The following is a 56650-nucleotide window of genomic DNA, read 5'->3' on the forward strand; positions in this document are numbered from 1 at the left end:
CATGCGTTGTCGCTCCTTCTTGTGGACACGAGTCCACGGCGGCGTCGCTCCTAGCCTGCGCCGGACCAGGGGCCACGCCGGCCTGGGCTTCTGCCGCGCAGACTCCTAGCGCAAGAGTTGCGGCTTTCCCGCCACTTTCGTCACCAAGTCTGGGGGAGCCACTGGCATGACAGGCGCCTTTCCCCGTGGTCTGATTCAGGACCATGGTCTCCAACGACACCCTTCGCGCCTTGGTCGACGCCGTCACCGCCGATGTGCCGCGTCTGAGCCGCCAGCTGATCGAGAGCATCGGCGCCTGCGTTCAGCAAACTCGACACGTGCTGCTTCGCGACGCTTGGGCCCGACGACGCAAGCGCTTCCAGTTGGAATTCGAAACCAGCCTGCAGCCGAGGCTGGCACAAGCACGGCGGGGCATCGATCCGTTTCGCCCCAAAGAGGTGGCGCTCCACCAGCTGAGCCTGGTGGACGAACATCAAGCGCTGATGGATGTGGGGGTGAACCACGCCGCCAAGCACTGCCAGGAGCCCTTCTCCAACGAGTTGTACCAACTCAACACGTTCTTCAGCGCGCTGGCGGGCGTGCAACACGGGCGGGAGCCCAACTGGCTGCGGCCCACCCTCTTTGCCCAGGCCATGGCCGAGGCGCTGGCAGGCAACGACCTGTCGGCGGAGCAGCATTACGCCTTCATGCAGTTGGCCAGCCCGGCGCTGGCCGAAGCGCTGGCCCCGCTGTACCAGTCGCTGATGGCGGTGTTGCAGGAGCACAAGGTGGCGCAGTTGCTGACCACCGCGCCTACCCCCCGCGCGCCCAACACCAGCCTGGCGGACTTGCAGGAACGGGCTGAGTTCACGCGCCAGCGCGATGCCGTCACCACGGTCTTGCCGGGACAGCGCGACCGGGGTTTGTTGTCTCAGATCTACCAGCGGCTGCTCACCGACCCCACCTTGAGCGCGCCGGTGAAGGGCAGTTTGTCCAGGTTCCAAGTCGCGCTCGAGCGCCTCAGCCTGGTGGACGAGAAGCTGCTGCAAGACCAGCAGCACCCGGCTTGGCGGCTGATCAACGCCGTGGCCGCCTACGGCAGCACGTTCACCAACCCAGGCGATCATCGACTGGCCGACTTTCTGGCTTTCCTGGAAGAGCAAACCTCGGCCCTGCTCAACGCGCCCGCCCTGAGCAGTCAGCACTTCGAGGGACTGCGGCGCCTGATCGACGCGTTCATCGCACGCCAGGTGCGCGCCTCCACGGTCCAACCCTCGGCCGCGGAGCTGACGAAACTCGCGCGACGCAAACAGCGCGCCAGTTGGACCTCGCTGGTGCGCGACCAGTTGAAAGCCCAGTTGGCGGGCATTGCCGTCAGCCGCAGCCTGCGGCGCTTTCTCACCGACACCTGGGTCGACGCCATCGTGCACAGCATGGTCGAACATGGCGAGGACTCGGAACTGGCTCAATCCCAGATCCACTTGGTGGATGAGCTCATCGACAGCCTGATGCCCTTGCCGGATCAGGCCGCCCGCGACGAACTCCGCGGCCGCCTGCCGAGCCTGATTCGCCGCCTGGAGATCGGCCTGCAATCCATCCAACTGGCGCCGGAGCAGAGCCGCGACTTCTTCACCGAGCTCATGGCCCTCCATGGACGGGTGCTCAGTGGCAAGGGCTTGGGCGTCCCGACGCAGAGCCCCGTTGACGCCCCCGAGTCGCGCTACGCCCGCGACTCGCGACTCGACCCCGAGAGCAGCCTGCAGAGCGTGTTGGCCGAGCGCCACAGCGAGTTCGGTTCGGTCTGGGCCACGGCTGACGTGGACCGCACCTTGCTGCCCACTCAGCCGCAGGCACTGCAAGCGGGCGAGTCGCTGCGCCCCGACCAAGCGTGGATCGCCAGCCTGCACATCGGACACTGGCTGCACCTGATGGCCCACGGGCAATGGCGGACCGCCCAACTCGGCTGGATCAGCGAAGACGGCGAGTTCTACTTGTTCGTGGGCCAAGACGAGGCCGAGCGGCAGTCCATCACCCGCGGCGCCCTGCGGCAGCTCTACCGCAGCGGACTGGCCATCAACCTGGAGCAAGAGGGCGCCGTCGAACGCGCCATCCACGCGCTGATGCAAGACCTGCCATGAGGCCCAATGGCCCGTGGGCCTGGGGACTGGTCTTGGGCTGGACCCTGAGCCTGGGCGTGGCGGCTGAGCCCGCTCCGCCGGTTCGCCCTGCCGTGGGGCTGGTGCTCTCGGGCGGCGGCGCCCGGGGCTTGGCCCACATCGGCGTTCTCAAGGTCCTGGAGCGCGAGCGCATCCCCGTGCAGGCCGTGGCCGGCACGTCGATGGGGGCCATCGTGGGGGGGCTCTACGCCTCCGGCCTACCGGCTGCCGAGTTGGAGCGCGAGCTGCTGGCCTTGGATTGGGCCGAGGTCTTTGCCAACCGGGTGGACCGGCCCCACCTGCCCCAAAGGCGCAAAGAAGAAGACTACGCGTTTTCCGGCGCCGTCGAGCTGGGCCTTCGACAGGGCGAATTGCGCGCGCCGCAGGGCACGGTGTCAACCCGAATGCTGGAGGTGCTGCTGCGCCGCCTGACCCTGCCCGTGCGCCACGTGCGCCACTTCGACGAGTTGCCCCTGCCTTACCGCGCCGTAGCAACCGACATGGAAACCGGTGACGCGCGCGTGCTGGCCGAGGGCGACTTGGCCCACGCCATGCGCGCGAGCATGAGCGTGCCCGGGGTGTTTGCGCCCATCGAATGGGGCCAGCAGCTGTTGGGCGACGGTGGCCTGGTGAACAACCTGCCCGTGGACGTGGCACGCGGGCTCGGCGCGCAGCGGCTCATCGCCGTCAACGTGGGCACGCCGCTGGCGCCCCGCAAGAGCCTGAATTCCCTGCTGGGCTTGACCGCGCAAATGGTCAACATCCTGACCGAGCAAAACGTCAAACGCAGTGTGGCCAGCCTGGGCGCCGACGACCTGCTGATCACCCCCGACTTGTCGAGCTACAGCTCGGGGGACTTCAGCCAAGCCGCTGCCATCATCCGCGCTGGTGAGCAGGCCGCGGAAGCCCTGTTGCCCCAACTGCGAGCCCATGCGGTGTCCGCCACCGACTACGCGGCCTGGCAGGCTCAGCGGCGCGTGATGGAGCTGCCACCGCCTCGGGTGGTGGCCGTGCGCTTCGAAGGCAGCACCGCCACCCGTCCTGCGCGTCATGCGCCGCTGCTGGAATCCCGCGTGGGCGCCCCCTTCGACAGCGCCAAGGCGGTGCGCGACACCCAACAACTGGCGGCCACCGGCGACTACCAGCGCGTGGATTTCCGCCTGGACCCCACGCCAGTGGGCGACGCCTTGGTGTTCGAGTTGGACGACAAGTCTTGGGGTCCCAACTACTTCCGCATCGGACTGGACCTGTCCACCGACGGCGCGGGCGATAGCCACTTCAACTTGCGCATCAGCCACAACCGCCACTGGATCAACACGCTGGGTGGCGAGTGGCGCAACCAGCTGACGCTGGGGCGCAACCCGCGCCTCTTCACCGAGGTCTACCAGCCGCTGACCGAGCAAGCGGGCACCCCATGGGATGGGTTCGTGGCCGTCTGGGCCGAAAGCCTCGGTCGCCCGGTTTCGCTGTACGACGATCGCGGCCAAGAGATGGCTCTGCTGCAACGGCGCAGCTTGGGCTCGGGCTTGGACTTCGGTCAACCCATCGGCCGGCTGGGTGAATGGCGCGCTGGCCTGTGGCAACAAACGTGGCAGTGGAAGCAACGCGTGGCCGCTCGCCCCGTCGACCCATCCTGGCTAGAGCAAACGCAGCGCATCCAAGGCCTGAGGCTGACCGCCCGAGCCGATTTGCTCGACGACGCCAACTTCCCACGCAACGGTTGGCGGGCCTCGGCCACTGGGCTGTGGGGAAGCCAGCGGGGCAGCGAACGCTCGGTGCGGCGGCTGGAGCTCGACGCGACGGGCGTGCTCAGTTGGGGCATCGACACCCTCGGTCTCACGCTGCGAACGGCCGCCTCCCGGCAGGGGCGGGACCAACTCGGCGGCGTCTACGCCCTGGGCGGGTTTCATCAACTGTCGGGCCTGCAGACCGACCAGCTCAGCGGCAACGCCCTGCTGTTGGGGCGCTTGGTGTGGCAGCGACGCCTGACCGACGCCCCCGTGTTCACCCGAGGTTGGTTCATGGGTGCTTCCCTGGAGGCCGGCAACACATGGGCCGACGCCCGTCAACTCAAGCCCAGCCACCTGCGCTGGGCGACCAGCGCCTTCGTGGGTGCCGACACCGGCTTGGGGCCGCTTTACTTGGCTGTGGGCAGCGCGCTGAACGGACGCACCGCGCTCTACCTGTTCATCGGTCGGCCGTAGGCGGCTCACCCTCGCCGACGGGCGGCGTCGCGGCATCGGGCGCCGAGCCCGCCGATGCCCACTCGTGCAGTTGCCGCGCCGCGTCGGCCACGCCCTGGTTCTTCAATGCGGAGAACAGGGCCACGCCGATGTCGCTCTGCTCGGTCAGCACGTAGCTGGCCAGCAACTCCTGGGTCTGGCGCAAGATGGCCGTTTGCTCTTTGCGGTTGAGCTTGTCGGCCTTGGTCAGCAGCACCAGCAGGCTGATCTCGCCAGCGTAGATGCGCTCGGCCATGAAGTCGATCAGCTGCCGGTCCAAATCGGTCAGGCCGTGGCGACTGTCCACCATCTGCACCACGCCGCGCAGCGGTTGACGCTGCTGCAGGTAGTCGGCCATGACCTGCTGCCAGCGCTTCTTGGCCTCGCGATTGACCGCCGCATAGCCGTAGCCCGGCAGGTCGGCCCACAACTGATTGGGCTCGTCCTTCGGCCCCACATGGAACAGGTTGATGTGCTGGGTGCGTCCGGGCGTCTTCGACGCAAAGGCCAAGCGCTTGGTTTGCGCCAAGGTGTTGATGGCCGTGCTCTTGCCAGCGTTCGAGCGCCCGACGAAAGCCACCTCGGGGAGGCCGGTGTCGGGCACCTGGTGCAGCTGCGCCGCCGTGGTGAAAAAGCGCGCGGTGTGGGCCCAGCCCAGCACCTCTTTGTCGGACAGGGTGGGGGTGGGCTCGGTCATAGAGGCGCGCATTGTAAGATTCGGCGCCTTTTGGGTTGCCCTCGCGGCCCATTCAAGACGCTCCCCTGCCAAGAAAGCGCCCCCGCACCATGAAGCTGCGACTCCTCGCCCTTGCCCTGTTTGCCGCCAGTGCCGTCCAGGCCGTCGAGCCGCCCAAGGCGCCGGTGAAGCCCGATCTGGCCAAGGGCCAAGCCATCGCCACCCAAGTTTGTGCGGCCTGCCACACGGCCGATGGCTCGCGCGGCAGCCCGGCCAACCCGATCTTGGCCGGCCAACACCCCGAGTACCTGGTCAAGCAGCTGCAGGAATACAAAAGCGGCAAGCGCAAGAACGCCATCATGGCGGGCTTCGCCGGCACACTGAGCGACGACGACATGCGCAACGTGGCCGCCTTCTACGCGAGCAAGTCGGCCAAACCGGGCTTCGCCAAGAACAAGGCCACCATCGAGCTGGGTCAGAAGATCTACCGCGGCGGCATCATGGCCAAGGGAGTTCCTGCCTGCGCCGCCTGCCACGGCCCCACTGGAGCTGGTATCCCTGCCCAGTACGCGCGATTGGCGGGCCAGCATGCCGATTACATCGAGGCCCAGATGTTGGCCTTCCGCAGCGGCGCGCGCGCCAACAACGCCCAGATGACGGGGGTCGCCGCCAACATGAACGACGCCGAAATCAAGGCCGTGTCCGATTACATCGCCGGCCTGCGCTGACCGACCCGACCCCACGCACAGAAGCCGGTGCCCCGCACCGGCTTTTTTTACGCCCGGACAATGCAGCCCGTGACTGTCTCCTCCCGCCTCTCCCAATCCGGCAAAGAGCTGCTCGAGCTGCTGGCCTCCATGCGGTTCGCCATCTCGCTGCTGGCGCTCATCAGCATCGCCTCGGTCATCGGGACCGTGGTGCAGCAGCGCCAGCCGGCCAACAACTACGTCAACCAGTTCGGGCCGTTTTGGGCCGATTTGTTTGGTCGCCTGGACCTGTTCACGGTCTACAGCGCCCCTTGGTTCTTGTTGGCGTTGGCGTTTTTGGTCGTTTCCACCTCGTTGTGCGTGGCGCGCAACACCCCCAAGATCTTGCGCGACCTGCGCGACGCCAAGCTGCACTTGCGCCCGGCCAGCCTTCGCGCCTACCCCCACAAGACCGATTCGGCGTGGACGCTGGCGCCGGCTGACACGCAGGCCACCGTGCTGGCGCGACTGGGTGCTTTGGGTTGGACACCCAAGCTCGATGCCCGCGCCGATGGCACCCTGATTGCGGCGCGCAAAGGCGGGGCGCACAAGCTGGGCTACATCGCCGCCCACAGCGCCATCGTGCTGATCTGCCTGGGCGGCTTGTTGGACGGCGACCTCGTGGTGCGCACGCTGGCCAAGATCCAGGGCAAGACCCTGTACACCGGCACGGGCAACACGGTGCCCACGCTCGAGCCACACAGCCTGGACGTTCGCAACCCCAGTTACCGCGCCAACCTCTTTGTGCCGGAAGGGGACAGCGCCCGCATGGCGCTGCTGAACCTGCCCGGCGGCCTGCTGGTGCAGCCCCTGCCGTTCGAGCTGGAGCTCAAGCGCTTCGTCGTCGAGTACTACGACACCGGGATGCCCAAACTGTTCGCCAGCGACGTGGTGCTGCGCGATGAGAACGGCGAGCACCCGGCCCGCATCGAAGTCAACAAACCGCTCATCCACCGCGGCATCGCCATCTATCAAAGCAGCTTCGAAGACGGGGGGTCGGCCCTGCGTCTGAAGCTCGAGCCATGGCGTGGGAACGAGGGGCGTGCCCTCGAGGCCCTGGTGGGCAAGCCACAACCCTTGCCCGGCACCCGGTACACGCTGGAGCCCTCCGACCTGCGCGTGATCAACGTGGAAAACCTGGCGCCGCCCGCCAGTGCAGAGGCCGCCTCCAATCCGCCTCAACCGCCAGCGTTGGCGATGTCCGGGCTGGGCAAACACCTGGGTTCGGGCGCGAAAGACCCGAACGACAAGCGCTTGCGAAACATCGGCCCCAGCCTCACGTATCGCTTGCGAGATCCAGCGGGACAAGCGCTCGAGTTCCAAAGCTACATGGTGCCCGTGGAACTGGATGGCACGCGGGTGTTCTTGATGGGCGTGCGCGACTCGGTTCAAGAGGAGTTCCGTTACCTGCGGTTGCCGGCCGATGAAAACGACAGCTTGGCCGGCTGGCTGCGCTTGCGCCGCGCCCTGAACGACCCCGCCCTGCGGGCGCAAGCCGCGCGCGCCGTGGCCGAGCAAGCCGCGCCGCGCGCCGACCTGCAGCCCCAACTGCAAGCCACGGCCGAGCAGGTGCTGGCCCTGTTCTCGGGGGAGCAGCCTGTCGGCGAAGCCCGCGGCGGATTGGCCGCCTTGGGCGCCCACGTGGAGCAGCGCGTGCCGGCGGGCGAGCGAGAAGGCATGGCCAATGTGTTGATGCGCTTGCTCAACAGCGGCTTGCTCGAACTCGATCGGGCGGCCCGCGCACGCGACGGCGTGGCGTGGCCCGAGGCCGACGACGCCCGCCAGCGCTTCATGGCCCAGGCCGTGCTGGCGCTGTCGGACAGCGCCTTCTACCCCGTCCCTTACCTCGTGACCTTGGACGGCTTTGACAAGCGTCATGCCAGCGTGTTCCAGGTGGCGCGGGCGCCGGGTCAAACCCTCGTGTATTTGGGGGCAGTGTTGCTGACCATCGGGGTGTTTGCGATGCTCTACATCCGCGAGCGTCGGCTGTGGCTGTGGCTCGCTCCCCACGGCAGCGGCACTTCTTTGACGATGGCGCTGTCCAGCTCCCGCCCCGGTAGCGAACTCGATGCCGAGTTTGCCCAACTCCAAGCCGCACTGCAGCCTCCCGTTCCGTCCCCATGACCACCACCGCCATCCCCTTGCCCACCCCAGCGCCCTCGCGGCGCAGTGCCTTCGACTGGGTGTTTGCTGCCCTGGTGCTGGCCGGCACGGCCTACGCCTTCTGGCGCTACAACGGCTCGATGGACGGCTACGAAAAAGCGGTGCTGCTGGGCAGTGCCCCATCGCTCATCGCGCTGGGCTGGTTCTGGGCGCCGCTGCGCACCCTGAGCTTGGTGGTGGGCGCGGCCTCGCTGCTGGCCATCGGTCTGTACAGCGGCCACCGCGACGCCTTCGGGGCCGACTTGGCCGTGGCCGAACAACTGTTCTTGCTCAAGTACGGTCTGGCGAGCCAGAGCGCCATTTTGTGGATGTCTTTCTTGGTGGTGCTGGCCACCGGCTTTTATTGGTTGGGACTGCTGACGCGCAGCGACGCCATGGAGGCCCTGGGCACCCGCTTGACCTGGGGCGCCGTGGGCATGGCCCTCATCGGCACCTTGGTGCGCTGGTTCGAGAGCCACCAGATCGCGCCGGACATCGGGCACATCCCGGTGAGCAACCTGTACGAAGTCTTCATCATGTTCACCTGGATGACGGCGCTTTTCTACCTCTATTACGAAGAGCGCTACCGCACCCGGGCCCTGGGCGCCTGGGTCATGCTCATCGTGTCGGCTGGTGTGGCTTTCTTGCTTTGGTACGCCTTCTCGCGCAGCGCCCACGAGATCCAGCCCCTGGTGCCGGCGCTCCAAAGTTGGTGGATGAAGATCCATGTGCCCGCCAACTTCGTGGGCTACGGCTGCTTTGCGCTGGCCGCCATGGTCGCCCTGGCCGCCTTGCTGCGCACCGCCGACGCGCGCTCGCTGTGGGTCGGACTGGTCGTGCTGCCGCTGGGCCTGGTGGCCGTGCTGCTGGGCTTTGCGCAGTTCGGGGCTCTGGAAGAAAAGACCATCACCGGCCTGCACGCTTGGGCGCGTAAGTTCGGTGGCGTTGGCGTGTTCCTGGCCGTGTGCGTGGCACTGCGCGAGCGCTTCACCGCCCGCCTGCCGGCCCTGCCCGTGCTGGACGAACTCATGTACCGCGCCATCGCGCTCGGCTTCGCGTTCTTCACCGTCGCCACCATCCTGGGCGCCTTCTGGGCCGCCGAGGCCTGGGGCGGCTACTGGAGCTGGGACCCGAAGGAAACCTGGGCCCTCATCGTCTGGCTGAACTACGCGGCCTGGCTGCACATGCGCCTCATGAAGGGCCTGCGCGGCGCCATCGCCAACTGGTGGGCAGTGATTGGCTTGCTGGTCACGACCTTTGCCTTCCTTGGGGTCAACATGTTCCTCAGCGGCCTGCACAGTTACGGGCAGCTGTAAGGACGGCGCGGCCCGGCACGACCCACCTCAGCACCCAGGAGCTCCCGTCATGCCACGCCCCTTCGTTCCCCCGATCCCCAGCAGCGAAATCACACCGCGGCGCGTCTACCTGCAGCGTCGCACCTGGTTGGCCGGCGCCGGCGCGCTGGCCCTGCCCGCCTGGGGCCAAGCCGGCAACAAGCTGCCGGGCAGCAAGTCCACGGTGCCCGGCGCGCTGGCCCTGGACAAGCCCACCGCGCAGCGCGACGCCACCACGTACAACAACTTCTACGAGTTCGGCACGGACAAGTCCGACCCGGCCGAGAACGCCCACACCCTGCGCACCCGGCCCTGGACCGTGAGCGTCGAGGGCGAGTGCCTCAAGCCCCGCACCTTCGGCATCGAAGAGTTGCTCAAGCTCGCCCCCATGGAAGAGCGCATCTACCGCCTGCGCTGCGTCGAGGGCTGGTCCATGGTCATTCCCTGGGTGGGCTACTCGCTCTCGGCCCTGCTCAAGCAGGTCGAGCCCACGGGCAAGGCCAAGTTCGTCGAGTTCGTCACCCTGGCCGACAAGACCCAGATGCCCGGCGTGCGCAGCGGCGTGCTGGACTGGCCCTACCTCGAGGGCCTGCGCTTGGACGAGGCGCAGCACCCGCTCACCCTGCTGGGCTTTGGCATGTACGGCGAGCTGCTGCCCAACCAAAACGGCGCGCCCCTGCGCCTCGTGGTCCCCTGGAAGTACGGCTTCAAAAGCGGCAAGAGCCTGGTCAAGATCCGCCTCACCGAAAAGCCCCCCATCACCAGCTGGATGGCCGCCGCCCCGCGCGAGTACGGCTTCTTCAGCAACGTGAACCCGCAGGTCGACCACCCGCGCTGGAGCCAGGCCACGGAGCGCCGCATCGGCGACGACGCCGGCCCCTTGGGGGGCTTGTTCGCGAAGCGCCGCCCGACCCTGATGTTCAACGGCTACGCCGAGCAGGTGGGCCCGCTGTACGCCGGCATGGACCTGCGCCGATTCTTTTGAAGCGCCCACTGCTGCTGCACCCGGCGGTCAAGCCGCTGGCCCACGCCCTGTGTGCCTTGCCTTTGCTGGGGCTCGTCGCCGCCTTGCTCACGCAAGGCCTGGGCGCCAACCCGGCCGAGGCCTTGATCCGCGGCCTGGGCGACTGGGGCCTGCGCGGCCTGCTGCTCACCCTGGCCATCACGCCGCTGCGCGTCACCTTCCACCAGCCCGCGCTGCTGCGCCTGCGCCGCCTGCTGGGCCTGTGGAGCTTTGCCTACGTGGCCCTGCACCTCACGGCCTACGCCTGGTTCGACCAGGGCCTGGTGCTTCAAGACATCGTGCGCGACGTGCTCAAGCGCCCCTTCATCCTGGTGGGCATGCTGGCCTTCCTGCTGATGCTGCCCTTGGCCCTGACCAGCGTCAACGCCGCCGTTCGCGCGCTCGGCGGCCGCCGCTGGCAAGCCCTGCACCGCCTCGTCTACGCCGTCGCGGCCCTGGGCTGCCTGCACTTCTGGTGGATGCGCAGCGCCAAGAACAACCTGGCCGACCCCTTCTTCCACGCCGCCCTGTTGGCCCTGCTGCTGGGCTGGCGCCTGTGGCACCGCTGGCGCCAACGCTGACCCCGAAGGCCCCATGAAAAACGCCCGCACAAGGCGGGCGTTTGGGGGCGATGGCGCCGTGGCTTACTTCTTCAGCGAGCTGGGGCCGATGTGCTTGTCCAAGAAGGCCAGCATCTGCTCGTAGAGGTCGACGCGGTTCTCCAGCTTGCCGTAGCCGTGGCCTTCCTTGTCCTTGACCATCAGCACCTCCGGCGCTTTGCCTGCGCGCTTGAGTGCATCCACCATCATCGTGGTTTGCTGCATCGGTGTGCGCACGTCATCGCGACCGGCGTACATGAACAGCGCCCCTTCGAACTTGTCCGCGTGCCGAGCCGGCGACACCTCGTGCGCCTTGCTCCAGTCATCCCCTTTCAGACCCAGGATGTCGGACTTCCAGAAGCGCTGACCCAAGCGGTTGCCCGCCGTGTCTCCCGACACCGAAGTCAGTTGGGTCTCCAAGTCGCTGACGACCAAACCCGCCACCGCGCACTTGAACATGGGCTTGGACTTGATCATGGCCCACAGCGACGCATAACCGCCGTAGCTGGCCCCGCTGATGCACATGCGGGAGCCGTCGGCGAAGCCCTGTTGGACGGCCCACTTCGCGGCGTCCTCATGGTCCTCGCTCATCTGGCGACCGTAGGCACCGTTCTTGCCGGCCTCGTAAATCTTCTTGCCAAAGCCCGGCGTGACCCGGAAGTTAGGGATCACGACGGCGTAGCCGCGCGAGGCGAGTACCTGCGCTTCGCGGATGCCGGTGCCACCCAGCCACGTGTCAGCACGGGCGAACGGACCGCCGTGGATGTGCACCACGGTCGGCAGCTTTTGGCCGGGCTGGTAGGTGTTAGGCAGGACGTAGTACGAGGGGATCTCCAAGCCGTCGCGGGTCTTCAGCAGGAAGGGACGGACCTCCGCAAGATGCCGCTCACCGATGCCCTCGCGGGTGCGCAGCAATTCGGTCAAGCGGCGCGTCTTCTCATCGAACAGGTAATAGGTCGCAGGTTGGCGGTCACTGAACACCGTCACCAACGAGCGGTCGGATTTGGTGCGCTGCAGGCTCACGGCCTTGCCCGGGAACGCCCGCTCGAGGCCAGCGTGCAGCGCGGCATAGCGTTCGTTGAAGAACACCGTTTGCAGCTTTTCGTCGGCGATGCTCAGACCCACCAATTTGCCGTCGCTGTCACGCAGCAAGGTGGCGCCCAGTGAGCCCAGGGCGTCAAGGCCAAGGTCGTAGCGCGGATGGGCTGCCACGATGTCGGAGAGGTCGCCCTTGGCCACGTCGAATCGCACCAGGGCGCTGGTGTCGCGCCCCTTGGCGGTGGAAACAATGAAATCTTGGTTGTTGTCCGCCATGGCGATGGGCGTCCAGCGCTCCTTCTCACCCTTGTCGAACTTCTTGATCTCGCGCCACTCGGAATCGGCCGAGTCACGGTAGAGCACGCGAACCTGCTGCTCCTCGGGCATCAACTCACGGTCATCCACGACGGTGGCCACGCGCGGCACACCCGCTTCATCCAACAGCCACCGCGTGACCAAGCCGGGCTGTTTGAAAGTGAGCAATTCCTTCTTGCCGTTGCTCAGGTTCAAGCGGTACAGGTCGGGGGCCCGCGCATCGCGCAAGCTGCCGCTGACGATGATCTCTTCGGTGTTGTTCGGCAGGCGTCCCGCCACACGGATTTGGCGACGCTCTTCACGCACGGTGGGGTGCAACTGACGCCCGCCCGAGCCGTCGGCCTTGACGACGAACAAGCCACCGCCCTCGCCGAACTCGGGGCCCGTGGGAGTGTCCAAGGTGCCCAAGCTGAACACCAGGTAGTCGCCCACCCAGTTGAACTGCACCACGTCGTACTCGGTGAAGTTGGTGACCACCCGGGGCTTCATGGTGTCGAGGTCGAGCACCACGATGTTGCGCTTTTCGCCCACTGGGGCCAGCGCTGCCAGCTTTTTGCCATCGGGCGACAGGCTTCCCTGTTGGTACAGCGGGTAGTCGACATACGCCTTCACCGGCAGCGGTTGGAAGGGCAAGTTGGTGGTGACGTCCGGCAACACGGCCTGCGTCTGGGCCCAGGCCCCGGTGAGGGGCGTGGCCCCCAACACCGCGCTCACGCCCAACAGGGCGATGGCGCGTTTGGTCAGTTTGATGGTCATGTGTTTCCTTGGGGGATCTTGAAATGGCCGTACAACGGGGCCGACGAACGGCCAGCGTGGCTGCATGGTGCCGCCAGCCCCCGGGCTTGGACAAAAGCCACGGGAGATAGCCGCTTTGGTGCGAAGGATTTTGCGGGCGGCGCAGCTCCGCGTTTACCCCAACCTGATCGTTGCCCTTGTCCGTGGTGATGGGCTTTGGCGCGCCGACGCCCTCGTCCCTGCTGGGGCGGTGGTGGCCCGGGATAATCGAGGCCTCGATCTTCTGGTTCCGTGGCTTGGCCACGCCCCCACCCCCCTCCCATGCGCCCGGCCGTCCTCGTCACCGGAGCGGCCCGTCGCTTGGGCCGCCACATCGCCTTGCACTTGGCCGAGCACGGCTGGGACGTGGCGGTGCACCACCGCCATGCGCCCGACCCGGAGGCCGAGGCCACGGCGGCCGACCTGCGCGCGCTGGGGGCCCGGGTGCACGTCCTGGCGGCCGAACTGGGCGACGAGGCGGCCGTGGAGGGCTTGGTGCCGGCCGCCGTGGCCGCCTTCGGCCGGCTGGACGCGGTGGTGAACAACGCCTCGCGCTTCGAGCACGACACCATCGCCACGCTGAGCCACGCCAGCCTGGACGCCCACTGGCGCACGAACACCGCCGCCGGGTTGATCCTGGCCCGCGCGCTGCACCGGCACTGCGCGGAGGCCCAACGGCAAGGCTGCGTGGTCAACCTGCTGGACCAAAAGCTGTGGGCCCCCAACCCGGACCACCTGAGCTACACGCTGAGCAAGGCGGCGCTGGCCGCGGCCACGCCCATCCTGGCGCAGGCCCTGGCGCCCTGGGTGCGGGTGGTGGGCGTGGCGCCGGGGTTGACGCTGGGTAGCCCCGACATCGACGCCGCCCGCTTGGCCAAGCTTCAGTCGCAAACGCCCTTGGGCTTGGGCGTGGCGCCCGACGACATCGCGCGCACCGTGCACTACCTGCTGAGCACCCCGTCGGTCACCGGCACCAGCATCGTGGTGGACGCCGGCTCCCACCTGACCCGCATGACCCGCGACTTCGCGTTCACGGACACGGACTCCCCATGAAGACCATCCACATCGAAAAGCTGCGCGTCCAAGCCAGCGTGGGCATCCTGCCGCACGAGCTCGAGGCCAAGCAGCAGCTGCTGATTTCGCTCTTCGTCGAGCTGGCCGACGGACCCTTGTTGCCCGAGGAGGACAGCGTGGCCCACGTGCTGGACTACCGCCACCTGCGCGCCAGCGCCATCCGCCACGCCGAGAGCGGCCACATCAACATGCTGGAAACGCTGGCCGGCCGCATCCTGCAAGACCTGCTGAGCGAGCGCGGCGTGAGCGCCGGCACCGTCAGCGTGACCAAGCCCAACATTTTTCCGGACTGCGACGGCGTGACCGTGAGCGTGACGGGCAGGAACCCGCGATGAGCCACAAAGACAAAGAGACCCACGAAGTCAACAAGCTGTCCAAGCGCCTGCACCGGCAGGTGGGCGAGGCCATCGGCGACTTCAACATGATCGAAGCCGGCGACAAGGTCATGGTCTGCCTGAGCGGCGGCAAGGACAGCTACGCCTTGCTCGACATCCTGATCAACCTGCGCCAGCGCGCGCCGATCGACTTCGAGCTGGTGGCCGTCAACCTCGACCAAAAGCAGCCCGGCTTCCCCGAAGAGGTGCTGCCGACCTACCTGAAGAGCATCGGCGTGCCCTTCCACATCGAGGAGCAGGACACCTACAGCATCGTCAAGAAGCTGATCCCCGAGGGCAAGACCACCTGCAGCCTGTGCTCGCGCCTGCGCCGCGGCATCCTGTACCGCGTGGCGGGTGAGCTGGGCTGCACCAAGATCGCGCTGGGCCACCACCGCGACGACATCGTGACCACGCTGATGCTCAATATGTTTCACGGCGGCAAGATGAAGGGGATGCCGCCCAAGCTGGTCAGCGACGACGGCAAGAACGTGGTCATCCGTCCGCTGGCCTACGTGGCCGAGAGCGACCTGATCCGCTGGGCCGAGCACCGGCAGTTCCCCATCATTCCGTGCAACCTGTGCGGCGGCCAGGAGAACCTGCAGCGCGCCGCCATCAAGGCGATGCTGCAGGAGTGGGAGCGCAAAACCCCCGGCCGCATCGACAACATGTTCCGTGCCATGGGCAACATCGTGCCCAGCCACATGATGGACAAGGCGCTGTACCCCTTCACCACGATCAAGGCCACCGGCGCCGCTTTCGAGGGGGGGGACATCGCCTTCGACGAAGACGAGGGCTGCGGCCCCACGCCCGAACCCGTGCGTGTCATCCGGTTGAGCCCCGAAGCCGTATAAGTCGCTGTCCAGTCCGTTCCCAGGAGACCCGCCATGACCCGCCGTGCCCTTTTGCTGCTTGCCCCTGCCCTGCTCTTGGCCGGTTGCGCCAGCCTGAACCAGGTAGGCGCCGAGGTCAGCAGCTTCGGCGAATGGCCTGCCGGGCGCGCTGGCGGCACCTACGCCTTCGAGCGGTTGCCCTCGCAGCAGCAGGCCGGCAGCCGCGCCGCCCAGCTGGAGGCACTGGCCGCACCGGCCTTGGCCAAGGCCGGCTTCCAGCCCGCCCCGGCCGGGGCAGCGCCGGACGTCATCGTGGCCATCGGGGCGCGGGTGTCGCGCACCGACGCCGCCCCCTGGGACGACCCGCTGTGGGTGCGCTGGCACGCGCCGCTGCGCGCTTACCGCTACGGCCTCTACCCCGTGCGCCCCTGGGGCAGCAGCTTCCCGCCGGAGCCGCGCTACGACCGCGAGGTGGCGCTGCTGCTGCGCGATCGCGCCTCGGGCCAGGCCCTGTACGAGGCCCGCGCCAGCAACGACGGCGCCACGATGGGCAGCGAGGCCCTCGTGGGCGCGCTGTTCCAAGCGGCCATGAGCGACTTCCCACGGGCCGATCCCAAGCCGCACTGGGTGCGCGTGCCGCTCCCCTGATCGGGGGTCGGGCGCGCCAAAGGCGCCCGGATAATTCCGCCCCTTTCGACACGCAGGGGGCGGGATGGCTTCGACGATCAACTTGGTGGTGATGGCCGCCGGCAAGGGCACGCGGATGAAGTCCGCCACGCCCAAGGTGCTGCACCCCATCGCCGGCAAGCCCTTGGTGCAGCACGTGCTGGACACCATGGCCCCCCTGCCCGCGGCGGCGCGCATCGTCATCACCGGCCACGGCGCCGAGGCCGTCGAGGCCCGCACCCGCGGCGAGGCGCTTCGCTTTGTGCGCCAGATGCCTCAACTGGGCACGGGCCATGCGGTCCAACAAGCCTTGCCCGCGCTGAACGACAGCGCACCCACCACGCTGATCCTCAACGGCGACACGCCCCTGGTGCAAGAGTGCACCGCCCGGGCCCTGGCCGAGGCCTGCGGCGGCACAAAGCTCGCGCTGCTGACCGTGGTGCTGGACGACCCCACGGGCTACGGCCGCATCCTGCGCTCCCCAGATGGCGCCGTGCTCGGCATCAAGGAGCACAAAGACGCGAGCGAGGCCGAGCGCCAAGTCCGGGAGGGCTACACCGGCATGATGGCCGCGCCCACCGCGGCGCTGCGCCGCTGGCTGGCGGCGCTGAAGAACGACAACGCCCAGGGCGAGTACTACCTGACCGACATCGTGGCCATGGCCGTGGCCGAGGGCGTGCCGGTGGTGGCCACGCAAGCCCCCAACGAAACCGAGGTGCTGGGCGTGAACGACCCGGTGCAACTGGCCGACCTGGAGCGCCGCTTTCAGCGCCGCGAGGCCGAGCGCCTGATGCGCGCCGGCGTGCGCCTGCTGGACCCCGCCCGCTTCGACCTGCGCGGCACCTTGACGCACGGCAGCGACGTCGAGATCGACGTCGGCTGCGTCTTCGAAGGCAGCGTGCACCTGGCCGACGGCGTTCGGGTGGGGGCCCACTGCGTGATCAAGAACGCCCGGCTCGACGTCGGTGCGGTGATCCACCCCTTCACCCACATCGATGGCGAAAGCCAGCCCGTGCAGGTGGGCGCCGGTGCGTTGATCGGCCCCTTTTCACGCCTGCGCCCTGGCGCCATCCTGGGCCGCGAGGTGCACATCGGCAACTTCGTCGAGGTGAAGAACAGCACCCTGGCCGACGGCGCCAAGGCCAACCACCTGGCCTATCTCGGCGACGCCACGGTGGGCCAGCGGGTCAATTACGGCGCCGGCGCCATCACCGCCAATTACGACGGAGCGAACAAACACCGCACGGTGATCGGCGATGACGCTCACATCGGCTCCAACTGCGTGCTGGTGGCCCCGGTGACGATCGGCGCGGGCGCCACCGTCGGGGGCGGCTCCACCGTGACCAAAACCGTGCCGGCCGGCGGATTGACCGTGGCGCGAGCCCGCCAAGCCACCCTGCCGGGCTGGCAACGTCCCACCAAGAAAGCAAAGGCATAACACCATGGCCGGCGCCAGCCTTCTCGCCCTGCTCGACGACATCGCCACCGTCCTCGACGACGTGGCCGTATTGACCAAGATTGCCGCCAAGAAGACCAGCGGCGTGCTGGGCGACGACTTGGCCCTCAACGCGCAACAAGTCGCCGGCGTGCGCGCCGAACGCGAGTTGCCCGTGGTGTGGGCCGTTGCCAAAGGGTCGATGCTCAACAAAGCCATCCTGGTCCCGGCCGCGCTGTTGATCAGCGCCTTCGTGCCCGCCTTGATCGTGCCCTTGCTGGTGCTGGGCGGACTGTTCCTGTGCTTCGAAGGCGTGGAAAAGCTCTGGCATGCGTGGGCCCACCGCGCCCAGGCGCAGGCCGAGCACGAGGCGCTGACCCAGGCCCTGCAGCAGCCCGATGTCGATCTGGTCGCCTTCGAGCGAGACAAGATCCGCGGCGCCGTCCGCACCGACTTCATCTTGTCGGCCGAGATCATCGTCATCGCGCTGGGCATCGTGGCCGGCCAGCCCTTGGCCACCCAGGTGATGGTGCTGGTCGGCATCGCCGTGGCCATGACGGTCGGCGTTTACGGTCTGGTGGCCGCCATCGTCAAGCTGGACGACGTCGGTCTGTGGCTCACCCAAAGGCATGCCAGCGGGCTGCTGCACCGCTTGGGTTGGGGCCTGCTGGCCCTAGCGCCGGGGTTGATGAAGGTCCTCGGCGTGGTGGGCACGGCCGCCATGTTCTTGGTCGGCGGCGGCATCCTCACGCACAACACGCCCGCACTGCACCACCTCTTGGCCAGCCAGCCCTGGTGGACGGCCACGGCGGCCGATCTGGCCGTCGGGGTGCTGGCGGGCGCCTTGGTGCTGCTGGCGGTGAGCGCGGTGCAGGCTTGGCGACGCCCCCCAGCCAAACCCTGATGACAGGGGCCCCGGAAGGTCCTACCCTGGCTCTCATCCAAGGGGGAGGGCTGACCCATGTTGCAACACGCGATGGCTTGGTTGGGACTCGCAATCGTGCTCGTGCTGGCGGCCGACATGGCCTTGCTGGCCTTGCAACGACGGGGATGGTCCGTGCAGCGCCCCTGGGCTGACTGGCACATCGGCAGCGGCGAGCCGCAGCGCGAACGACGCCGACAAGCCGTTCAACACCTGCGCGAACGTCGCTCACCCATCGCCTGCGCCCGAGACGACCGTGCCCCCGAAACCCAAGCGGCCATGGCTTTTGCGACCCTGTCGGGCCGTCACAATCGGGCATAGCCCCGGCTCGCGTCTCGAGTCGGCACCTGACCTGAGCCACTCGACCCCATGAAGCGATCCCTCGTGCCCCTGGCGCTGGCCCTGTGCTTGGCCCTTCCCGCCCTGGCCGCCCCCGAACCCTCTCAACCGGTGCTGCCCCGCGCAGGCACTGGCGCCACCAACCCAGCCGACGAAGCGTACGCGCGGGGCCTTCAAGCCTTTTCGGCCGGCCAACAGGATGAGGCCCGGCGCGCCTTCAACGAGGCCCTCAAGGCCAACGACCGCCACGTGATGGCGATGCTCGCGCTCGTGGAGTTGGCGTTCCAAGCCAAGAACGACGCCGAGGTCCGGCGCTGGCTGCAAAAGGCCGAACAAACCGAGCCCAACAACGTCCACGTGCTGCTGACTTTGGGCCGCTATCACCTGACGCGCGACCAAGCCAGCAAGGCCGAGAGCGTGTTGACCCGCGCGGTCGACGCCCAGCCGAAAAACCTGCAAGCCCTGATCGAGCTGGCCGATGCCCACTCGCGCCAACGCGACCACGCCAAAGCCGCGGTGCGGCTGCGCCAGGCGGCCGAGTTGGCCCCCCAGTCCGCCCAAGTGCAGCAACTGCTGGGCCTGACGCTGATGCGCGGCGGCAAGCCGGCCGAGGCAGAGAAGCACTTGCTCAAGGCCGCCGAACTCGAGCCCCAATCGCCCGAGCCGCTGCTGCTGCTGGCGCAAATGGAAACCAAGGCCGCCGGCGCCACCAAGTACATCGACCAAGCCCTGCAGCGCGCCCCGCAAAGCTACGACGGGCTCATGATGCGCGCCTACTGGCAGCATCAAACGGGCGACACAGCAAGCGCTCGACGCACGCTGGACGGCGTGATGAAGCTCTACCCCAAGCTGGCCGAACCCTGGGTCCGCCTGGGCATGCTGGCCTCGGCCGAAAAGCGCACGGCCGACGCCCGGTCGGCCTACAAGGCCGCCCTCGAACGCGATGCCAACCACCCCGTGGCCCTGAACAACCTGGCCATGATTTCCCTGGAGGCGGGCGAGAACCCCAACGTGGCCGAGGGCATGATTCGCAAGGCCCTGAAGGTGCTGCCCAACAACGGCGCGCTGCAAGACACCCTGGCCACCGTGCTGGTGGCCAAGAAGGACGCCCGCGGCGCACTCGCGGCCATCCAACTGGCGGCCAAGTTGTCGCCCAACGACCCCGGCATCCAACTGCATTTGGCGGAGATCCTGCTGCTGAACGGCGACAAGGTGGCAGCCAAGCGCACAGCCGAAGCCCTCAAGCCCGGCCCGGGCGTGGACCCCGGGCGCTTGGCGGCCGTGCTGCGCTGAGAGTCTGCGCGGCAAAAGCCCAGGCGGGCTGACCGCCCCCACCCCCGACGCCCCATATGTCGGGATTCTTGACAAGCGACGTTCGCTGACACACCGCCCGATGGCAAGCCACCATCGGGCGGTGCCGTTTTCGGACTGGCTCGCATCTTGCGGCTGGGTGGTTCTCACTCTCGGAGTCTTTCCATGAAAACTTGGTCCTTGGCCATCGCCACCGCCGCCGCAGCCACCCTGATGCTGGGCTCGGTCCACGCCGCCCCCGTCACCGGCGCCAGCGGCGCGGGCGCACCGCCCCTGCCCGGCGTGACCTCGGTGGTCGACTTCGACGCCCAGAGCAACAGCAGCTTCGCCTCGCTCACGCTGGGCAGCGTCACCTTCAGCGGCATCGGCGGCAATCTGCGCACCAGCAATCAGTACGCTGGGCAGTACAACGGCCGCGGTGCGTACTACCTGGACAACAACGCCGGCAACACCGGCGGGATCCGCTTTGACTTCAGCAGCATCGTCAGCGCCTTCGCCTTCCAGTGGGGAGCGTCGGACAACACCTGGACTTTGGCCGGCTACGACGCCAGCAACAACCTGATCGAGTCGTTCGTCACCCCGATCACTTATGCGTCGAACGCGGGGGACTACATCGGCCTGAGCGGCGGTGCGTTCAAGTACGCCATCTTGACGAACAGCAGCAGCTACGACTGGGTGTTCGTGGACAACTTCAGCATCGTGGAAGACCAAGGCGGCGGCACGGTGCCGGAACCCGCGGGTCTGGCCCTCGCAGGCTTGGCCTTGCTGGGCTTGGGCGCCTCGCGCCGCCGCCGGGCCTGAGTCGTCACGCTCGGTCCCTCAGGCCCGCCACTGGCGGGCCTTTTTCATGCGCGGCTCATGCACGGGCCAACACCGGGGCGAGCGCCACGCCGGTGTGCGTGCCGGCCCGCACCAGGGCCTCGGGCGTGCCTGCGGCCACCAAGCGGCCGCCGCCCGTGCCGCCCTCCGGCCCCAAGTCCAGCACCCAGTCGGCCTCGGCGATGAGGTCGAGGTCGTGTTCGATGACCCAGACCGAGTGGCCGGCGTCCACCAGGCGGTGCAACACCTTGATGAGGCGCTGCACGTCGCTCATGTGCAGGCCCACGGTGGGCTCGTCCAGAACATAGAGCGTGTGCGGCTGCTTTTGCCGGCGCACGTCGTCGCGCACCTTCACCAGCTCGGTCACCAGCTTGATGCGCTGGGCCTCGCCGCCGCTGAGCGTGGGCGAGGGCTGGCCCAGGGTGAGGTAGCCCAGGCCCACGTCCTGCAAGAGCTTGAGCGGGTGGGCGATGGCGGGCATGGCACCGAAGAACTCCACGGCCTCGTCCACCGGCAGGGTCAGCACGTCGCCGATGCTCTTGCCCCGCCAGCGCGCGGCCAGGGTTTCGGGGTTGAAGCGGGCGCCGTGGCACTGGTCGCACTGCACCTTCACGTCGGGCAGGAAGCTCATCGCCAGGGTGCGCATGCCCTGGCCTTCGCAGGCCGGGCAGCGGCCGGGGCCGGTGTTGAAACTGAAGCGCCCGGCGGCAAATCCGCGAGCCTTGGCCTCCAGCGTGTCGGCGAACAGCTTGCGGATGGCGTCCCAGAAGCCGATGTAGGTGGCGGGGCAGCTGCGCGGGGTCTTGCCGATGGGGGTTTGGTCGACCTCGAGCACGCGCTCGATGGCCTCGAAGCCCTCGATGGCCTCGCAGCCTTGCCAGCTCTTGAGCGCCTTGCGCAGCGGCACGGCGGCGGCCAGGTTGTGCATCAGCACGTCGCGCGCCAAGGTGCTCTTGCCCGAGCCCGACACGCCCGTGACGGCCACCAAGCGGCCCAGGGGCAGCGAGGCGTCCAGGCGCTGCAGGTTGTGCAGGCTGGCGCCCTTCACGGTCACGCTGGGCGTGGCACTGTCCACCGGGCGGCGGGCTTGCTGCGGGTGCTTGAGCGGCTGGGCCAGACAGGCGCCGGTGACCGACTCGGGCACGCGAGCCAGGTCGGCCGCCGTGCCCTGCGCCACCACGCGGCCACCGCGCGCGCCAGCGCCGGGGCCGATGTCGATCAGGTGCTCGGCGCGGCGGATGGTGTCTTCGTCGTGCTCCACCACCACCAGGGTGTTGCCGCGCTCGGCCAGCAGGCCCAGCGCGTCGAGCAGGATGCGGTTGTCGCGCGCGTGCAGGCCGATGGTGGGCTCGTCCAGCACGTAGCAAACGCCCTGCAGGTGCGAGCCCAGCTGCGCGGCCAGGCGGATGCGCTGGGCCTCGCCGCCGCTGAGCGTGGGCGCGGCGCGGTCCAGCGTCAGGTAGCCCAGGCCGACCTGACCCAGGAAAGCCAGACGCGCGCGGATCTCGGTCAGCACGTCACGGGCGATGTCGGCGTCGCGGCCGTCCAGCGCCAGCGCGTTGGCCCAGGCGGCGGCCTCGTGCACGCTCTTGGCGGCGATGGTGGCGATGGGCTCACCGTCGAAGCGCACGGCGCGGGCCGTGGGGTTCAGGCGCGCGCCTTGGCAGGCGGGGCAGACCTCGTCGCTCAGGCCCTCCAGGTCGACCTCGGCGTGCAGCTGCTGCTCGCGGCCCTTTTCGTCGGCGGCGAGCACCGAATCGTCGAGCTGCTGGCGCTGGGCGCGGTCCAGCTTCAGGCCCGTGCCCACGCAGGACGGGCACCAGCCGTGCTTGCTGTTGTACGAAAACAGGCGCGGGTCCAGCTCGGGGTAGCTGGTGGCGCACGTGGGGCAGGCGCGCAGGGTGGAGAACACGCGCACGCGCTGCGCGGCCGGGTCGTCGATGGGTGCCAGCAGGTGCAGCACGCCGCGGCCGGTTTGCAGCGCGCTGGCCAACAGCTCGCGCAGCGCCGGCTCGTTGGCGGGGTCCACCACCACGTCGCCCACCGGCAGTTCCAGCGTGTGTTCCTTGAAGCGGTCCAGGCGCGGCCAGGGCTTGGTGGGAAGGAACTGGCCGTCCACGCGCAGGTGCGTGGTACCTTTGCCGGCCCATTGCTTGGCGAGGTCGGTGTACAGGCCCTTGCGGTTGATGACGAGCGGCGCCATCACGCCCACGCGCTGACCGCGGTGGTCGCGCAGGATCTGCGCGGCGATTTGCTCCAGGCTTTGCGGGGCCACCGGCGTGCCGTCGTGCACGCAGTGCTGCTGGCCCAGCTTGACCCACAGCAAGCGCAGGAAGTGCCAGACCTCGGTGGCCGTGGCCACGGTGCTCTTGCGGCCGCCACGGCTCAGGCGCTGCTCGATGGCGACGGTCGGCGGGATGCCCCACACGGCGTCCACCTCGGGCCGGCCCGCCGGTTGCACGATGGAGCGGGCGTAAGCGTTCAGGCTTTCCAGGTAGCGGCGCTGGCCCTCGTTGAACAGGATGTCGAAGGCCAGCGTGCTCTTGCCCGAGCCCGACACCCCCGTCACCACCGTGAACTTGCCGTGCGGGACGTCCACGCTCAGGCCTTTGAGGTTGTGCTCGCGGGCGTTGACGATTTCGATGGCGGCCTTGCGCGGCGCGGCCATGCGGCGCTTGTTCAGCAGCAGCGTTTGCAGCGGCGAGCCCTCGGCCACCACCAGGGGGCGTTCCATGGCCTGCACGTAGTCGCGCAGCGCCTGGGCGGTGTGCGTGTCGTGGTGCAGCATGAGGTTTTCGGGCGTGTCCTCGGCCACGATGCGGCCGCCGGCCGAGCCACCTTCGGGCCCGAGGTCGATCACCCAATCGGCCGCGCGGATGACGTCGAGGTTGTGCTCGATCAGCAGCATCGAGTGCCCGGCCGCCATCAGCTTGCGCAGCGCGCGCATCAGCTTGGCGATGTCGTCGAAGTGCAGGCCCGTGGTGGGCTCGTCCAACAGGAACAGCAGCCCTTTCTTGGCCACGCGCTTGGCGCTGGCGCTGTCGGCCAGGTGGCTGGCCAGCTTCAGGCGCTGGGCCTCGCCGCCGCTGAGGGTGGGCACGGGTTGGCCCAGGGTCAGGTAGTCCAGGCCCACGTCCACCAAGGGCTGCAGGCGCAGCTGCACCTCGCGGTCGTTGGCGAACCAGGCCAGGGCCTCGGCCACGGTGAGGTCGAGCACGTCGGCAATCGAACGCTCGACCCCGCCGCGTGCCAGCTTCACCTCCAGCAGCTCGGCGCGGTAGCGGGTGCCGTGGCAGTCGGGACAGCGCAGGTAGACGTCGCTGAGAAACTGCATCTCCACGTGCTCAAAGCCCGAGCCCGAGCAGGTGGGGCAGCGGCCGTCGCCGCTGTTGAAGCTGAACATGCCGGCGGCGTAGCCACGCTCCACCGCCAAGGGCGCGGTGGCAAAGCGCTGGCGGATCTCGTCGAACGCACCCACCACGCTGGCGGGGTTGGAACGCGCCGTCTTGCCGATGGGCGACTGGTCGACGAACACGACACCCGCCAGCCAATCGGCCCCCAGCAGGCGGTCGAAGGTACCCGGGGCTTCGGTGCTCTGTCCGAAATGGCGCAGGAGCGCTGGCGCGAGGATGTCCTGGATGAGCGTGCTCTTGCCCGAACCCGACACGCCGGTGAGCACCACGAAGCGCTGCAAGGGCAGGAAGAGGTTGACGTTCTGCAGGTTGTGGGCCCGGGCGCCCTCCAGCAACAGCTTGGGGGTGGCTTCGTCCACCGCGCGCTTGACGGCGAGGCCCACGTGCTTGCGGCCACCGAGGTAGGCGCCAGTGAGCGTGTCGGCCTCGCGCAAGGCCTCGGGCGTGCCGTCGAACACGATGTTGCCGCCCAGACGGCCGGGGCCGGGGCCCATGTCGATGACGCGGTCGGCCGCCCACATCACGGCGGGGTCGTGCTCCACCACCACCAGGGTGTTGCCAGCGTCTCGCAGGCGGTGCATGGCCTGGGTGATGCGGTGCATGTCGCGCGGGTGCAGGCCGATGGACGGCTCGTCCAGCACGAACAAGGTGTTGACCAGGCTGGTGCCCAGCGCCGTGGTGAGGTTGATGCGCTGCACCTCGCCGCCGCTCAGGGTGCGGCTTTGGCGGTCGAGTGTCAGGTAGTGCAGGCCCACGTCCACCAAGTACTTCAGGCGGTTGCGGATCTCGTCCAGCAAATGGCCCAGGGCCTGGTCCAGCAGCTCGCTGGGCGGTTGGTAGGCGTCGAAGAAGTCGCGCAGCGTGCGGATGGGCAGGCGCATCAAATCGGCCAGGCTCAAGCCAGGCAGCGCGGCCAGTTGGTCCGACGTCCAGGCCAGGCCCTTAGGCAGGAAGCGCGGTGCATCGACCGCTGGGCCGTCCAGGCGCCACAGCAGGGCCTCGGTTTTGAGCCGCGCGCCGCCGCAGGCCGGGCACTCGGTATAGCTGCGGTACTTGGACAGCAGCACCCGGATGTGCATCTTGTAGGCCTTGGTCTCCAGGTAGGCGAAGAAGCGCCGCACGCCGTACCACTTCTTGCCCCACTGGCCGTCCTTGTAGCCCTCCTCGCCCTCCAGCACCCAGTGCCGGTGCTCGGGCGACAGCTGCGCCCAGGCCGTGTCGCGCGGGATGCCGTGCAGGCCGCAGTGCTTCATCAAATCGTCGTAGCACTCGCTCCAGGCCGGCGTGGTGAAGGGCTTGATGGCGCCGCCGCGCAGGGTCTTCTTCTCATCGGGAACGACCAGGCCCCAGTCCACGCCAATCACGCGGCCGAAGCCTCGGCAGGTCTCGCAAGCACCCAGGGCCGAATTGAACGAAAACAGGGCCGGCTGCGGCGCCAAGTAGCGGCGGTCGCTTTCGGGGCAGTGCAGGCCGGTGGAATAGCGCCACTGCAGCCCTGGATCGTCCAGGCCCTGCACCAGCAACTGGCCATTGCCACGCACCAGGGCCAGCTCGATGGCTTCGGCCAAGCGGGCGGGGTCGGCGCTGCCCAGTCGCAGGCGGTCGACCACCACGTCCATCAGCGTGCGATCGCCCACCTCGCGCCGGTTCATGGAGCGCGTGTAGCCGCCAGCGCTGAGCCACTGCTCGACCTCGGCCTCGCCGATGCCGCCGGGCAGCTCCACGCCGAAGCACAGGGCCACGCGCGGGTCGCCGGCGGCGGCGGCGCGTTGCAACAAGTCGGCGGCAATGGTGGCCGGGGTGTCTTGCCGCACGGGCAGCGCGGTGTCTTGGTCGAACAGCTGGCCGGCGCGGGCGAACAAGAGCTTGAGGTGGTCGTTCAGCTCCGTCATCGTGCCCACGGTGGAGCGGCTGTTGCGCACCGGGTTGGTCTGGTCGATGGCGATGGCCGGCGGCACGCCGTCCACGCGGTCCACCTGCGGGCGGTCCATGCGGTCGAGGAACTGCCGCGCGTAGGCGCTGAAGGTTTCGACGTAGCGCCGCTGCCCCTCGGCGTAGAGGGTGTCGAACACCAGGCTGCTCTTGCCGCTGCCGCTGGGCCCGGTGACGACCGTCAGCTCGCCGGTGCGGATCTCCACATCCAGGTTCTTCAGGTTGTGCTGGCGGGCGCCTTGGATGCGGATCGGCTCAGACATGGGAGGGGCCAGGGGGACAGAGGGCGGACATTGTGGGCCGCTCGGCCGGCACGAGCGGCGACCCACGTGCAATCCCCAGCAACCCACCCTCCCATGCGTTGCGGGCTTCACGCTTCTCGGTGACCGTCCCAGGGTCTTGGCGCCAGGGGCGCAACTACCATCGGCCACCTCAGACCCACACCCAGGAGGAACGGCATGAATCCAGCAGCGAGGACCATCGCTTCTGCACTTCGGGCTTGGCGGCGCGGGCTGGCGGTGGCGCTGGCCCTGGGCCTGTCCGCCTGCGGCACGCCGGACACCAAGCCCACGGGCCCCCGAGAAGTCGCCTCGGCCATCACCCTAGACGGTCGGTTGATCCAGTTTGACGTGCTGCAGGCCCGCACCCTGCTGAGCAATCGGCCCCTGACCGGGCTCCATGCCCAGGACCGCGTGGTGGCGATGGCCCGTCGCGGCGCTGAAGGCCCCTGGGTGGTGCTGGGCGCCAGCGGCCAGCTGTACCAGTTGGATATGGCGCAAGCTCAGCTGCGGGCCTTGGGCTCGGCGGCCATCCTCAGCGGTGGCGGGCGGGAGTACGGCCTGGGGCACGACCGTGCCACCGACCGCTTTCGCGTCGTCAGCGATGCCGGGCTGAACTTGCGCCTGAACGCCGCCACCGGCGCCATGCTGGACAACGACCCCACCCGGCCGGGCATCCAGCCCGACCCGACACTGACGCTGAACGGCGTGCCGACCGACCCCAAGAGCCCCTGGGCCGGACGCCGACCCATGCTGACCGCGCTGGCCCCCTGGCCACAAGGTGGCGACCGTTACCTGGGCATCGAACGCGGCGTGGGCGCGCTCGTGGTCGTCGGAGACGAATCGCTTGGCGCGCAGGGCGGCCGGGTGCAGCCTTTGGGTCTGCTGGGCTTGGGCCCGCTGGAACGCGCCGCCCTGGTGGTTTCACCCCAAACCGGCGCGCTGTGGGCGGCGTTGACACCCCAGGGTGCCCCGAACGCCCGACTGCCCTCCCGCTGGGCGCGCATCGACGCATCCACCGGCAAGGGCGAGGTTCAGGGCGCCATCGGCGACAACGAATCCATCGTGGCCCTGGCTTTGCCCTGAGCCCTTGCGAGCGAACGCCATGACGACCTGGAATCGCCTGCTGACCGCCGCCCTGTTGGCCGCCTCCGCCCTGTTGACGGGATGCGCCAGCTCGGGCGATCGCTTCACCATCGACGACGGCCGGCCGGTCGACCCGACGCTGCTGGGCAGCATCGTGGCCTACGGCCATGGGGAGCGCGCCATCCGGCCCGCCATCGCCCGCACCGCGCGCCTGAACGACCCGGAATGCGACAAGCAGTGGGAGCTGCCGTTTGCCGTGGCGTCCAGCGCCGGGTGGCAAGACACCGAGCGCGTGGCCTGGAAGCGCGGCCTGGACGTGGACGAGCGCCCGACCGTGATTGCCGTGGCACCCGATTCGCCGCTGCAGCTGGGCGACCGCATCGTGCGGGTCTCGGCGCTGGACAGCAAAGACTGGGAGCAACAGATGCTCGCCCTGGCCACCCTGCGCGACCGCGGCGAGCCCTACGACGTCACCCTGGCCAGCGGCCGCAAGGTGGCGATCACCCCCTTCAGCGTGTGCCGCGGCTACAGCCGCTTCGCGCCGCCGAACACGCCCACGGTGCAGGACTACCACTGGCTGATGACCGTGCACCCGCTGGAGGTGCCGCTGGCCAACCTGTCGGACGACGAAGCCCTGTGGTTGGTGCTGTGGGGCCAAGGCGTCTCGGAGGAAGGCGGCGCCCGCATGAAGGGCGTGAGCTACGGCCTCAAGTTCGTCAGCACCATCTACAACGTCTACACCATCGCCACAGGCCTGCGCGGTGCCGCGCTGGCCGCCGAAGCCGCGGTGAACGCCGCGCGCACGGCGGCCACCCAAGTGGCCTCGGAGGTGCTCAAGCAGCAGCTCATCGACCAGGGCAAAGAACTCGCCGCCGCCAAACTTCGCGAGGGCTTGACCGAGGCGCTTGGGCAAATCAGCCGCGGTCAGATGGTGGACGCCCTGCAGCGGGCCGCACAAAACCGGGGTTCGTTGTCGGGCATCTCGTACATCGCCTCCACCGCGTTCGAAAAGGCCGACGTTTGGGCCCTGAGCCGCATGCAGCAGCTGGGCGGCGACCCGATGGCCGCCTGGACCCTGCATCAAAAACTGGTGCAGCGCGAGTTGCTCGCCAACTCCCTGGTGTTCGACGCCGATCGCCTGGCCAACGCGACGAAATGGGCCCAGGCCCAAGGCTTTCAAGCGGAAGTGAGCCGGGCGCTGCAAGGCCTGGAAGCCGAAAGCTTGCAGCAAGAGCTGGCCAGCATGCCCCTGGCCACCAAGGCCAAACGTTTCAGCTACACGCTGGACACGGCCTCCGCAACGTCCCCCTTCGCCCAAGGCCTGATCGAAGCCACCACCAGCATGCCGGTGGCCAGCAAGAAGGATCGATGATGTTCGACGGTTTGACCTTCCCCCGCGCTGCTTGGGGCCGCTGGAGCTTGGGCCTGGGCCTGTTGACCATGGCGGTGGCCTTGGCGGCCGCCCCGATGGGCGCCGACGGCACGCCCCCCGCGGCGCCGCCCCCTGCCCCCGCCGCCTCGACCCCGGCCGCGCCAGCCAGCGGGGTCGACACCCCCGAAGCCCCACAGGCCCCTAGTGCCCCCAGCGCCGCGAGCGCGCCCGAGCCTGCTGCGCCGCTGGCCTCCTGTGCCAGCTTGCAAGCCAAGGGCAAAGGGGCCGACCTGCGCGCCGCGACGGCGCACGCCGAGGAACGTCCGCTGGAGGAGCAGCTCAAGCTCGCCCAGGAAGCGAGCTCGGTGTGGAGCCAGGCCGTGGCCCGCTGCGAGGGCAAAGCCGCCGAGCGCGCACGCCGCAATTGGGACGACGCCGAGCGCTTCCAGGCCCACATCGCCAGCCAGTTGGAGGCGGGTGGCCAGTGCGAAGCCGCCTTCCGCGACACGCAAGCCCTGGCCAAGCTGGCCCACAAGGCGCTGGAGGGCGCCCAGTTCGAGCAAGCCGCACGGCTGTTTGCCAAGGTGTCCGACGGCTGGGAGCTGGCGACCGAGGTGTGCAGCGGCCCGCAGCAGGCGCAGGCCGAGAAGCGCCGGGAGGAAACCGCCATCGACGCGCACAACGCCGAGTTCTGCGCCCCCGTGTTCCAGCGGGCCAAGGACTACGCCACGCGCCTGCGCGCCTCGCAATCGGTGCTCACGCCGCCCGAGCGGCAAAAGAACGGACAGATCGCCGAAACCCTCTGGCGTGAAGCCGCCAACCAGTGCCGCGAGGACGCCGCCCTGGTGGCCAAAAACGCCGCCCAACAGGCCGCCCGCGAGCGCGGCACGCCTTGGGTGCCCACCTACCCCGAACCCGAAGCCGTGGCCGCAGCGCCGGCCGCGGCTCCAACCCGCGCAACCCCTCGGCCCGCGGCCCCAAGCCCAGGCACCCCGGCCGCCCCCACCCTGCCGGCCAAGACCCCCGCGCCCGCACCCACTGGCGATGCCCCACGCCCCGTCTCACCCACGGCCAAGGCCAGCGCCCTCGCGCCCGCTGCCGCACCCACCGTCGCCCCGGGCGTGGCAGGTACCGTCGCTGCCGCCGCCCCGGTCGCGGCCACGGCGCCTGTCGGCGCCGTGGCGACCGCGAGTTCGATGCTCGGCAACCTGGCCGCTTCGTTGAAGGCCGCCACCACGGCCCCCGCGGCCAACCGCCCCGACCCCGCCGAGACCGCACCCGCCAGCGACGTGGTGCTGCGCGCCGCTGGCATGCGCTTCGAAGGGCAATTCCGCCAAGACGCCGGCACCCAAACCGTGAGCGGGCGGGGCACGGTGATCTGGGACAACGGCGACCGCTACCAAGGCAGCTTGCGCGCCGGTCGCCGCGAGGGCCCGGGCGACTTCGCCTGGGCCTCGGGGCAACGCTACAGCGGCGATTGGGTGGCCGACCAAGCCACCGGCCAGGGCGAGATGCGCATGACCAACGGCGACGTCTTCAAAGGCCAGTTCACCAACGGCCAGCCCGACGGCGCCGGCGAAATGCGGTTCGCCTCCGGCGACATTTACCGCGGCATCATGAGAAACGGCGTGGCCGACGGACAAGGCGTGTTCATCTGGGCCAACGGCCAGCGCAGCGAGGGCCTCTGGCGCCAAGGGGTGCTGGGGGGCCAGGGGCGCCTGCAGTTCGCCAATGGCGACCGCTACGAAGGCACGCTCGAACAAGGCGCGCCCCACGGCCGCGGCACCTTCCATTGGCAAAACGGCGATCGCTACGAGGGCGAATGGCTGCGCGGACGACGGCATGGCCAGGGGGTCTTCACCTGGGCCAATGGCGACCAGTTCCGCGGGCGCTTCGAGGACGACCGACGCACCGAGGACGGCACCATCCTGCGCAAAGACGACGAACCCGCCAAGCCATGAATCTGTACGCCGCGCTGGAAGCCGCCTGCCCCCCCCGGGGCATCGCCGTCGAGGTGGCCGACACCGACCTCGCCTACACCTGGGCCGATCTGCGCCAAGGCAGCGCCCTGCTCGCCACCCTGTTCACCGACCTGGGCCTGCGGCCCGGCGAGCGGGTGATGCTGCAAACCGACAAGTCGGTCGAGGCGCTGATGGTCTGGCTGGCCTGTCTGCGCGCCGGCCTGGTGCTGGTGCCACTGAACCCGGCCTACCAACAAGCCGAGCTGGACCACTTCTTGAAGGACGCGGAGCCGCGCCTGCTGGTGTGCGCACCCGAGGCCTTCCACTGGGCCAGCAAGCGGGCCTTCCTGAACGGCGTCCAATGGGTCTTCACCCTGGGGACCGAACGCCGGGGCACCCTGCTGGACCGCGCCGCCCAGCTGATGCCGCGTTGTCGCGACGAGGTGCTGCCGCGCGCGCCCGACGACGCCGCGGCCATCCTCTACACCAGCGGCACCACAGGCATCAGCAAAGGCGCGCTGCTCACCCACGGCAACCTGCTGAGCAACGCACAAACCCTGGTGGCGCTGTGGGGCTTCACGCCCGACGACGTGCTGGTGCACGCCCTGCCGATCTTCCACGTGCACGGCCTCTTCGTGGCCAGCCATTGCGCGCTGCTCAGCGGCAGCCGCCTGCGCTGGTGCCCACGCTTCGAGCCGGCGTTGGTGACGCAGCAATTGCGCGGTGCCACGGTCTTCATGGGCGTGCCCACGCTGTACACGAGGCTGCTGAGCTTTGCTGGCTTCACGCGCGAAGCCACCGCCAGCATTCGCCTGTTCGTCAGCGGCTCGGCACCCCTGCAGGCCGAAACCTTCGACGCCTTCACCGCCCGCACCGGCCAGGTGATCTTGGAGCGCTACGGCATGAGCGAGACCGGCATGTTGACCAGCAACCCGCTGAAGGGCGAGCGCCGCCGCGCCAGCGTCGGCCCCGCCCTGCCCGGCGTGCAGTTGCGCATCGCTCCCAGTGAAACCGGCGACGCCGACGGCGTGGGGGCCGTGGAGGTGAAGGGCCCCAACGTGTTCGGTGGCTACTGGAAACGCCCCGAGCTCAAGACCACCGAATTCACGCCAGATGGCTTCTTCCGCACCGGCGACTTGGGCCGCCTGGACCCCGACGGCTACCTTCACCTGGTTGGCCGCGCGAAAGACCTCGTCATCACCGGCGGCTTCAACGTCTACCCCGCCGAGGTGGAGGGCTACCTCAACGCCCTGCCCGGCGTGCAAGAGAGCGCCGTGATCGGCTTGCCGCACCCCGACTTCGGCGAGGCCGTGACAGCGCTCTTGGTGCCGCAGCCCGGTGCCACGCTGGACCCCGACGCGCTGCTCAGCACCCTTCGCGGCCAGATCGCCGCTTTCAAGTGCCCCAAGCGCCTGCTGGTGGTGGCCGATTTGCCGCGCAACGCCATGGGCAAGGTGCAAAAGAAGGCGCTGCGCGAGCAGCACGCGGGCTTGTATGCCTGAAGCCGCCACTTGCCCGCGCTGCGGCGGTGGCTTCGACTGCGGCGCGCGCGATGGGCATTGCGCCTGTTTCGAGCTGACGCTGAGCGCCGAGCAACAGGCCGCCATCGCGGCACAGTGGCAGGGGTGCTTGTGCTTGCGATGCCTGGTGGCGCTTCAACAGCCCACCCGCTCTCCGAGCGAGCCAGCCTCAGCTCACGCCGACCGGAGGTGTTGATGCTGCTACGTAGGTGCCGCGCGCGGGCGCCTGATCGGGTCGACGTCTACCGGTATCGGTACCAAGCCAAAGCCACAAACACTGGCGCCATCAAGAGGTAGAGCCACGCGCCCGTCACCACCCACAGGGTGGCGCCGGCGATGAGCCCTAGCAATGCACCGACGGCAGCAAGGATCACCGCATTCTTGCGGGCTGATGCGCGCTCCTTCTCGTCCATCTCCATCCGTTCACATCGACGCGCCGCGCGCCTTCTCCGACTCGAAGTAAACCACCTTGCGCGCCCGCATCACCTCGCCCAGCGGGCGGTGGGCGGCCAAGGCCTGCCAGGGGTCGAAGACGCCGCGTTCCACCTGTTGGGTGAACACCTTGTCGCGGGACGGGGCGTTCACCGCCAACTCGCCCACGGTCAACCAGGGAGCGACCGATTCGGGCCACTCCACGCTGGCGTCTTCGATGGGCGTGCGGGCTTCGTCTTCGAAGAACTGCAATTGCAGGGTGTAGCGCACCGGCCCAGAGGCTGCATGGGCGGCAAAGTCGGCGCCCCAGTCGTTGGCGGCATCGGGGCGGGGTGCAGCGGGGGCGATCGGCATCAAGCGCACCTTGCAGGCGTAGGGCCCGCAAGCGATGGGCAGCACGCTGGAAAAGGACTCGGTGGCATAACCGGTGAAGCGGCGCTTGAAGGTGCGGCCCATCTCCTTCAGTTGCTTCAAGGCCCCCAGCGGGCCGAAGGTGCGGAAGAACCAGGCCAACAGCGCCCCCGGGCTGCGCCCCGCCGCCAGCACCAGGGGCACGAACAACTCGCTGGTGGGGAAGGCGAAACGGGTTTGGTTGATGAGGGAGAAGTCCTGGTGGTCGATGACACCGCCGAGTGCGGCCTCACCTCTCACGTCGAACACCCGGAACGCAAAGCCGCGGATGTCCGGGCGGCGGTCGCTCTGCACGTCCACGCCGCCATTGGAAAAGCGCACCCACACCGGGTGCTCACCGGGCTGCGCGAAGAGGCCATGGGCGGCATGGGCGGGCAGCCCGCCGGCGACCGTCAGCCGCCCCAACGCGGCCACGGTGCCCTTGCGGTGCAGGGCGCGGCCGCGGCCGAACTGCTCGCTCTTGCGGCGTTGCATGGCCACGATGTCTCGGGCGGCGGCCACATGGCGCTCGCCCTCGCCAGGTCGGAAGTCTTCTTGCCAACGGGTGCTGGGCATGGTGTCAGAGGGTGAGAAGGGATCGGGCTGGGTCGAGCGGGTCGCCCAAAGAGCCGCCATCCAGGCGCAAAACGCAGCGGTGGCTCGGGCCGCAGCGAGGTTTCGTAGCGTCGAAAGCGGTAGTTGAGGGGATCAGCGCGGACATGAACGATTTCCTCTCGCCCTCTCAGTGCTGCAGGATCTTGGCCAGGAAGTCTCGGGCACGCAGGTGGCGCTGCTCGGGCTGGCCGAAAAAGTCGGTGGTGGGGCAATCTTCCACGATCCGGCCCGCATCCATGAAAACGACGCGGTGACTGACCTTGCGGGCGAAGCCCATTTCGTGCGTCACGCACATCATGGTCATGCCCTCTTGGGCCAGTTGCACCATCACGTCCAGCACCTCGCCCACCATCTCGGGGTCGAGGGCGCTGGTGGGTTCGTCGAACAGCATCACCAGCGGGTCCATGCTGAGCGCGCGCGCAATCGCCACGCGCTGCTGCTGCCCGCCGCTGAGCTGGCCCGGAAACTTGTCCTTGTGCGCCAGCAAGCCCACCCGGTCCAGCATCTTCAAGCCGCGGGCCAGGGCGTCGGTCTTGTTGCGGCCCAGCACCTTGACCTGCGCCAGGGTCAGGTTCTCGGTGACCGACAGGTGGGGAAACAGCTCGAAGTTCTGGAACACCATGCCCACCTTGGCGCGCAGCTGCGGCAGGTGGGTGGTCTTGGCGGTGATGGACTGGCCGGCCACGCGGATGTCGCCCTGCTGGATGGGCTCCAGGGCATTCACCGTCTTGATCAAGGTGCTCTTGCCCGAGCCCGAGGGCCCGCACACCACCACCACCTCGCCCTGCTGAACGCGCGTGGAGCAGTCGGTCAGCACCTGGAAGCTGCCGTACCACTTGCTGACGTTGTCAATCTCAATCACGAACAACTCCTGGTCGAAGAAGGCCGCCGGGCGCCTGGTGGCTGTGGGCGAATCGGGGGGCGGGCGTCACCGAATGATCTGGATGCGCTGCTGCAGCCGCCGCACGGCGAAAGACAGGCTGAAGCAAATGACAAAGTAGAAAACCGCCGCCAACAGGTAGCCCTCGACCGGGCGGTTCAGGTTGCGGCCGGCCAGCTCGAAACCCTTGAGCAAGTCGTAGGCGCCGATGGCGTACACCAAGGAGGTGTCCTGGAACAGGATGATGGTCTGCGTCAGCAGCACCGGCAGCATGTTGCGCAGGGCCTGGGGCAAGACCACGAGGCCCATGGTCTGGCCGTAGCTCATGCCCAAGGCGTAGCCTGCCTGTTGCTGCCCCTTGGGCACCGACTGGATGCCGGCGCGCATGATCTCGGCGAAGTAGGCAGCCTCGAACAGCGTGAAGGTGATGAAGGCCGAGGCCGTGGCATCCACGGGGCGCCCGATGAGCAAGGGCACCAGCAAGAAGAACCACAAGATGACCATCACCAAGGGGATGGAGCGCATCAGGTTGACGTAGGCCGCAGCGGGCAGGGCCAGGCCAGGCCGCCCCGACAGGCGCATCAGGGCCAGGACGGTGCCCAACACCACGCCGCCAACGGTGGCCGCCACCGTCAGCGTGATGGAGAACCACAGGCCGTTGAGCACGAACTGCCGGAAGAACTCCCAGGTGAAAAAGGAGAAATCGAGGTTCACCGCCCCCCTCCCGCGGCCACACCCGGCACGCGCACGGCACGCTCCAGCGCCGAGGCGGCCAGAAACACGGCAAAAGCACTGACGAAGTACAGCGCCGTGACCACGAGGTAGGTTTCGATGGGGCGCGACGTCTCTTCGCCCACCTGCCGGGCGAACTGCGTCAGTTCCAGCACGCTGATGGCGAAGGCCACCGAGCTGTTCTTGACCACGTTCATGCCCTCGCTCGTCAGCGTGGGCATGATGACGCGGAAGGCCACCGGCAACAGCACGTGGCGGTAGGTCTGCGGCAGCGTCAGCCCCATGGCCAGCGCCGCATAGCGCTGGCCCTTGGGAATGCTCTCGATGCCTGCACGCACCTGCTCGCTGATGCGCGCCGACGTGAAGAAGCCCAGCCCCAACCCCGCCAGCACGACACTGGGCATGGCCTTGAGGGGGGGCACGAACTCAGGCACCACGAAGTACCACAGGAAGAGCTGGACGATCAGCGGGATGTTGCGGAACAGCTCGGTCCAGGCATGGCCCAACAGCACCAGCACCCGGTAGGGGGTGGTGCGGGCCACGCCCACCGCGGAGCCCACCACCAACGCCACGAGCAGGCCGATGCCGGCCACGGCCAGCGTCCAGCCCCAGGCGCTGAGCAACCAGTCCAGGTAGGTCTGCACGCCCGGCTCTGGGCCCAGGCAACCCGCCACCACCGTGCCGTCCACGGTGTCTTTGCACCAGAGTTCCTGACGCTCTTGCCACCAATCCATGCGCTCTCCAGAAGCAACGAGGCGGGCCGGATGGCCCGCCACAGCATGCCCTCAGCCGGGCCTCACTTCTTCGCGTAATCCTCCATCGGCCTGTCGTTGGGGCTGGCCCACGCCGCCTTGGTGGCCACGCTGGCCGGCAGGTTCAGGCTGGTTTGGGTGGGCGGAATCGGCTGCACGAACCACTTGACGTACATCTTGGCCAAGTCGCCCGACTTCATCAGACCGACGATGGCCTCGTCCACGGCCTTCTTGAAGGCGGGGTCGTCCTTGCGGAACATGATGGCGATGGGCTCGACCGACAGGGTTTCGCCCACGATCTTGAAGTCCGAAGGCTTCTTGCTCTTGCTGATGGCACCGGCCAGGATTTGCGAGTCCATCACGAAGGCGTCGGCGCGACCGGTTTCCAGCATCAGAAAGCTGTCGGCGTGGTCCTTGCCCAGGATCTCTTTGAAGTCCACGCCGTTGGCGCGCTCGTGGCGCCGCAGCGTTTGCACGCTGGTGGTGCCGGTGGTGGTGGCCACCGTCTTGCCGTTGAGCTGGTTGATGCTGGTGATGCCCGAGTTGGCCTTGACGGCGATGCGCACCTCTTCGACGAAGGTGGTCACCGCGAAGGCCACGTCCTTCTGGCGGGTGGCGTTGTTGGTGGTGGAACCGCACTCGATGTCGACGTTGCCGTTCTGCACCAAGGGGATGCGGTTTTGCGACGTCACGGGCTGGTAGCGAACGCTGAGTTGCGACAGGCCCAGCTGACGCTGCACGACGCGCAGCACCTTGTCGCAAACCTCGACGTGGAAGCCGGCGTACTTGCCGTCGCCCAGGGTGAAGGACAGGGCGCCCGAGGACTCGCGCACGCCCATGGTGACAGTACCGCTGTCCTTGATCTTTTTGAGGGTGTCGGCCTGGGCGGTGCCACAGGTGGCCAGGGCCAAGGCCAGGGCAAACAGAGAGAGCTTCATGTCGGTTCCAGGTTGAGTGGTGAGGGGAAACTGGTCATTCCGGGGCCTGGCGCGCGGCCAGGAAGTCCCAAAGCCTGTTGGCGGCAAGCTTAGATCGCTTCTTGTGCTCGGGACGCTCGCGGTAAATACGCAGGGCCATCTGCAGCTCGAATTCGCCCGGCGGCGCTGCCGGCACCAGCCGGCGAGCTCGCAACTCGCGCTTGACCGAGCTGGCCGGCAAGAAGGCCAGCCCGTGCCCCTCCAAAGCCATGGCCTTGAGGCCTTCGGCCATGTCGGTTTCGTACAAGGCATCCAGGTGCAAGGGCACCCCGGCCTGCTTGACCACGATCTCCACCAGTCGAGCCAGGTAAGCACCTTCGGCATACGACAGGAAAGGGATTTTTTGACCCACATGACCCGGCAGCCGAAACAGGGCCTGGCCATCGGGGTCGGGCCGCGCGAAGGCGGCCAGGGTGTCGTGCCCGAGTTGCAGCATCTCGTAGCGATCGGGGTCCAACTGCAGCGGCTGGCTGGCATGGTGATAAGCCAGCAGCAGGTCGCAATGGCCTTCGCTCAGTTGCAGCACGGCATCGTGCACGTTGGCGGCGTTGAGCCGGCACTTGAAGGGGTCGAGCTGCTTGCGCAACTCCATCAGCCAGTGCGGGAAAAAGCTGAAGGCCAAAGAGTGCGGCACGGCGAACTCGATCATGTCGGCGCCGGTGGCCTGGTGGCTGCGCAGCATGTTGCGCGTGGCCTGCAGGTTGGCCAGGATTTCGATGGCCTGGGCCAGCAGGGTCTCGCCCGCCGGCGTGAGCCGGGTGGGGTAGCTGCTGCGGTCCACCAAATCCATGCCCGCCCAGGCTTCCAGCGCCTGGATGCGGCGGGAAAACGCCGGTTGCGTGACGTGCCTGACTTGGGCCGAACGCGAAAAGCTGCGCGTTTCAGCCAAGCTGACGAAGTCTTCAAGCCACTTGGTTTCCATAGTCAGTCGTCAGTCCGGTGGCTGTGAGTTTGCCTGCAGATTCCACATGCGGGCGTAGGCACCTCCCCTCGCCAGCAGCTCGGCATGCCGGCCGCGCTCGACGATGCGGCCCGCCTCCAGCACGAGGATCTGGTCGGCGTCCACCACGGTGGACAGGCGGTGGGCGATGACCAGCACCGTCTTGTTCTGCCCCACGGCGTCGAGCTGCGCTTGGATGGCGCGCTCGTTGTGCGAATCGAGCGCCGAGGTGGCCTCGTCGAAGATCAGGATGGGCGGGTTCTTCAGCAGCGTGCGGGCGATGGCCACGCGCTGCTTTTCGCCGCCGCTGAGCTTCAAGCCCCGCTCGCCGACCCGCGTGCCGTAGCCCTGGGGCGTGCTGCGGATGAAACCGTCCAGCTGCGCGGCCTGCGCCGCGGCCTCGATCTCGGCCGGCGTGGCCCCCTCCTTGGCGTAGCCGATGTTGTAGCCCAGGGTGTCGTTGAACAGCACGGCGTCCTGCGGCACGATGCCCAGGGCCTGGCGCAGGCTGTGTTGCGTCACCTGGCGGATGTCTTGCCCATCGATGCGCACCGCGCCGGCCTTCACGTCGTAGAAGCGGAACAGCAGGCGCGCCAGCGTGCTTTTGCCCGAGCCGCTGGGTCCCACCACGGCCACGCGCTGGCCGGGCTCGATGACGAAGCTGACGCCGTGCAGCACCGGGCGCGCCGGGTCGTAGGCGAAGTCGACCGCGTCGAACTCCACCCGGCCGCCTTGCACGCGCAGCGCCGGCGCTCCCGGCGCCTCGGCCACCTCGCGTTCGCGGCCCAGGAGGCCGAACATCTTGTCCAGGTCGGTCAGGCTTTGCTTGATCTCGCGGTACAGCACGCCCAGGAAGTTCAGCGGGATGTAGAGCTGAATCATGAAGGCGTTGACCATCACCAGGTCGCCCAGGCTGAGGCGCCCCTCGCTCACGCCCTGGGTGGCGCGCCAGAGCATCAGCACCAGGGCGGTGGCGATGATGAGTTGCTGCCCAGTGTTGAGCAGGCTCAGCGTGGTTTGGCTCTTGAGCTGCGCCTGGCGCAAGCGCTCCAGGCTGGCGTCGTAGCGGCGGGCCTCGAAGTCTTCGGCGCCGAAGTACTTGACGGTTTCGTAGTTCAGCAGCGAATCGATGGCCTGCGTGTGCGTGGCCGAGTCGATCTCGTTGAGCTGGCGGCGAAACTTGGTGCGCCACTCGGTGACGGTGATCGTGTAGGTGACGTACAGCACCAGGGCCGCGCCGGTGATGGCGGCGAAGGCCCAGTCGAACAGCCCCCCCAACAGGCTGAGCACCAGGACCACCTCGATCAAGGTTGGCAGGATGCTGTAGAGCGAAAAGCTGATCAGCGAGTGCACGGCCCGCGTGCCGCGCTCGATGTCGCGCGTCATGCCCCCGGTTTGGCGCTCCAGGTGGAAGCGCAGGCTCAAGTCGTGCAGGTGACGAAACACCTGCAGCGAGATGGCGCGCGCCGCGCCCTCGGTGGCCTTGGCGAACACCAGTTCGCGCAGTTCGGTGAACAGCGAGGTGCACAGGCGCAGCGCGCCGTAGGCCACCAAGAGGCCCACGGGCAGCACGAACAGCGGGTTGGCCTGGGCGGCGTCGAGTTGATCGACGATCTTCTTCAGCAACAGGGGCACGCCCACCGTGGCCAGCTTGGCGCCCAGCATGAAGCCCAAAGCCAGGGCCACGCGCCAGCGGTACTGCCAAAAGTAGGGGAGGAGCTTCTTCAGGACCTCGCCGTCGCGACGGGGCGCGGGCGGCGTGGTGACAGCGGGAGGGGAGACCGAAGGGGGCATGGCAGACCGTGGCGAACCCACGGATTCTCGGGGGTCACAAGCCCTCCGAGGCTCTCGAAAATCGCCCGTCCTTCGCCAGAACCCCATGAGCGCCCACCACCCCACCCTCCCCGCCCACGAGGCCCTGCGCACCAGCTACTCGCGGCAGCTCCGCCAAGGGTTTGCCGACCTGCGCTTCGACCCCCCTTTGGAAGCCGCCTTCCGGGAAGAGTTCGACCGCGGCCTGGCGCCGCGCTTGGCATGGCTGGCTTTGCTGATCACCGTGAGTTGGCTGGCGTTTTGGGCGGTCGACCCCTTGCGGATGCAGCCCCAAGCGCTGCCCGCCGCGCAGCAAGGCCTGTGGACCGAACTCATGGCGGTGCGCAGCACGGTCGCAGCCGTGTTGCTGTTGGCCACGTGGCGCGCCTGGGGCCGCCACTTGGGCGGTCACCTGCGCCACTGGGTGGTGGTCACCGCCCTGGTGGTGACGCTGGGTGGCGCCTGGGGCGCCACCTGCTACCTGCGCCTGGGCAGCTTTCAGCCCCTGGAAATCCTGCTGCTGCTGATGGCCGGCCTGTTCCTTCCCATCGGTCTGACGCTGCGGCAAACCCTGCCCTTGGCGCTGGCATGCTTGGTGGGGATGACCTTGGTGGGCGTGCTGCAAACCGAAGGTGCCGCGCAGGGGCGGTTTCTGTACTTCTCGGGGCTGATGCTCGTCGCGGCGCTGGTGGCGGCTTTCGGGGCCTACCACCGCGAATACGCGCAGCGCGAGCAGTTCTTGCTGCGGGCCGAATTGGCTTGGCAAGCCGGCCGCGACTCGCTCACCGGCCTGTGCAACCGGCGCTTGCTCGAAGAACGGCTTCAAGCCTTGTTGGCGCAGGCGCCGCACGACCGCGCACCCGTGGCCCTGGTGTTGGCGGACGTGGATCACTTCAAGCGCTACAACGACCTTTACGGCGCTGCCGCGGGCGATGCTGCCTTGCGGACTGTGGCCGAAGTCCTGCAGAGCATGGCCGGCCACCCCTTCGACATGGTGGCACGGCTGGGCGGCAAGTCCATGGCGGTGTTGCTGCACGGCCTGCCATTGCCGGAGGTGCAGCGCCTGGCTGCTCGCGCCTTGAACGACCTGCGCACCCGCGCCGTGCCGCACGACGGCAGCGAACATGGCTGGCTGGGCGTCAGCCTGGGGTTGGCCATGGCCGAGCCGGGAGACTCGCCGCAGTCGCTCCACCGGCGGGCCGACCACGCCCTGTACCAAGCCAAACTCAACGGCAACAACTGCGCCATCGCCGCCCCTTGAGACCCGGTTTGCGCTACAAACCGAGCCTCTGCCCCGGACCCTGAACGCCCATGCCCGAACTGGCCAGCCCCTTCATGGACCCCACCCAGGTCCCGACCGACCGCGAACTGGCGCTGCGCGTCATCCCCATGCCGGCCGATGCCAATGCCAACGGCGACATCTTTGGCGGCTGGATCATGGCCCAGGTGGACTTGGCCGGCTCCGTGCTGCCCTCGCGCATCACGCGCGGGCGCATCGCCACCGTGGCGGTCAAGGAGTTCATCTTCAAACAGCCCGTCACGGTGGGCGATCTGCTGAGCTTCTACTCGCACGTGGTGCGCATCGGACGCACGTCCATCACTGTGAAGGTGGAGGTCTACGCCGAACGCAACCCGCAGAACCCGCAGGTGGTGAAGGTCACCGAAGCCGAGCTGACTTACGTGGCCATCGACGACGAGGGCAAGTCCCGCCCCTTCCAGGTGGGGCCGGCAGCCAGCAGCGCCTGATCAGCGACGCGCGGCCCGGTGTGGCCGCTGTCGCGGGGCGTGGTGCCGCTTCCAGCGCGAAGCAGCAAAGCGGGCCATCGCCTGGCCCCAAACCGCGTACCCCTCGGGGCCCGGGTGGAAGCCGTCTCGCGCCATGAGGCCCTGGCCACCCTCCACGCGCAAGCCCAGCGGCAGTCGCCGCAGGGCGCGGTCAGTTTGGTCGCCCAGCTGGGTCTGCAGGTGCTGGTTCAGCAGCTCGGCCTGACTGCCCAACACCCAGCGCAACGGTCGGGGCAACAGCGGGAACTGGTGCAGGGGCGGCAGGCCGCTGTGCAGCCAATAGCGCACGCCGGTCGCCTCGGCGGCCAGGGCGTGCAGGTCCTGCAGTTGCTGCCAGGTGCGCGCGGGCGGAATCTGGCGCACCACGTCGTTCACGCCGAGCGCCGTCACCAACACATCGGCTGGCGCCAGCGCACCGCGGGCCCGGTGCTCGCGCAAATGGGCCAAGGCCTCGCCCGTGGTGTCGCCGGTGCGGGCCACCAACTGCCAATGCACCGGGCAACCCAGTTCATGGGCCAGGCCGCGCGCCAAATGGCCCACCAGGGCGTCGTGCTGGCGGGCCACGCCCACACCCGCGGCCGACGAATCGCCCACCACCAGCAAGCGCAACGGGGTGTCCACGCGCCGGTTCGTGGGCTGCACGCGCCCGCGCCGGGGCCCCTCGGCCTCCGGCAGGGCCAAGGCCGTGGCTCGCACGCGCACGGCTTGCAGCAACAGCAGGGGCGACATCACCACCTTCGCGGCGGTGAGCACCTTGGGATTGGGCGAAGGGGCGGTCACTCGAACTTCGTGAAATCGGGGGCGCGCTTTTGGAAGAAGGCCTGGAAGGCCTCCAGAGCCTCGGGGCTGCGCAGGCGCGCCGCAAAGATCTCGGCCTCTTCTTGGATCACGCGCTGCAACTCGGCCAAGCCGGGGCCGCGCATCAGCTTCTTGCTGGCGCGCACGGCGCTGGGCGCCAAGGTGTTGAAGCGCTCGGCCATCCGACGGGCGTGGTTCACCACCTCGCCCGCGGGCAGCACGGCGTTGGCGATGCCGAATTCGACCGCCTCGGCGCCGGTCATCGGGTCGCCCAGCAACAGCTTTTCAGCGGCCTTCACATGACCCATCAAGCGCGGCACGACAAGGCTGGAACCGAACTCCGGCACCAGGCCCAGAGCCACGAAGGGCATGGCCAGACGGCTGTCGTCGGCCACGTAAACGAGGTCGCAGTGCAGCAGCAGCGTGGTGCCGATGCCGATGGCAGCGCCGGTGACAGCGGCCACCACGGGCTTCTCGCAACCCAGCAGCGCCTGCATGAACTGGAAGACCGGCGCGTCGGCGTCGCGCGGCGGGCGGGCCATGAAGTCTTCGAGGTCGTTGCCCGAGGTGAACAGGCCGGGCTGGCCGGTGATCAGCACGGCGCGCACCTTCGGGTCGGCGTTGGCGGCGTTCAGCGCCTCGGCCATGGCCTCGTACATGGCCGAGGTGATGGCGTTCTTCTTTTCGGGGCGCGCGATCTCGATCGTGGCGACGCCGTTGAAGGTGGCAGTTTTGATGCTCATATCAATGCTCGGAGGTGGTTCAGCAACTGGGGCCACCGCGTGCTGCGGTGGCGGGGGTGAACGACAGCCAGGTGGCCGATGCGCTCGCCCACACCGGGGCGCAGCACTTCGAAGTGCCGGCCGCCGCCATGGGCCTGGAACATCATCCGCGCGCCGGCCTCGCCCAACATCTCATCGTCCTCGCAAAACAGGCTGATGAGGGCAAACGGAGCCGTGCGGAACCGCTCGTGGACCCGCTCGCTGCTGAGCAGGTACTCGGGGCTGAGGCACCAGCGCCGCCAATGGCGCATCACCCCGGCTGGCAGATCGCCCACCATGCCCAGGCGACCCCCGGGAAAGTAACCGCACAAGCGGGTGGCCAGCGGCGCCACCGCATGCAAAAAAACGCGCGCGGCCGGCCGAAAGCGAGGCTTCAGGTGCCCGACGTAACCACTGCCCAGGGACAAGGCCAGCAGGCCCTTGATGCGCTCGCGCGCCGGAAGCAGCCCGCACAACTGAGCCCCCAGCGACTGCCCCAGCACCAGCAAGGGCAGGCCAGGGCGGCGAGCCGCCAAGTGCTCGAGCGCGGCGTTCTGGTCCTGAACCCAGTCGTGAAGGTCGGCTCGGGTGCGGCGCAGGGGCTGGGTGCGCGAGTCGCCAATGCCGCGGAAGTCGAAGGTCATTGCCGCCGCCCCCTGCTGGGCCAGCCAAGCGGCCAAGCCCGCGTAGTAACGGGCAGGCACACCCATGGCCGGCGCGATGAGCACAGCCGCCCAGGGGGCCGACTCGGGCTCGAAGTGGCGCACGCCCAGGACCACGCCCTCGGCCGAGGTCAGGGCTTCGGGGGCGGGAAGCGGAGTTGCGTCCAATGGTTGGCGATGTGAAACAGATGCGCCCGCGTGTACTGCGCCTTGTCCAAGTCGCCGTAGGCGAAGTGGGGCCGAAGCGGGCCGCCCCAGGCCTCGAAAGCGGCCAGGGCATCGAGCAGGCGCTGCACGCTGGCGTCCAGGGGTTGCTGCGTGCTCAAGGCGGGTGCCCCGGGAATGGGTTCGGTGAGGTTGTGACTCATCGACCCGCGCGCGTTGAAGACGGCGAACGCCAGCTTGCCGACCACCGCCCTAAAGGCGGCGGACTTCATCTCGGGGAAGCCCGCCATGGAGAACTCGATGCTCTGCGCCAAGTGCTGCAGCATCGCGCTCAGGGTCCAGGCGCTGTCGAGCTCCGGGGTCTTGCGGCGCAGGTCGAGCACGCGCTCGCGCGCTTCGGCCAAAGTCTTGAACGACTCCATCTTTCCCTCGCATCCCGTGAGCCCGGCGGCAGAGACGACGGCCCCCGTCAAAACGAAGTGCCGTCGGTCCATGGTCATGCCTGCGCTGCGTTCAAAGGCGTTCGAAGATGCCGGCTGCGCCCTGACCCGCCCCCACGCACATGGTCACCATGCCGTACTTGCCGCCGGTGCGGCGCAGGTTGTGGATGACCGAGGCCGCCCGGATGGCGCCGGTGGCCCCCAGCGGGTGACCCAGGGCGATGGCGCCGCCGTTGGGGTTGACTCGTGCGCGGTCGAGCTCGATGCCCTTGCTGTCGAGGTCGTTCAGCACGGCCAGCGACTGCGCGGCAAAGGCCTCGTTCAGTTCCACCCAGTCCAGATCGGCGGCCTTCAAGCCGGCCATCTTCAACGCGGCAGGGATGGCTTCGATGGGGCCGATGCCCATGATCTCCGGCGGCACGCCCTTGACGGCGAAGGACACGAAGCGGGCCAGCGGCGTCAGGTTGTAGCGCTTGAGCGCGGCTTCGCTGACGATGAGCAGGCCGCCCGAGCCGTCGCTGGTTTGCGAGCTGTTGCCGGCCGTCACGCTGCCCTTGGCGGCGAAAACGGGCTTCAACTTGGCCAGGCCTTCGACGCTGGTGTCGGGGCGGGCGCCTTCGTCCAACTTGACGGTGCGGGTCTTGGTGTTGATGCTGCCGTCGGCCAGGTTGGGCGTGCGCTCGACCACGTCGAAGGGCGTCATCTCGGTGTCGAAGTGGCCGGCCTGCATGGCGGCCACGGCGCGGCGGTGCGACTCGTAGGCGAAAGCGTCTTGGTCTTCGCGGCTGATCTTCCACTGCGCGGCCACCTTCTCGGCGGTCAGACCCATGCCGTAGGCGATGCCGATGTTCTCGTCCTTCTCGAAGATCAGCGGGCTCAAGCTGGGCTTGTTGCCGCCCATGGGGATCATCGACATGGACTCGACGCCGCCGGCGAACATCACGTCGGCTTCACCGACGCGGATGCGGTCGGCGGCCATTTGCACCGCGGTGATGCCCGAGGCGCAGTAGCGGTTGATGGTGACGCCGCCGACCCCGTTGCCCCAGCCGGCCAGCACGCTGGCCACGCGGGCGATGTTCATGCCCTGCTCGCCTTCGGGGAAGGAGCAGCCCACGATGGCGTCTTCGATGGCCGAGGCCTCCAGGCCGGGGGCCTGGGCCAACGCGGCTTGCATCACCTTGACGAGCATCTCGTCCGGGCGCGTGTTCTTGAAATACCCGCGGCCGCTCTTGCCGATGGGAAGGCGGGTGGCGGCGACGATGTAGGCGTCTTGCACTGGTTTGCTCATGGTCTTTCCTTTGGGCCTCGCGGGCCCGTTCTCGTCAGGGGCGGGTCTTTTCCTTGGGAACCCAGGCCCAGACAAATTCACATTCGATCGGCTGCTCGCCGGCCTCGTCGGTCACGGTGACGGCCACGTTGACATCGCCCTTGGTGTTGGCCGCCATCAGGTCGCGCTGCTCGGGGGTCAACTCGGCCACCGCGGTCAAGCCACCCGTGGAGCGCTTGCGAAAGCGCACCCGCAGGCCCTTGCACAAAGGCAGGCAGTCGTCGCGCACGTTCATGCCCACCACCATGCCGGTGGCGGTTTCCGCCACCAGGGTCATGGCCGCGGCGTGCACGCCACCGATGTGGTTGCGCACGGGCCGCTTGTTGGCGATGAAGATCTCGCTGCGCTCGCTGGTGAGCGCGCGGAAATCCAAGCCCGCTGTGCCGGTCAGCGGCACCGCATTGCGCAGCACCAGGTTGCGCGCCACCCGCCGCAGCGGCCCCGGCAGAAAGCCGAGACGCGCCAGCGAGCGTTGGAGGCGGTTGGGAGCAGACATCACCCAGGTCCGCTCAGTTGCGCACCGGCTTGCCGGTTTGCAACATGCCCATGATCCGTTCTTGGGTCTTGGGGTTGTCGAGCAGCGAGCAGAAGTGCTTGCGCTCCAGCGCCATCAGGTACTCCTCGGTGACCAAGGAGCCGGCTTCGACCTCGCCGCCACACACCACGTCGGCGATCGCGGCCGCCAGGTGGTAGTCGTGGGCGCTGACGAAACCGCCATCGCGCATGTTGGCCACTTGGCCCTTGATGCTGGCGATGCCGCTGCGGCCGGCCACGGGGAACACGGCCTTGTGCGGCGGGCGGTAGCCGGCCTCGGCCATGCCCTTGGCGGTGGCCGTGGCCACGTGCAAGAGCTCGTCCTTGTTCGGGACGATGACGTCGCTCTCGAGCAGGTAGCCGAGCTTCTTGGCCTCGTGGGCGCTGGTGGCAACCTTGGCGGTGGCCGCGCTCAGGAAGCCGTCCTTCAAGAAGGTGAACACGTCGACGCCCGAGTTGCCGGCCGCCGCCATTTCGGCGGCACGGCGGGCGATGTAGGTCAGGCCGCCGGCGCCAGGCACCAGGCCCACGCCGACTTCGACCAGGCCCACATAGCTTTCGACGTGCGCCACGCGGCGGGCGCAGTGGATGGCCAGCTCGCAGCCGCCGCCCAGGGCCAGGCCACGCATGGCCGCCACGACCGGCACGTTGGCGTAACGGATGCGCAGCATCGCGTCCTGCAGCTTCTTCTCTTCCGGCGCGATGCCCTTGCTGCCCATCTTCATGAAGACGGGCATCAGGCTTTCGAGGTTGGCGCCGGCGCTGAACACGTCGTCGGGGCTCCAGATCACCAGACCCTTGTAGTCGGCTTCGGCGATCTCGACGGCCTTGAGCAGGCCCTCGGTCACGGCCGGGCTGATCAGGTGCAGCTTGGCGGTGATCGACGCGATGACCACTTCGCCGTCCAGCGTCCAAACACGAACTTCGTCGTTCTTGAACAGCTCGGTGCCGCTCTTGAGCGGGTCAACCGCGCCCTCGCCCACCAGGGACTCGGGGAAGGGTTGGCGTGCGTACACCGGCAGCTTGGCGCGGGGCTTGAATTGGCCTTCGGCGGCGCTCCACGAGCCTTCGGGCGTGTGCACGCCACCGGCCGCGGCCACAGGGCCTTCGGTGACCCACGCGGGCAGCGGGGCGCTGCTCAGGGTCTTGCCAGCGGCGATGTCGTCGGCGATCCACTGGGCCACTTGGGTCCAGCCGGCCGATTGCCACAGCTCGAACGGGCCCTGGCTGCTGCCGAAGCCCCAGCGCATGGCGAAGTCGATCTCGCGCGCGGTGTCGGCGATGTCAGCCAGGTGCACGGCCACGTAGTGGAAGGAATCGCGCAGGATGCTCCACAGAAACTGGGCCTGCGGGTTGCTCGATTCACGCAGCAGCTTGATGCGGTCGGCCGCGGGCTTTTTGAGCATGCGGGCCACGATGTCGTCGGCCTTCTTGCCGCCGGGCACGTACTCGCCCTCAGTGCCCAACTTTGCGAAGTCGAGCCGCATGATCTCCTTGCCCACCTTCTTGTAGAAGCCGCCGCCGGCCTTCTGGCCCAGTGCGCCCTTCTCGATCAGGCCGGCCAGCACCTTCGGCATGGCGTAGGTGCTGTAGAACGGGTCGTCCTTCAGGTTGTCCTGCATCGTCTTGACGACGTGGGCCATGGTGTCCAGGCCCACCACGTCGGCGGTGCGGAAGGTGCCCGAGCTGGCGCGGCCCAGCTTCTTGCCGGTCAGGTCGTCGACGACGTCCACCGTCAGGCCGAACTTCTCGGCCTCGATCATGGTGGCCATCATGCCGGCGATGCCGACGCGGTTGGCGACGAAGTTCGGCGTGTCCTTGGCGCGCACGACGCCCTTGCCCACGCTGGTGGTCACGAAGGCTTCGAGCTGGTCGAGGATCTCGGGGCGCGTGGTGGGCGTGTTGATCAACTCCACCAGGTACATGTAGCGCGGCGGGTTGAAGAAGTGGATGCCGCAGAAGCGCGGCTTGATCGACTCGGGCAGCACCTCGCTCAGCTTGGTGATGCTCAGGCCCGAGGTGTTGGACGCCACGATGGCGTGCTCGGCCACGTACGGGGCGATCTTGGTGTACAGGTCGAGCTTCCAGTCCATGCGCTCGGCGATGGCCTCGATGATGAGGTCGCAGCCCTTGAGCAGCTCAAGGTGCTCTTCGTAGTTGGCCTGCTGGATCAGCGCGGCTTCGGCAGCGTCGCCCAGCGGCGAGGGCTTGAGCTTTTTGAGGCCGTCAACAGCCTTGGTGACGATGCCGTTCTTGGGGCCCTCTTTGGCCGGAAGATCGAACAACACCACGGGCACCTTGACGTTGACGAGGTGGGCGGCAATCTGCGCCCCCATCACGCCGGCACCGAGCACGGCCACTTTGCGAACTTGGAATCGACTCATTGCATCTCCGTAAAAACAAAAAGGGCGGCGCTACGGGGATGCGTCGCCCTGAGGCTTACTCGACTCGCTGCCAAGTCTGGGTGCGCCCGAACATGGGCGCGCCGACATAACCGCGCACTTCCAACTTTTTGCCGCCGTCGGCCGGCGTCATCTTGACCTTGTAAACCTTGCCCTTGGCCGAGTCGAGGATCGTGCCCCCAGCCCACACATCCCCATCCTTCTTCACATTGCGGATGACTTCCATGCCCACGATGGGCTTGCCCTTGCGATCGTCTTCGCACTTGTCACACAGGGCATCGGGTTTGGCGTCAGCGGCCAGCAGCTTTTCGATCTTGCCGCTCACCACCCCGCCGGCTTCGGTGACACGAACCAGAGCTTTCTCCTTCTTGGTCTCGTCATCGATGGTCTTCCACAACCCCACGGGCGACATTTGCGCCAAGGCCGTCGAACCCACCAGACCGAACGCGACTGCTGCAATCAAGGACTTCATGGTGTCTCCTGAGAAAAGGATTGGTCAAAACAAAGCTTCGTCCATCTCCATCAGCGGCTTGAGGCCGGCACGCGCGGTGCGGATCAGCGTGGCCGTCTCGGGCAGCAGCTTCGCGAAGTAGAAGCGAGCGGTGGCCAGTTTGGCACGGTAGAACGGATCGCCGGAAGCCTCCTGGGCGAGCGCGATCTTGGCGGCGCGTGCGAAAAAGTACGCGAACGTCAAGTGGCCCACCACGCGCAGGTAGTCCACGGCAGCGGCGCCCACCTCGTCGGGGTTGCCGAAGGCCTTCATGCCGAGCTCTTGCGTCAGCTTGGTGACCTTGTCGCCGATGTCGGCCAAGGGGTTCACGAACTCCTGCATCGCTTCGTTGGTGCCCTCTTCTTCGATGAACTCGGCGATCTTCTTGCCAAACTTCTTCAAGGTGGCGCCGTTGTTCTGCAGCACCTTGCGGCCCAACAGGTCCAGCGACTGCACGGTGTTCGTGCCCTCGTAGATCATGTTGATGCGCGCGTCGCGCACGAACTGCTCCATGCCCCACTCGTGGATGTAGCCGTGGCCGCCGTAGACCTGCAGGCAGTGGCTCGTCGCAATCCAGCCGTTGTCGGTGATGAAGGCCTTGATGATGGGCGTCAGCAGGGCCAGCTCGGCCTCAGCGTCTTTCTTTTCGTCTTCGTCGTCGCTGGCAAAGGCCTTGTCCAGTTGCAGCACCGTGTAGGCCTGCAGCATGCGCGCGCCCTCGGCGTAGGCGCGGGCCGTGAGCAGCATCTTGCGCACGTCGGGGTGGTGAATGATGGGGTCGGCCGGCTTGTCCGGGGCCTTGGGACCGCTCAGGGCGCGCATTTGCAGGCGGTCCTTGGCGTAGGTCACGGCGTTTTGGTACGCCACTTCCGTCAAGCCCAGCGACTGGTTGCCCACGCCCAAGCGCGCGGCGTTCATCATCACGAACATGGCCTGCAAGCCCTTGTGCGGCTGGCCCACCAGGGTGCCCACGGCGCCGTCGAGCGTCATTTGGCAGGTGCTGTTGCCGTGGATGCCCATCTTGTGCTCCAGCCCGGAGCAGAAGATGGCGTTGCGCTCGCCGATGCTGCCGTCGGCGTTGACCTTGAACTTGGGCACGATGAAGAGCGAGATGCCCTTGCTGCCCTGCGGGGCGTCCGGCAGGCGGGCCAGCACCAGGTGGACGATGTTCTCGACGAAGTCGTGCTCGCCGGCCGAGATGAAGATCTTTTGGCCGGTGATCTGGTAGGTGCCATCGGCCTGAGGCTCGGCCTTGGTGCGCAGCAGGCCCAGGTCGGTGCCGCAGTGCGGCTCGGTCAGGCACATGGTGCCCGTCCACTCGCCGGAGGTGAGTTTCGGCAGGTAGAGCTTCTTTTGCTCGTCGGTGCCGTGAGCATGCAAGCACTCGTAGGCGCCGTGGCTCAGACCGGGGTACATGGTCCAGGCCTGGTTGGCGCTGTTCATCATTTCGTAGAAGAACTGGTTGACCGTGAACGGCAGGCCCTGGCCGCCGAAAGCCGGGTCGCAGCTCAGCGCCGGCCAGCCGCCTTCCACGTACTGCTGGTACGCCTCTTTGAAGCCCTTGGGCGTGCGCACCTCGTGGGTGTTGCGGTCTAGGCTGCAGCCCTCGCTGTCACCGCTCAGGTTCAGGGGGGCGATGACTTGGGCGCAGAACTTGCCGCCCTCTTCGAGCACCGCGTTGATGGTGTCGGCGTCGATGTCCTGGTGGGGCGGCAGCATCTTCAACTCGTCGACGACGTTGAAGAGCTCGTGCAACACGAACTGCATGTCGCGGAGGGGCGGGTTGTAGCTGGGCATCGAAGTCTCCTGAGGACGGGTACGGCGAAAAGGACTCAGCGCGCTTTGGCAGGGCGCCGGGGGGAACGGGGGGCGACGCTGGCAGCTCGCCCGGCGTCGGTGAGGTCAGGGGCAATGACGCGATCGAACCCGCGGCGGGCACGGTCGAGCGCCCCGTGGCTGCGCAAGAAGCGCGCGTCGTGGTGCAAGGACAGGATCAGGCCGTGCAACTCGAACAAGATTTGGTCGACGGCCGCGTCCTGCCGCAAATGGCCCTCAGCACAGGCCAAGCCGATGGCCTTGTGCAGGGCAGCATGCCAAGCCTTGACCATGGTCACCAAGGCCTCGCGCACGGGGCCGGGGCGGTCGTCAAACTCGACGGCGCCGCTGATGTAGATGCAGCCGTTCTCCAATTCGATGGCGACCTGCCGCACCCAGTTGTCGAACAGGGTGCGCAAGCGCGGCAGCCCACGAGGCTCGCGCAGGGCGGAGAAGAAGACCTCCTCCTCGAAACGCCGGTGGTACTCGGCCACCACGGCGATCTGCAACTCCTCCCGGGAGCCGAAATGCGCAAACACCCCCGACTTGCTCATGCCGATCTGATCGGCCAGGGCCCCGATGGACAAGCCCTCCAAGCCCATGTGCGAGGCCTGCGCCAGCGCGGCCTCCAGGATGGTGGCCCGGGTCAACTGCCCCTTTTGCAGCGCCGTCTTGGCTGGCGCACGGGACCCCGCCAGCCGCGGCGCGGAGGGCAAAGAGTCGAGGGCGGGGAGTCGGGCCATGGCGGAAGGGCTGTAACGGGACGGAAATAAAACGAACGGTCGTTCTATTTTTTGCCGCATTCGACCTCGACAGCAAGCCCAAATCCCTGCGATGCGTAGGGAAGCGTTTCTAAATCGGATGCGGGTAAGTCCCCAGAGGGACGAAAAGCGTGAAAAAGCCAACGCGTCATGGCTCGGTCATCGCCCAAGGATTAAGCTGGGGGATGAGGAGGGAGTCCGCGTGGACGTGCTTCAGCTTGACGTTTCGGGCCGGCCGCAGGCCTGGATCAGCGCGAAGGAAGCCGCCGTGATGGTGGCCTGTGACGCCATCGCCTGGACGCTGGGCGAGCCTTGCCTGGTGCTGCGCGGGGGCATCCAGCGAACCACGGGGCTTCAGTCCTTGATCGAGGTGCATCCCATCGTGGCGGCCCGCGGCGCCATCCCCAGCCGGGCCTGGCGGCAAGCGCCTGCCCTGACCAACCCCAAGCTCTTCGCCCGCGACCGCCACGTTTGCGCCTACTGCGGCAAACGCAGCCCCGAGGACGACCTGACGCGGGAGCACATCGTGCCCACCTCGCGCGGCGGCGCCGACAGCTGGATGAACTGCATCACCGCCTGCCGCGGTTGCAACGCCCACAAGGGCAACCGCCTGTGCGAGGAGGTGGGCATGGGCTTGCTGTACCTGCCCTACGTGCCCAACCTGCATGAAGACATGATCCTGCGCGGCCGTCGCATCTTGGCCGACCAGATGGAGTTTCTGCTGGCCAGCGTGCCGCGCAGCAGCCGGCTTCACGTGTAGTCAACGCAAGCCGATGGCCGGGCGTTGAGCCCGTCTGTTCCCGCGGAAGGTTGCCCCATGAAACGCTTGCTCATCGTCGCCCTCGTGGCTGCCAGTTTGGCCGGTTGTGCCACCCGAGATCCCGACGTTCGCTATCGGGGCGAAAGCATGCGCATGGCCCAGGTGCAGGACGGCACCGTGGTGGCGGTGCGTGGCGTGCGCGTGGAAGGCCTGGAAACCGGCACCGGCGCCGCGGTCGGCATGGTGACGGGTGCCGTGGCGGGCAGCAATGTGGGCGGTCACCGGGACGCACCGGTGTTCGCCTTCCTGGGCGCCATCTTGGGTGGGGTGATCGGCACCGCCATCGAGCGCGACGCCGGCACCACTCAGGCGGTCGAGCTGATCGTTCAGCTTCGCAACGGGGAGCGCGTGGCCATCGTGCAGGCCAGGGGTCAGGAAGAGTTCCGGGCGGGCGATGCGGTGATGGTCATCAGCCAAGGGCGCAGCGCCCGCGTGACGCGCGCTCTGCCCCCGGTGCCGCCAACGTCGGCGACCGAGCCGGGTTCACTGCCCCGCTGACAACACGCCCTTGGCGCCTGGGTATTGACCCAGCGCCTGGGCCAGCCAGGGCAGCTCTTGGGCGAGCAGGCTGCCCAGCGTGTGCGGGGGGTTGGCCACGAACACGTGGCTGCCGAGCAAACCAAAACCGCCGTCTTGCGGCGCCGCCACGCTCAAGGAGGCATCGAGCCACCCCTTCTTCGCCACGCCCTGCACGGCATTGCGCAGGCGCTGCGGCAGCTGTTGCGCGTCCAACAGCTGCACCTGGGGAATCCAGACCGCAATCACCGCGTCGGGGAACTTGGCCAAGGCCTCACGCACGGCGCTGAGCACCCGACCGTAGTCAGACTTGATCTCGTAGGGTGGGTCGATCAGCACCAACCCGCGTCGGGTGGGGGGCGGCAACAGGGGCTTGAGCCCCGTGAAACCGTCGCTCAGGTGCACCTTCACGCGCTTGTCGCCCACCATGAGCTTCTCCAGCGCTCGCAGGTCGGTGGGGTGCATTTCGAAGGCGTGCAACTCGTCTTGCGCACGCAGCAGCTGCCGGATGAGCGTGGGCGAGCCTGGCACGTTCTTCAGCACCCCGGGGCCGTTGAAGGCTTCCACTTGGTCGAGGTAGGCGGCCACCCCAGGCGGCAAGTCGGTGCGCTCCCACAGACGCCCGATGCCGTCGAGCCATTCCTGCTTCTTGTTGGCGGCTTCGGTGCGCAAGGAGTAAGCGCCCGCGCCGGCATGGCTGTCGACGACCCGAAATCCTTTGTCCTTTTGCCCCAGGTGCTGCAGCAATTGGACCAAGACGAGGTGCTTGAGCACATCGGCATGGTTGCCGGCGTGGAAGGCGTGACGGTAAGCGAACATCGCGGGACTCTACCCGGGCAAGGCGCCCAAGGCTTGCGCGCACCGCACCAACTCGTGGTTCGGGGGCACGCGGCGGTTCTGACCCGCGACGGTGCTCAACGGCACGAGCACGCAGCGGTCGCCCTGCAGGGCCACGGTGTGGCCGAACTCGCCTCGCTCAACGGCCTCGGCCGCCGCCACGCCAAAGCGGGTGGAGAGCACGCGGTCGAAGGCTGTGGGGCTGCCGCCCCGCTGCAAATGCCCCAAGACGGTGGCGCGCACTTCGACCTCGGGCCAGCGCGCGCCCAAGGCCTGGACCAAAGCCTGACCCACGCCCCCCAGGCGGGCCACCCCATCGGGCAAGGCCTGCCAATGCTGATCGCCATCGTCCAGGCGCGCGCCCTCGGCCACGCACACCAGGGCGTGGCCTTGCGCATCCATGCGTTGGTGCAAGTGAGCGGCCAGCGCCTCCAGCCTCCAGGGCCGCTCAGGGATGAGGATGGCATCGGCGCCACCGGCCAACCCGCCTTCCAGCGCAATCCAACCCGCATCGCGGCCCATGGTCTCGACCACCATCACGCGCCGGTGGCTGGCCGCCGTCGTGCGCAGCCGGGTCAGTGCGTCGGCCACCACGGCCACGGCGGAATCAAAGCCAAAGCTGCGCTCGTTGCCCTCGATGTCGTTGTCGATGGTCTTGGGCACGCCCACCACCGGCAGGCCCAAGGCGGCGAAGCGGGCGGCCAGGGTGAGGGTGCCGTCGCCACCGATGGCGACCAGGGCTTCCAGGCCTTCGCGCCGCGCCACCGCCATGGCCTCGGCCGAGGCATCACGCCCCTGGTAGTCGAAGGGGTTGGCCCGGTTGTGGGTGCCCAAGATGGTGCCGCCCTCGTCCACCAGCCCGCGCACGGTGGCGGCATCCAGCGCCCGCAGATGCCCCTCGATCAGCCCCAGGAAGCCCCGCTCGATGCCCAGCACTTGGACCCCTGGCACGCGCTGCAACAGGGCCAGCGTCAGTGCGCGGATGACCGCATTCAAACCGGGGCAGTCGCCGCCGCCCGTCAACACGCCCACCCGCATGGTGTCGTCCCCCGTCATGGTCCAAAACGCGCAGTTTCGTCGCCCCAGGCGTCTGGGCCCGGCGGCTCAAGGCGCTGGCTGGACCCAGAGCCCCGGGTTGTCCGCCCACATCGCGTCGGGCGGCTGGGCGTCCAAGCCCACCCGCCAGCGCAAAAAGGCCAAAGCCAGGGTGCTGATGCGACGGCGCAGCTCGGCGTTGTGCTCCTCGCTGCCCGGCTCCCCGCAGGCGGCACGGCACAGGACGTTGCTCGGCCACTCGAAGTGGCAATGCGTGCTGCCTTGCACCTGCAGAGAGCGCCCGTCTGCGGCGGCGCGGGTGAGCCCGCGGCCCACTTGCTGCGCGTTGCAGCTTTGGGGCGGCGCGAACAGTGCGGCCATCGGGAAGGGAGCGGTTGGTGTGTCGCGCGGCAAGCGGTCCACCGGGTCCAAGCCCAGCCAGCCCACCGTGCGGGCATCGCCCCAAGCCACCAAGCGCGAGGAGCGGCCTCCGGCCGAAAAGCCGCCGTACACCACCGCCGGCGCGCCACTGGCATCGGCCACTTGGCGCATGAAACCGGCCAAGACGCCGGCGCCACCCCCCGCCACGCCCTCGATCGGGCGGGTCCAGCCGCCGCTGCAATGACCCACCAGGTAGACGGGCACACCCCAGCTGGCCCAGTGCCGGGCGTGGTCGCGGTGCTGCGCCACGTCGCGCAGGAACCCGTGCGCAAAGACGAGCGGCGTGCGCCCGGGTGGGGCGTCGCCTTGGGGCGTGTAGCGCTCGACCACGGCCTGGCAGTCGCCGCGTGCAGCGTCCACCTCGCGGCTGATGTCGGCCTCAACCACGCGCCACGGGCCCGACTGGCCCAGGGCACTCGCATCGGGAGGCAGCGACCAAGGCTGCAAAGGCGGGGGGCTGGCGCAAGCCACCAAGCTCACGGCGGCCACCGTGGCGGCAACCCTCCCCAGCAGCGATGCCACCCAGGTCATGACATCACTTGCCCACACTCACCAAGGGTTGTGCGCCATGGCCCAACAGCACGGTGTTGCCCTGCTTGCTGGCAATGGCCAAGGCCGTGTCGCGCTGCAACTCGGCCAGCTTGATCTCCTTCAGCGCCGGCGTGAGCGAGGCGCTCAGAATTTGGTTGGCCTTGGCCTGGCCCTCGGCCTCGACGATCAAACGCTCGGCCTCGGCCTTGGCCAACTCCACCTCTTTGCGCTTTTTCTCGATGGCCTGGTCGGTCTCGGCGCGCTGCCGGATGGCGGCCTCGATGGCCGGGTCGGTCAGCAAATTGCGCACGTTCACGGCCGTCACCACGAAGGCCCCCTTGTCATTGGCATCCAGCTCTTTCTGCAAGCCCGCGCGCACCAACTCCGACAACTCCGTGCGCTTGGTGTGCATGGTGGTGGCGTCCAACTGGGCCACGGCTTTGTAGACGCTCTCGCGAGCCTCCCGAGACACGCGGCTGTAGGCGATCACCAAGTCTTTGGTGCCGCCGCTGGACACGACGTCCTTGTGACGCACGACGTCGCCTTGGTACTTGGTGTAGAGCCCCGGGATGGCCCCCGGATTGACCTTGAAGTAGATGTCGATGTCGACGTCCTTCATCGTCAGGTTGTCCCGGCTTTTAGGCGTCATGTCGTTCAGTTGGAAGCTCACCTCCTTGGCAC

General features: G+C 68.1%; 49 protein-coding genes and 1 pseudogene (1 of these 50 cut by a window edge). 25 read left to right on the forward strand and 25 right to left on the reverse strand.

Features of this window, described 5'->3' with window-relative positions:
* The first annotated feature begins 203 nt into the window (after positions 1–203).
* Together O9335_RS00260 and O9335_RS00265 are read left to right on the forward strand one after the other, a co-directional pair.
* The gene (locus O9335_RS00260; RefSeq protein ID WP_298381793.1) at positions 204–2117 is read left to right on the forward strand and encodes a DUF1631 family protein; all 1914 of its coding nucleotides are present in this window, start codon (positions 204–206) and stop codon (positions 2115–2117) included.
* On the forward strand, positions 2114–4339 hold the full coding sequence (locus O9335_RS00265) for a patatin-like phospholipase family protein (protein WP_298381796.1): 2226 nt from the start codon (positions 2114–2116) through the stop codon (positions 4337–4339). Before O9335_RS00260 ends, O9335_RS00265 begins: the two co-directional genes overlap by 4 nt.
* Here O9335_RS00265 and yihA read toward each other — a convergent pair.
* Positions 4323–5054, reverse strand: coding sequence for a ribosome biogenesis GTP-binding protein YihA/YsxC (gene yihA, locus O9335_RS00270; RefSeq protein WP_298381799.1), 732 nt, complete (start codon positions 5052–5054; stop codon positions 4323–4325). The two genes, O9335_RS00265 and yihA, sit on opposite strands and share 17 nt — an antisense overlap.
* Before the next feature lie 89 nt (positions 5055–5143).
* Here yihA and O9335_RS00275 point away from each other — a divergent pair, with 89 nt between their 5' ends.
* Genes O9335_RS00275 through O9335_RS00295 form a run of 5 tightly spaced genes read left to right on the forward strand, consistent with a single transcriptional unit; the run spans position 5144 to position 10839 of the window.
* Positions 5144–5761 (forward strand): c-type cytochrome, encoded by a 618-nt coding sequence (locus tag O9335_RS00275; RefSeq protein WP_298381800.1) that lies wholly within the window; start codon positions 5144–5146, stop codon positions 5759–5761.
* 60 nt (positions 5762–5821) lie between these two features.
* Positions 5822–7903 (forward strand): cytochrome c biogenesis protein ResB, encoded by a 2082-nt coding sequence (locus tag O9335_RS00280; protein ID WP_298381803.1) that lies wholly within the window; start codon positions 5822–5824, stop codon positions 7901–7903.
* A complete protein-coding gene (ccsB, locus tag O9335_RS00285; RefSeq protein ID WP_298381806.1) occupies positions 7900–9237 on the forward strand; it encodes a c-type cytochrome biogenesis protein CcsB in 1338 nt (445 codons plus the stop codon). Before O9335_RS00280 ends, ccsB begins: the two co-directional genes overlap by 4 nt.
* Positions 9238–9286: 49 nt before the next feature.
* The gene (gene msrP, locus O9335_RS00290) at positions 9287–10240 is read left to right on the forward strand and encodes a protein-methionine-sulfoxide reductase catalytic subunit MsrP (protein ID WP_298381809.1); all 954 of its coding nucleotides are present in this window, start codon (positions 9287–9289) and stop codon (positions 10238–10240) included.
* Entirely contained in the window at positions 10237–10839 is a 603-nt protein-coding gene (locus tag O9335_RS00295; RefSeq protein ID WP_298381814.1) for a sulfite oxidase heme-binding subunit YedZ, read from the forward strand. Before msrP ends, O9335_RS00295 begins: the two co-directional genes overlap by 4 nt.
* Positions 10840–10902: 63 nt before the next feature.
* Here O9335_RS00295 and O9335_RS00300 read toward each other — a convergent pair whose 3' ends face one another.
* On the reverse strand, positions 10903–12966 hold the full coding sequence (locus O9335_RS00300; protein WP_298381816.1) for a prolyl oligopeptidase family serine peptidase: 2064 nt from the start codon (positions 12964–12966) through the stop codon (positions 10903–10905).
* Between the two features lie 300 nt (positions 12967–13266).
* On the opposite strand from O9335_RS00300, the gene O9335_RS00305 reads away from it, so the two are divergent.
* The 9 genes and pseudogenes from O9335_RS00305 to O9335_RS00345 all read left to right on the forward strand — a co-directional run bounded on the left by O9335_RS00305 (position 13267) and on the right by O9335_RS00345 (position 20739).
* Positions 13267–14037 (forward strand): SDR family oxidoreductase, encoded by a 771-nt coding sequence (locus O9335_RS00305; RefSeq protein ID WP_298381819.1) that lies wholly within the window; start codon positions 13267–13269, stop codon positions 14035–14037.
* On the forward strand, positions 14034–14393 hold the full coding sequence (locus tag O9335_RS00310; protein ID WP_127682795.1) for a dihydroneopterin aldolase: 360 nt from the start codon (positions 14034–14036) through the stop codon (positions 14391–14393). The genes O9335_RS00305 and O9335_RS00310 overlap by 4 nt, the downstream gene beginning before the upstream one ends.
* Positions 14390–15220, forward strand: a pseudogene (gene ttcA / locus O9335_RS00315) (tRNA 2-thiocytidine(32) synthetase TtcA); the annotation flags it as partial. The gene O9335_RS00310 and the pseudogene ttcA, both read left to right, overlap by 4 nt.
* A 99-nt stretch (positions 15221–15319) precedes the next feature.
* Positions 15320–15913, forward strand: a complete 594-nt coding sequence (locus tag O9335_RS00320) for a DUF4136 domain-containing protein (RefSeq protein WP_298381828.1) — start codon at positions 15320–15322, stop codon at positions 15911–15913.
* A 64-nt stretch (positions 15914–15977) separates the two neighbouring features.
* The gene (gene glmU / locus O9335_RS00325) at positions 15978–17369 is read left to right on the forward strand and encodes a bifunctional UDP-N-acetylglucosamine diphosphorylase/glucosamine-1-phosphate N-acetyltransferase GlmU (RefSeq protein ID WP_298381831.1); all 1392 of its coding nucleotides are present in this window, start codon (positions 15978–15980) and stop codon (positions 17367–17369) included.
* A 4-nt stretch (positions 17370–17373) separates the two neighbouring features.
* Positions 17374–18270, forward strand: coding sequence for a DUF808 domain-containing protein (locus O9335_RS00330; RefSeq protein ID WP_298381834.1), 897 nt, complete (start codon positions 17374–17376; stop codon positions 18268–18270).
* A 57-nt stretch (positions 18271–18327) separates the two neighbouring features.
* Positions 18328–18609, forward strand: coding sequence for a hypothetical protein (locus tag O9335_RS00335; RefSeq protein WP_298381836.1), 282 nt, complete (start codon positions 18328–18330; stop codon positions 18607–18609).
* Between the two features lie 48 nt (positions 18610–18657).
* Positions 18658–19920: a tetratricopeptide repeat protein gene (locus O9335_RS00340; RefSeq protein WP_298381839.1), complete on the forward strand. Its 1263-nt coding sequence runs from the start codon at positions 18658–18660 to the stop codon at positions 19918–19920.
* A 183-nt stretch (positions 19921–20103) separates the two neighbouring features.
* Positions 20104–20739 carry a PEP-CTERM sorting domain-containing protein gene (locus O9335_RS00345; protein WP_298381842.1) on the forward strand — a complete coding sequence of 212 codons (636 nt, stop codon included), beginning with the start codon at positions 20104–20106 and terminating at the stop codon, positions 20737–20739.
* A 55-nt stretch (positions 20740–20794) separates the two neighbouring features.
* On the opposite strand, the gene uvrA is transcribed toward O9335_RS00345, so the two are convergent.
* Complete coding sequence (gene uvrA, locus O9335_RS00350) at positions 20795–26365, reverse strand: excinuclease ABC subunit UvrA (protein WP_298381846.1); 5571 nt, start codon at positions 26363–26365, stop codon at positions 20795–20797.
* Between the two features lie 195 nt (positions 26366–26560).
* On the opposite strand from uvrA, the gene O9335_RS00355 reads away from it, so the two are divergent.
* Genes O9335_RS00355 through O9335_RS00375 form a run of 5 tightly spaced genes read left to right on the forward strand, consistent with a single transcriptional unit; the run spans position 26561 to position 32515 of the window.
* Positions 26561–27466 carry a DUF4394 domain-containing protein gene (locus O9335_RS00355; protein ID WP_298381848.1) on the forward strand — a complete coding sequence of 302 codons (906 nt, stop codon included), beginning with the start codon at positions 26561–26563 and terminating at the stop codon, positions 27464–27466.
* A gap of 19 nt (positions 27467–27485) precedes the next feature.
* On the forward strand, positions 27486–28838 hold the full coding sequence (locus tag O9335_RS00360) for a hypothetical protein (protein WP_298381851.1): 1353 nt from the start codon (positions 27486–27488) through the stop codon (positions 28836–28838).
* The gene (locus O9335_RS00365) at positions 28838–30799 is read left to right on the forward strand and encodes a hypothetical protein (RefSeq protein WP_298381854.1); all 1962 of its coding nucleotides are present in this window, start codon (positions 28838–28840) and stop codon (positions 30797–30799) included. Before O9335_RS00360 ends, O9335_RS00365 begins: the two co-directional genes overlap by 1 nt.
* A complete protein-coding gene (locus O9335_RS00370) occupies positions 30796–32301 on the forward strand; it encodes an AMP-binding protein (protein WP_298381857.1) in 1506 nt (501 codons plus the stop codon). Before O9335_RS00365 ends, O9335_RS00370 begins: the two co-directional genes overlap by 4 nt.
* The gene (locus O9335_RS00375; RefSeq protein WP_298381860.1) at positions 32294–32515 is read left to right on the forward strand and encodes a cysteine-rich CWC family protein; all 222 of its coding nucleotides are present in this window, start codon (positions 32294–32296) and stop codon (positions 32513–32515) included. The genes O9335_RS00370 and O9335_RS00375 overlap by 8 nt, the downstream gene beginning before the upstream one ends.
* Before the next feature lie 46 nt (positions 32516–32561).
* On the opposite strand, the gene O9335_RS00380 is transcribed toward O9335_RS00375, so the two are convergent.
* The 8 genes from O9335_RS00380 to O9335_RS00415 form a co-directional block, all read right to left on the reverse strand.
* The gene (locus tag O9335_RS00380) at positions 32562–32693 is read right to left on the reverse strand and encodes a hypothetical protein (RefSeq protein WP_298381863.1); all 132 of its coding nucleotides are present in this window, start codon (positions 32691–32693) and stop codon (positions 32562–32564) included.
* 49 nt (positions 32694–32742) lie between these two features.
* On the reverse strand, positions 32743–33717 hold the full coding sequence (locus O9335_RS00385) for a catalase (RefSeq protein ID WP_298381865.1): 975 nt from the start codon (positions 33715–33717) through the stop codon (positions 32743–32745).
* Positions 33718–33883: 166 nt separating this feature from the next.
* Complete coding sequence (locus O9335_RS00390) at positions 33884–34618, reverse strand: amino acid ABC transporter ATP-binding protein (RefSeq protein WP_298381868.1); 735 nt, start codon at positions 34616–34618, stop codon at positions 33884–33886.
* Between the two features lie 66 nt (positions 34619–34684).
* Complete coding sequence (locus O9335_RS00395) at positions 34685–35350, reverse strand: amino acid ABC transporter permease (RefSeq protein WP_298381871.1); 666 nt, start codon at positions 35348–35350, stop codon at positions 34685–34687.
* Entirely contained in the window at positions 35347–36102 is a 756-nt protein-coding gene (locus O9335_RS00400; RefSeq protein WP_298381874.1) for an amino acid ABC transporter permease, read from the reverse strand. Before O9335_RS00400 ends, O9335_RS00395 begins: the two co-directional genes overlap by 4 nt.
* A 62-nt stretch (positions 36103–36164) precedes the next feature.
* Positions 36165–37058, reverse strand: a complete 894-nt coding sequence (locus O9335_RS00405; RefSeq protein WP_298381877.1) for an amino acid ABC transporter substrate-binding protein — start codon at positions 37056–37058, stop codon at positions 36165–36167.
* Positions 37059–37092: 34 nt separating this feature from the next.
* Positions 37093–38019, reverse strand: coding sequence for a LysR substrate-binding domain-containing protein (locus O9335_RS00410; protein ID WP_298381880.1), 927 nt, complete (start codon positions 38017–38019; stop codon positions 37093–37095).
* Between the two features lie 9 nt (positions 38020–38028).
* Positions 38029–39831, reverse strand: coding sequence for an ABC transporter ATP-binding protein/permease (locus O9335_RS00415; protein WP_298381883.1), 1803 nt, complete (start codon positions 39829–39831; stop codon positions 38029–38031).
* A gap of 85 nt (positions 39832–39916) precedes the next feature.
* Between O9335_RS00415 and O9335_RS00420 the strand changes: the two genes are divergently transcribed.
* Positions 39917–41110 carry a diguanylate cyclase gene (locus tag O9335_RS00420; protein WP_298381886.1) on the forward strand — a complete coding sequence of 398 codons (1194 nt, stop codon included), beginning with the start codon at positions 39917–39919 and terminating at the stop codon, positions 41108–41110.
* Between the two features lie 50 nt (positions 41111–41160).
* Positions 41161–41595: an acyl-CoA thioesterase gene (locus tag O9335_RS00425; RefSeq protein ID WP_298381889.1), complete on the forward strand. Its 435-nt coding sequence runs from the start codon at positions 41161–41163 to the stop codon at positions 41593–41595.
* On the opposite strand, the gene O9335_RS00430 is transcribed toward O9335_RS00425, so the two are convergent.
* Genes O9335_RS00430 through O9335_RS00475 form a run of 10 tightly spaced genes read right to left on the reverse strand, consistent with a single transcriptional unit; the run spans position 41596 to position 51771 of the window.
* Positions 41596–42414, reverse strand: coding sequence for an SGNH/GDSL hydrolase family protein (locus O9335_RS00430; RefSeq protein WP_298381892.1), 819 nt, complete (start codon positions 42412–42414; stop codon positions 41596–41598). It abuts the gene before it with no gap.
* Positions 42411–43175, reverse strand: a complete 765-nt coding sequence (locus O9335_RS00435; protein WP_298381895.1) for an enoyl-CoA hydratase — start codon at positions 43173–43175, stop codon at positions 42411–42413. Before O9335_RS00435 ends, O9335_RS00430 begins: the two co-directional genes overlap by 4 nt.
* Complete coding sequence (locus O9335_RS00440; protein ID WP_298381898.1) at positions 43172–44023, reverse strand: alpha/beta hydrolase; 852 nt, start codon at positions 44021–44023, stop codon at positions 43172–43174. Before O9335_RS00440 ends, O9335_RS00435 begins: the two co-directional genes overlap by 4 nt.
* On the reverse strand, positions 43987–44514 hold the full coding sequence (locus tag O9335_RS00445; protein WP_298381901.1) for a DUF1569 domain-containing protein: 528 nt from the start codon (positions 44512–44514) through the stop codon (positions 43987–43989). The genes O9335_RS00440 and O9335_RS00445 overlap by 37 nt, the downstream gene beginning before the upstream one ends.
* Positions 44515–44533: 19 nt before the next feature.
* A complete protein-coding gene (locus tag O9335_RS00450; RefSeq protein WP_298381904.1) occupies positions 44534–45748 on the reverse strand; it encodes an acetyl-CoA C-acyltransferase in 1215 nt (404 codons plus the stop codon).
* Between the two features lie 34 nt (positions 45749–45782).
* On the reverse strand, positions 45783–46283 hold the full coding sequence (locus O9335_RS00455) for a DUF4442 domain-containing protein (protein ID WP_298381907.1): 501 nt from the start codon (positions 46281–46283) through the stop codon (positions 45783–45785).
* A gap of 13 nt (positions 46284–46296) precedes the next feature.
* Positions 46297–48705 carry a 3-hydroxyacyl-CoA dehydrogenase/enoyl-CoA hydratase family protein gene (locus O9335_RS00460; protein ID WP_298381910.1) on the reverse strand — a complete coding sequence of 803 codons (2409 nt, stop codon included), beginning with the start codon at positions 48703–48705 and terminating at the stop codon, positions 46297–46299.
* A 55-nt stretch (positions 48706–48760) separates the two neighbouring features.
* Entirely contained in the window at positions 48761–49195 is a 435-nt protein-coding gene (locus tag O9335_RS00465) for a DUF2147 domain-containing protein (RefSeq protein WP_298381913.1), read from the reverse strand.
* A gap of 24 nt (positions 49196–49219) precedes the next feature.
* The gene (locus tag O9335_RS00470; protein ID WP_298381916.1) at positions 49220–51010 is read right to left on the reverse strand and encodes an acyl-CoA dehydrogenase C-terminal domain-containing protein; all 1791 of its coding nucleotides are present in this window, start codon (positions 51008–51010) and stop codon (positions 49220–49222) included.
* 35 nt (positions 51011–51045) lie between these two features.
* Positions 51046–51771: a TetR/AcrR family transcriptional regulator gene (locus tag O9335_RS00475; protein ID WP_298381919.1), complete on the reverse strand. Its 726-nt coding sequence runs from the start codon at positions 51769–51771 to the stop codon at positions 51046–51048.
* A 220-nt stretch (positions 51772–51991) separates the two neighbouring features.
* Here O9335_RS00475 and O9335_RS00480 point away from each other — a divergent pair, with 220 nt between their 5' ends.
* The gene (locus O9335_RS00480; RefSeq protein ID WP_298381921.1) at positions 51992–52549 is read left to right on the forward strand and encodes an HNH endonuclease; all 558 of its coding nucleotides are present in this window, start codon (positions 51992–51994) and stop codon (positions 52547–52549) included.
* Positions 52550–52606: 57 nt separating this feature from the next.
* Positions 52607–53107, forward strand: coding sequence for a glycine zipper 2TM domain-containing protein (locus O9335_RS00485; RefSeq protein WP_298381924.1), 501 nt, complete (start codon positions 52607–52609; stop codon positions 53105–53107).
* Here O9335_RS00485 and O9335_RS00490 read toward each other — a convergent pair.
* From O9335_RS00490 to O9335_RS00505, 4 genes are all read right to left on the reverse strand, one after another.
* Entirely contained in the window at positions 53093–53944 is an 852-nt protein-coding gene (locus tag O9335_RS00490; RefSeq protein WP_298381927.1) for a 23S rRNA (adenine(2030)-N(6))-methyltransferase RlmJ, read from the reverse strand. The two genes, O9335_RS00485 and O9335_RS00490, sit on opposite strands and share 15 nt — an antisense overlap.
* A 9-nt stretch (positions 53945–53953) precedes the next feature.
* Positions 53954–55000 carry an ATP-dependent 6-phosphofructokinase gene (locus O9335_RS00495; protein WP_298381984.1) on the reverse strand — a complete coding sequence of 349 codons (1047 nt, stop codon included), beginning with the start codon at positions 54998–55000 and terminating at the stop codon, positions 53954–53956.
* Positions 55001–55066: 66 nt separating this feature from the next.
* On the reverse strand, positions 55067–55969 hold the full coding sequence (locus O9335_RS00500; protein ID WP_298381930.1) for a hypothetical protein: 903 nt from the start codon (positions 55967–55969) through the stop codon (positions 55067–55069).
* 4 nt (positions 55970–55973) lie between these two features.
* A protein-coding gene (locus tag O9335_RS00505; RefSeq protein WP_298381933.1) for an SPFH domain-containing protein crosses the window boundary here: on the reverse strand, positions 55974–56650 show its 3' portion. 166 nt of this gene lie beyond the right edge of the window; only the last 677 of its 843 coding nucleotides appear in the window; its start codon lies off the right edge, out of view; it ends in the stop codon at positions 55974–55976.

This window comes from Inhella sp., assembly GCF_027532025.1.
In the GTDB taxonomy this organism is placed as follows: Bacteria; Pseudomonadota; Gammaproteobacteria; order Burkholderiales; family Burkholderiaceae_C; genus Inhella.

What these genes read in the sequence shown, in the direction of transcription:
- O9335_RS00460 (WP_298381910.1), bottom strand. Translation starts at nt 48,705, where the DNA reads ATGAGTCGATTCCAAGTTCGCAAAGTGGCCGTGCTCGGTGCCGGCGTG.
- O9335_RS00340 (WP_298381839.1), top strand. Translation starts at nt 18,658, where the DNA reads ATGAAGCGATCCCTCGTGCCCCTGGCGCTGGCCCTGTGCTTGGCCCTT.
- O9335_RS00310 (WP_127682795.1), top strand. Translation starts at nt 14,034, where the DNA reads ATGAAGACCATCCACATCGAAAAGCTGCGCGTCCAAGCCAGCGTGGGC.
- O9335_RS00415 (WP_298381883.1), bottom strand. Translation starts at nt 39,831, where the DNA reads ATGCCCCCTTCGGTCTCCCCTCCCGCTGTCACCACGCCGCCCGCGCCC.
- O9335_RS00400 (WP_298381874.1), bottom strand. Translation starts at nt 36,102, where the DNA reads ATGGATTGGTGGCAAGAGCGTCAGGAACTCTGGTGCAAAGACACCGTG.
- O9335_RS00370 (WP_298381857.1), top strand. Translation starts at nt 30,796, where the DNA reads ATGAATCTGTACGCCGCGCTGGAAGCCGCCTGCCCCCCCCGGGGCATC.
- O9335_RS00450 (WP_298381904.1), bottom strand. Translation starts at nt 45,748, where the DNA reads ATGAGCAAACCAGTGCAAGACGCCTACATCGTCGCCGCCACCCGCCTT.
- O9335_RS00305 (WP_298381819.1), top strand. Translation starts at nt 13,267, where the DNA reads ATGCGCCCGGCCGTCCTCGTCACCGGAGCGGCCCGTCGCTTGGGCCGC.
- O9335_RS00300 (WP_298381816.1), bottom strand. Translation starts at nt 12,966, where the DNA reads ATGACCATCAAACTGACCAAACGCGCCATCGCCCTGTTGGGCGTGAGC.
- O9335_RS00490 (WP_298381927.1), bottom strand. Translation starts at nt 53,944, where the DNA reads ATGTTCGCTTACCGTCACGCCTTCCACGCCGGCAACCATGCCGATGTG.
- O9335_RS00260 (WP_298381793.1), top strand. Translation starts at nt 204, where the DNA reads ATGGTCTCCAACGACACCCTTCGCGCCTTGGTCGACGCCGTCACCGCC.
- O9335_RS00280 (WP_298381803.1), top strand. Translation starts at nt 5,822, where the DNA reads ATGCAGCCCGTGACTGTCTCCTCCCGCCTCTCCCAATCCGGCAAAGAG.
- O9335_RS00375 (WP_298381860.1), top strand. Translation starts at nt 32,294, where the DNA reads ATGCCTGAAGCCGCCACTTGCCCGCGCTGCGGCGGTGGCTTCGACTGC.
- O9335_RS00425 (WP_298381889.1), top strand. Translation starts at nt 41,161, where the DNA reads ATGCCCGAACTGGCCAGCCCCTTCATGGACCCCACCCAGGTCCCGACC.
- O9335_RS00330 (WP_298381834.1), top strand. Translation starts at nt 17,374, where the DNA reads ATGGCCGGCGCCAGCCTTCTCGCCCTGCTCGACGACATCGCCACCGTC.
- glmU (WP_298381831.1), top strand. Translation starts at nt 15,978, where the DNA reads ATGGCTTCGACGATCAACTTGGTGGTGATGGCCGCCGGCAAGGGCACG.
- O9335_RS00320 (WP_298381828.1), top strand. Translation starts at nt 15,320, where the DNA reads ATGACCCGCCGTGCCCTTTTGCTGCTTGCCCCTGCCCTGCTCTTGGCC.
- O9335_RS00420 (WP_298381886.1), top strand. Translation starts at nt 39,917, where the DNA reads ATGAGCGCCCACCACCCCACCCTCCCCGCCCACGAGGCCCTGCGCACC.
- O9335_RS00275 (WP_298381800.1), top strand. Translation starts at nt 5,144, where the DNA reads ATGAAGCTGCGACTCCTCGCCCTTGCCCTGTTTGCCGCCAGTGCCGTC.
- O9335_RS00385 (WP_298381865.1), bottom strand. Translation starts at nt 33,717, where the DNA reads ATGCCCAGCACCCGTTGGCAAGAAGACTTCCGACCTGGCGAGGGCGAG.
- O9335_RS00345 (WP_298381842.1), top strand. Translation starts at nt 20,104, where the DNA reads ATGAAAACTTGGTCCTTGGCCATCGCCACCGCCGCCGCAGCCACCCTG.
- O9335_RS00360 (WP_298381851.1), top strand. Translation starts at nt 27,486, where the DNA reads ATGACGACCTGGAATCGCCTGCTGACCGCCGCCCTGTTGGCCGCCTCC.
- O9335_RS00405 (WP_298381877.1), bottom strand. Translation starts at nt 37,058, where the DNA reads ATGAAGCTCTCTCTGTTTGCCCTGGCCTTGGCCCTGGCCACCTGTGGC.
- O9335_RS00355 (WP_298381848.1), top strand. Translation starts at nt 26,561, where the DNA reads ATGAATCCAGCAGCGAGGACCATCGCTTCTGCACTTCGGGCTTGGCGG.
- O9335_RS00410 (WP_298381880.1), bottom strand. Translation starts at nt 38,019, where the DNA reads ATGGAAACCAAGTGGCTTGAAGACTTCGTCAGCTTGGCTGAAACGCGC.
- O9335_RS00495 (WP_298381984.1), bottom strand. Translation starts at nt 55,000, where the DNA reads ATGCGGGTGGGCGTGTTGACGGGCGGCGGCGACTGCCCCGGTTTGAAT.
- O9335_RS00265 (WP_298381796.1), top strand. Translation starts at nt 2,114, where the DNA reads ATGAGGCCCAATGGCCCGTGGGCCTGGGGACTGGTCTTGGGCTGGACC.
- O9335_RS00485 (WP_298381924.1), top strand. Translation starts at nt 52,607, where the DNA reads ATGAAACGCTTGCTCATCGTCGCCCTCGTGGCTGCCAGTTTGGCCGGT.
- yihA (WP_298381799.1), bottom strand. Translation starts at nt 5,054, where the DNA reads ATGACCGAGCCCACCCCCACCCTGTCCGACAAAGAGGTGCTGGGCTGG.
- O9335_RS00435 (WP_298381895.1), bottom strand. Translation starts at nt 43,175, where the DNA reads ATGAGCATCAAAACTGCCACCTTCAACGGCGTCGCCACGATCGAGATC.
- O9335_RS00445 (WP_298381901.1), bottom strand. Translation starts at nt 44,514, where the DNA reads ATGGACCGACGGCACTTCGTTTTGACGGGGGCCGTCGTCTCTGCCGCC.
- O9335_RS00455 (WP_298381907.1), bottom strand. Translation starts at nt 46,283, where the DNA reads ATGTCTGCTCCCAACCGCCTCCAACGCTCGCTGGCGCGTCTCGGCTTT.
- O9335_RS00470 (WP_298381916.1), bottom strand. Translation starts at nt 51,010, where the DNA reads ATGCCCAGCTACAACCCGCCCCTCCGCGACATGCAGTTCGTGTTGCAC.
- uvrA (WP_298381846.1), bottom strand. Translation starts at nt 26,365, where the DNA reads ATGTCTGAGCCGATCCGCATCCAAGGCGCCCGCCAGCACAACCTGAAG.
- O9335_RS00465 (WP_298381913.1), bottom strand. Translation starts at nt 49,195, where the DNA reads ATGAAGTCCTTGATTGCAGCAGTCGCGTTCGGTCTGGTGGGTTCGACG.
- ccsB (WP_298381806.1), top strand. Translation starts at nt 7,900, where the DNA reads ATGACCACCACCGCCATCCCCTTGCCCACCCCAGCGCCCTCGCGGCGC.
- msrP (WP_298381809.1), top strand. Translation starts at nt 9,287, where the DNA reads ATGCCACGCCCCTTCGTTCCCCCGATCCCCAGCAGCGAAATCACACCG.
- O9335_RS00475 (WP_298381919.1), bottom strand. Translation starts at nt 51,771, where the DNA reads ATGGCCCGACTCCCCGCCCTCGACTCTTTGCCCTCCGCGCCGCGGCTG.
- O9335_RS00365 (WP_298381854.1), top strand. Translation starts at nt 28,838, where the DNA reads ATGTTCGACGGTTTGACCTTCCCCCGCGCTGCTTGGGGCCGCTGGAGC.
- O9335_RS00500 (WP_298381930.1), bottom strand. Translation starts at nt 55,969, where the DNA reads ATGACCTGGGTGGCATCGCTGCTGGGGAGGGTTGCCGCCACGGTGGCC.
- O9335_RS00335 (WP_298381836.1), top strand. Translation starts at nt 18,328, where the DNA reads ATGTTGCAACACGCGATGGCTTGGTTGGGACTCGCAATCGTGCTCGTG.